The organism is Streptomyces sp. NPDC049687, from assembly GCF_044465285.1.
Taxonomy (GTDB): Bacteria; Actinomycetota; Actinomycetes; order Streptomycetales; family Streptomycetaceae; genus Streptomyces.
The window spans coordinates 139826-195632 of record NZ_JBITLN010000004.1 but is presented as its reverse complement, the minus strand read 5'-3'; the positions used below and the strand labels follow the sequence as shown (position 1 = coordinate 195632).

At 72.2% G+C, this 55807-nt stretch carries 50 protein-coding genes and 2 pseudogenes (1 of these 52 only partly in view); 23 read left to right on the top strand and 29 right to left on the bottom strand.

Features of this window, described 5'->3' with window-relative positions; all coding sequences use genetic code 11:
• Nucleotides 1–62: 62 nt before the first annotated feature.
• From ACIBVL_RS15230 to ACIBVL_RS15215, 4 genes and pseudogenes are all read left to right on the top strand, one after another.
• Nucleotides 63–851 carry an IclR family transcriptional regulator gene (locus tag ACIBVL_RS15230; protein WP_399097604.1) on the top strand — a complete coding sequence of 263 codons (789 nt, stop codon included), beginning with the start codon at nt 63–65 and terminating at the stop codon, nt 849–851.
• Nucleotides 852–1246: 395 nt separating this feature from the next.
• Nucleotides 1247–1530, top strand: a pseudogene (locus ACIBVL_RS15225) (MFS transporter); the annotation flags it as partial.
• Between the two features lie 39 nt (nt 1531–1569).
• Entirely contained in the window at nt 1570–2970 is a 1401-nt protein-coding gene (locus ACIBVL_RS15220; RefSeq protein ID WP_399097924.1) for an alpha/beta hydrolase family protein, read from the top strand.
• Nucleotides 2971–3022: 52 nt separating this feature from the next.
• The gene (locus tag ACIBVL_RS15215; RefSeq protein ID WP_399097603.1) at nt 3023–3880 is read left to right on the top strand and encodes a PaaX family transcriptional regulator C-terminal domain-containing protein; all 858 of its coding nucleotides are present in this window, start codon (nt 3023–3025) and stop codon (nt 3878–3880) included.
• Between the two features lie 172 nt (nt 3881–4052).
• Here the strand turns inward: ACIBVL_RS15215 and ACIBVL_RS15210 are convergent, their stop codons facing one another.
• A complete protein-coding gene (locus tag ACIBVL_RS15210; protein ID WP_399097602.1) occupies nt 4053–4622 on the bottom strand; it encodes a TetR/AcrR family transcriptional regulator in 570 nt (189 codons plus the stop codon).
• A 259-nt stretch (nt 4623–4881) separates the two neighbouring features.
• Here ACIBVL_RS15210 and ACIBVL_RS15205 point away from each other — a divergent pair, with 259 nt between their 5' ends.
• The 4 genes from ACIBVL_RS15205 to ACIBVL_RS15190 all read left to right on the top strand — a co-directional run bounded on the left by ACIBVL_RS15205 (nt 4882) and on the right by ACIBVL_RS15190 (nt 6904).
• The gene (locus tag ACIBVL_RS15205) at nt 4882–5583 is read left to right on the top strand and encodes an SDR family oxidoreductase (protein WP_399097601.1); all 702 of its coding nucleotides are present in this window, start codon (nt 4882–4884) and stop codon (nt 5581–5583) included.
• 117 nt (nt 5584–5700) lie between these two features.
• Complete coding sequence (locus tag ACIBVL_RS15200; RefSeq protein ID WP_399097600.1) at nt 5701–6036, top strand: glycoside hydrolase family 97 C-terminal domain-containing protein; 336 nt, start codon at nt 5701–5703, stop codon at nt 6034–6036.
• Complete coding sequence (locus ACIBVL_RS15195; RefSeq protein WP_399097599.1) at nt 6033–6239, top strand: hypothetical protein; 207 nt, start codon at nt 6033–6035, stop codon at nt 6237–6239. Before ACIBVL_RS15200 ends, ACIBVL_RS15195 begins: the two co-directional genes overlap by 4 nt.
• Complete coding sequence (locus tag ACIBVL_RS15190) at nt 6236–6904, top strand: TetR/AcrR family transcriptional regulator (RefSeq protein WP_399097598.1); 669 nt, start codon at nt 6236–6238, stop codon at nt 6902–6904. The genes ACIBVL_RS15195 and ACIBVL_RS15190 overlap by 4 nt, the downstream gene beginning before the upstream one ends.
• A gap of 216 nt (nt 6905–7120) precedes the next feature.
• Here ACIBVL_RS15190 and ACIBVL_RS15185 read toward each other — a convergent pair whose 3' ends face one another.
• From ACIBVL_RS15185 to ACIBVL_RS15165, 5 genes are all read right to left on the bottom strand, one after another.
• Nucleotides 7121–8218 (bottom strand): NmrA family NAD(P)-binding protein, encoded by a 1098-nt coding sequence (locus tag ACIBVL_RS15185; protein WP_399097597.1) that lies wholly within the window; start codon nt 8216–8218, stop codon nt 7121–7123.
• Nucleotides 8219–8428: 210 nt separating this feature from the next.
• On the bottom strand, nt 8429–9289 hold the full coding sequence (locus tag ACIBVL_RS15180) for a LuxR C-terminal-related transcriptional regulator (protein WP_399097596.1): 861 nt from the start codon (nt 9287–9289) through the stop codon (nt 8429–8431).
• Between the two features lie 193 nt (nt 9290–9482).
• On the bottom strand, nt 9483–10580 hold the full coding sequence (locus ACIBVL_RS15175) for a magnesium and cobalt transport protein CorA (RefSeq protein WP_399097595.1): 1098 nt from the start codon (nt 10578–10580) through the stop codon (nt 9483–9485).
• 100 nt (nt 10581–10680) lie between these two features.
• Nucleotides 10681–11370, bottom strand: a complete 690-nt coding sequence (locus ACIBVL_RS15170; RefSeq protein WP_399097594.1) for a M24 family metallopeptidase — start codon at nt 11368–11370, stop codon at nt 10681–10683.
• A 224-nt stretch (nt 11371–11594) separates the two neighbouring features.
• A complete protein-coding gene (locus tag ACIBVL_RS15165; protein ID WP_399097593.1) occupies nt 11595–12902 on the bottom strand; it encodes a pyridoxal phosphate-dependent decarboxylase family protein in 1308 nt (435 codons plus the stop codon).
• A gap of 185 nt (nt 12903–13087) precedes the next feature.
• Between ACIBVL_RS15165 and ACIBVL_RS15160 the strand changes: the two genes are divergently transcribed.
• Nucleotides 13088–13558 carry an Lrp/AsnC family transcriptional regulator gene (locus ACIBVL_RS15160; RefSeq protein ID WP_399097592.1) on the top strand — a complete coding sequence of 157 codons (471 nt, stop codon included), beginning with the start codon at nt 13088–13090 and terminating at the stop codon, nt 13556–13558.
• Between the two features lie 34 nt (nt 13559–13592).
• On the opposite strand, the gene ACIBVL_RS15155 is transcribed toward ACIBVL_RS15160, so the two are convergent.
• Nucleotides 13593–14162, bottom strand: coding sequence for a histidine phosphatase family protein (locus ACIBVL_RS15155; protein ID WP_399097591.1), 570 nt, complete (start codon nt 14160–14162; stop codon nt 13593–13595).
• A gap of 254 nt (nt 14163–14416) precedes the next feature.
• Between ACIBVL_RS15155 and ACIBVL_RS15150 the strand changes: the two genes are divergently transcribed.
• Nucleotides 14417–14635 carry a CbtB-domain containing protein gene (locus tag ACIBVL_RS15150; RefSeq protein WP_399097590.1) on the top strand — a complete coding sequence of 73 codons (219 nt, stop codon included), beginning with the start codon at nt 14417–14419 and terminating at the stop codon, nt 14633–14635.
• 14 nt (nt 14636–14649) lie between these two features.
• Nucleotides 14650–15396, top strand: a complete 747-nt coding sequence (locus ACIBVL_RS15145) for a CbtA family protein (protein ID WP_399097589.1) — start codon at nt 14650–14652, stop codon at nt 15394–15396.
• 242 nt (nt 15397–15638) lie between these two features.
• Here ACIBVL_RS15145 and ACIBVL_RS15140 read toward each other — a convergent pair whose 3' ends face one another.
• The gene (locus ACIBVL_RS15140; RefSeq protein ID WP_399097588.1) at nt 15639–17738 is read right to left on the bottom strand and encodes an alpha-galactosidase; all 2100 of its coding nucleotides are present in this window, start codon (nt 17736–17738) and stop codon (nt 15639–15641) included.
• Between the two features lie 95 nt (nt 17739–17833).
• Between ACIBVL_RS15140 and araD the strand changes: the two are divergent.
• Nucleotides 17834–18075, top strand: a pseudogene (gene araD / locus ACIBVL_RS15135) (L-ribulose-5-phosphate 4-epimerase); the annotation flags it as partial.
• Here araD and ACIBVL_RS15130 read toward each other — a convergent pair.
• From ACIBVL_RS15130 to ACIBVL_RS15120, 3 genes are read right to left on the bottom strand one after another with little or no spacing between them, the layout of a single operon-like run.
• A complete protein-coding gene (locus tag ACIBVL_RS15130) occupies nt 18042–19484 on the bottom strand; it encodes a sensor histidine kinase (RefSeq protein WP_399097587.1) in 1443 nt (480 codons plus the stop codon). The pseudogene araD and the gene ACIBVL_RS15130 sit on opposite strands and share 34 nt — an antisense overlap.
• A complete protein-coding gene (locus ACIBVL_RS15125; RefSeq protein WP_399097586.1) occupies nt 19481–20203 on the bottom strand; it encodes a response regulator transcription factor in 723 nt (240 codons plus the stop codon). Before ACIBVL_RS15125 ends, ACIBVL_RS15130 begins: the two co-directional genes overlap by 4 nt.
• A 57-nt stretch (nt 20204–20260) precedes the next feature.
• Nucleotides 20261–20662: a PepSY domain-containing protein gene (locus ACIBVL_RS15120; RefSeq protein WP_399097585.1), complete on the bottom strand. Its 402-nt coding sequence runs from the start codon at nt 20660–20662 to the stop codon at nt 20261–20263.
• 271 nt (nt 20663–20933) lie between these two features.
• On the opposite strand from ACIBVL_RS15120, the gene ACIBVL_RS15115 reads away from it, so the two are divergent.
• Nucleotides 20934–23585: a glycosyl hydrolase gene (locus ACIBVL_RS15115; protein WP_399097584.1), complete on the top strand. Its 2652-nt coding sequence runs from the start codon at nt 20934–20936 to the stop codon at nt 23583–23585.
• A 224-nt stretch (nt 23586–23809) separates the two neighbouring features.
• On the opposite strand, the gene ACIBVL_RS15110 is transcribed toward ACIBVL_RS15115, so the two are convergent.
• Both ACIBVL_RS15110 and ACIBVL_RS15105 read right to left on the bottom strand, forming a co-directional pair.
• Nucleotides 23810–24610 carry a VOC family protein gene (locus ACIBVL_RS15110; protein ID WP_399097583.1) on the bottom strand — a complete coding sequence of 267 codons (801 nt, stop codon included), beginning with the start codon at nt 24608–24610 and terminating at the stop codon, nt 23810–23812.
• Between the two features lie 201 nt (nt 24611–24811).
• Entirely contained in the window at nt 24812–26071 is a 1260-nt protein-coding gene (locus tag ACIBVL_RS15105) for an MFS transporter (RefSeq protein WP_399097582.1), read from the bottom strand.
• A 182-nt stretch (nt 26072–26253) separates the two neighbouring features.
• Here ACIBVL_RS15105 and ACIBVL_RS15100 point away from each other — a divergent pair, with 182 nt between their 5' ends.
• On the top strand, nt 26254–26610 hold the full coding sequence (locus ACIBVL_RS15100) for a DoxX family protein (RefSeq protein ID WP_399097581.1): 357 nt from the start codon (nt 26254–26256) through the stop codon (nt 26608–26610).
• Nucleotides 26611–26660: 50 nt separating this feature from the next.
• On the opposite strand, the gene ACIBVL_RS15095 is transcribed toward ACIBVL_RS15100, so the two are convergent.
• From ACIBVL_RS15095 to ACIBVL_RS15070, 6 genes are all read right to left on the bottom strand, one after another.
• Nucleotides 26661–27281: a sigma-70 family RNA polymerase sigma factor gene (locus tag ACIBVL_RS15095; RefSeq protein WP_399097580.1), complete on the bottom strand. Its 621-nt coding sequence runs from the start codon at nt 27279–27281 to the stop codon at nt 26661–26663.
• Nucleotides 27282–27471: 190 nt separating this feature from the next.
• Nucleotides 27472–28173 (bottom strand): hypothetical protein, encoded by a 702-nt coding sequence (locus ACIBVL_RS15090; protein ID WP_399097579.1) that lies wholly within the window; start codon nt 28171–28173, stop codon nt 27472–27474.
• A gap of 223 nt (nt 28174–28396) precedes the next feature.
• Entirely contained in the window at nt 28397–29149 is a 753-nt protein-coding gene (locus tag ACIBVL_RS15085) for a YcnI family protein (protein WP_399097578.1), read from the bottom strand.
• Nucleotides 29150–29898: 749 nt separating this feature from the next.
• On the bottom strand, nt 29899–31020 hold the full coding sequence (locus ACIBVL_RS15080) for a HoxN/HupN/NixA family nickel/cobalt transporter (protein WP_399097577.1): 1122 nt from the start codon (nt 31018–31020) through the stop codon (nt 29899–29901).
• A 141-nt stretch (nt 31021–31161) separates the two neighbouring features.
• The gene (locus ACIBVL_RS15075; RefSeq protein ID WP_399097576.1) at nt 31162–31617 is read right to left on the bottom strand and encodes a (2Fe-2S)-binding protein; all 456 of its coding nucleotides are present in this window, start codon (nt 31615–31617) and stop codon (nt 31162–31164) included.
• A 22-nt stretch (nt 31618–31639) separates the two neighbouring features.
• Nucleotides 31640–33712, bottom strand: coding sequence for a molybdopterin cofactor-binding domain-containing protein (locus tag ACIBVL_RS15070; protein ID WP_399097923.1), 2073 nt, complete (start codon nt 33710–33712; stop codon nt 31640–31642).
• Between the two features lie 249 nt (nt 33713–33961).
• On the opposite strand from ACIBVL_RS15070, the gene ACIBVL_RS15065 reads away from it, so the two are divergent.
• From ACIBVL_RS15065 to ACIBVL_RS15055, 3 genes are all read left to right on the top strand, one after another.
• Nucleotides 33962–35473: a family 43 glycosylhydrolase gene (locus tag ACIBVL_RS15065; RefSeq protein ID WP_399097922.1), complete on the top strand. Its 1512-nt coding sequence runs from the start codon at nt 33962–33964 to the stop codon at nt 35471–35473.
• A 41-nt stretch (nt 35474–35514) separates the two neighbouring features.
• Nucleotides 35515–36963 (top strand): family 43 glycosylhydrolase, encoded by a 1449-nt coding sequence (locus ACIBVL_RS15060; protein ID WP_399097574.1) that lies wholly within the window; start codon nt 35515–35517, stop codon nt 36961–36963.
• Nucleotides 36964–37060: 97 nt separating this feature from the next.
• On the top strand, nt 37061–37831 hold the full coding sequence (locus ACIBVL_RS15055; RefSeq protein ID WP_399097921.1) for a polysaccharide deacetylase family protein: 771 nt from the start codon (nt 37061–37063) through the stop codon (nt 37829–37831).
• A gap of 1 nt (nt 37832) precedes the next feature.
• Here the strand turns inward: ACIBVL_RS15055 and ACIBVL_RS15050 are convergent, their stop codons facing one another.
• A complete protein-coding gene (locus ACIBVL_RS15050; protein WP_399097572.1) occupies nt 37833–39050 on the bottom strand; it encodes a cytochrome P450 in 1218 nt (405 codons plus the stop codon).
• A 150-nt stretch (nt 39051–39200) separates the two neighbouring features.
• On the opposite strand from ACIBVL_RS15050, the gene ACIBVL_RS15045 reads away from it, so the two are divergent.
• Entirely contained in the window at nt 39201–39641 is a 441-nt protein-coding gene (locus ACIBVL_RS15045; RefSeq protein ID WP_399097570.1) for an SRPBCC family protein, read from the top strand.
• 17 nt (nt 39642–39658) lie between these two features.
• On the opposite strand, the gene ACIBVL_RS15040 is transcribed toward ACIBVL_RS15045, so the two are convergent.
• From ACIBVL_RS15040 to ACIBVL_RS15025, 4 genes are all read right to left on the bottom strand, one after another.
• Nucleotides 39659–40858, bottom strand: a complete 1200-nt coding sequence (locus tag ACIBVL_RS15040; RefSeq protein ID WP_399097568.1) for an XdhC family protein — start codon at nt 40856–40858, stop codon at nt 39659–39661.
• A gap of 186 nt (nt 40859–41044) precedes the next feature.
• On the bottom strand, nt 41045–43429 hold the full coding sequence (locus tag ACIBVL_RS15035) for a xanthine dehydrogenase family protein molybdopterin-binding subunit (RefSeq protein ID WP_399097566.1): 2385 nt from the start codon (nt 43427–43429) through the stop codon (nt 41045–41047).
• 3 nt (nt 43430–43432) lie between these two features.
• Nucleotides 43433–44002 carry a (2Fe-2S)-binding protein gene (locus tag ACIBVL_RS15030; protein WP_399097564.1) on the bottom strand — a complete coding sequence of 190 codons (570 nt, stop codon included), beginning with the start codon at nt 44000–44002 and terminating at the stop codon, nt 43433–43435.
• Complete coding sequence (locus ACIBVL_RS15025; RefSeq protein ID WP_399097562.1) at nt 44002–44892, bottom strand: FAD binding domain-containing protein; 891 nt, start codon at nt 44890–44892, stop codon at nt 44002–44004. Before ACIBVL_RS15025 ends, ACIBVL_RS15030 begins: the two co-directional genes overlap by 1 nt.
• A gap of 294 nt (nt 44893–45186) precedes the next feature.
• Between ACIBVL_RS15025 and ACIBVL_RS15020 the strand changes: the two genes are divergently transcribed.
• Nucleotides 45187–46860, top strand: a complete 1674-nt coding sequence (locus ACIBVL_RS15020) for a PucR family transcriptional regulator (protein WP_399097560.1) — start codon at nt 45187–45189, stop codon at nt 46858–46860.
• A 223-nt stretch (nt 46861–47083) separates the two neighbouring features.
• Entirely contained in the window at nt 47084–47857 is a 774-nt protein-coding gene (locus ACIBVL_RS15015) for a hypothetical protein (RefSeq protein ID WP_399097558.1), read from the top strand.
• A gap of 1 nt (nt 47858) precedes the next feature.
• On the opposite strand, the gene ACIBVL_RS15010 is transcribed toward ACIBVL_RS15015, so the two are convergent.
• Both ACIBVL_RS15010 and ACIBVL_RS15005 read right to left on the bottom strand, forming a co-directional pair.
• A complete protein-coding gene (locus tag ACIBVL_RS15010; RefSeq protein ID WP_399097556.1) occupies nt 47859–48692 on the bottom strand; it encodes a hypothetical protein in 834 nt (277 codons plus the stop codon).
• 43 nt (nt 48693–48735) lie between these two features.
• A complete protein-coding gene (locus tag ACIBVL_RS15005; protein ID WP_399097554.1) occupies nt 48736–49545 on the bottom strand; it encodes a GntR family transcriptional regulator in 810 nt (269 codons plus the stop codon).
• Nucleotides 49546–49716: 171 nt separating this feature from the next.
• Between ACIBVL_RS15005 and ACIBVL_RS15000 the strand changes: the two genes are divergently transcribed.
• Nucleotides 49717–50565, top strand: coding sequence for a (2Fe-2S)-binding protein (locus tag ACIBVL_RS15000; protein ID WP_399097552.1), 849 nt, complete (start codon nt 49717–49719; stop codon nt 50563–50565).
• A 316-nt stretch (nt 50566–50881) separates the two neighbouring features.
• Nucleotides 50882–51943, top strand: coding sequence for a DUF2637 domain-containing protein (locus ACIBVL_RS14995; RefSeq protein ID WP_399097550.1), 1062 nt, complete (start codon nt 50882–50884; stop codon nt 51941–51943).
• Between the two features lie 75 nt (nt 51944–52018).
• Here the strand turns inward: ACIBVL_RS14995 and ACIBVL_RS14990 are convergent, their stop codons facing one another.
• From ACIBVL_RS14990 to ACIBVL_RS14980, 3 genes are all read right to left on the bottom strand, one after another.
• The gene (locus tag ACIBVL_RS14990; RefSeq protein ID WP_399097920.1) at nt 52019–52498 is read right to left on the bottom strand and encodes an ATP-binding protein; all 480 of its coding nucleotides are present in this window, start codon (nt 52496–52498) and stop codon (nt 52019–52021) included.
• Between the two features lie 280 nt (nt 52499–52778).
• Complete coding sequence (locus ACIBVL_RS14985; protein ID WP_399097548.1) at nt 52779–52931, bottom strand: hypothetical protein; 153 nt, start codon at nt 52929–52931, stop codon at nt 52779–52781.
• A gap of 179 nt (nt 52932–53110) precedes the next feature.
• Nucleotides 53111–54700 (bottom strand): protein phosphatase 2C domain-containing protein, encoded by a 1590-nt coding sequence (locus tag ACIBVL_RS14980; RefSeq protein ID WP_399097546.1) that lies wholly within the window; start codon nt 54698–54700, stop codon nt 53111–53113.
• A gap of 374 nt (nt 54701–55074) precedes the next feature.
• Here ACIBVL_RS14980 and ACIBVL_RS14975 point away from each other — a divergent pair, with 374 nt between their 5' ends.
• On the top strand, nt 55075–55807 hold the 5' portion of the coding sequence (locus ACIBVL_RS14975) for a helix-turn-helix domain-containing protein (protein ID WP_399097544.1). The gene runs 245 nt beyond the window's last position; 733 of the gene's 978 nt are visible here — the first part of the coding sequence; the start codon lies at nt 55075–55077; its stop codon lies beyond the right edge, outside the window.

The following is a 55807-nucleotide window of genomic DNA, read 5'->3' as shown; positions in this document are numbered from 1 at the left end:
GGGTGAACGGGATGGGTCAACGGATGGTGCAGACCGGATTGCCGCGGATTTACGATGGGCCCATGTCGGAGGGGAGAGGTGTCCGCGGTGTGAAGTCGGCGGCCCGGACCGTCGCGCTGCTGGAACTGCTCGCCGCGCGGGGCGAGCAGCCCTCACGCCTGGACCAGCTCGCCGAGAACCTGGGCGTGCCGCGCAGCAGCATGTACCAGCTGCTCCAAACCCTGGTCGACTGCGGTTGGGTCCGCACCGACGTCACCGGCTCGCTCTACGGCATCGGGATCCGCGCCCTGCTCACCGGCACCAGCTATCTCGACGGCGACCGGCGCATCCGTGCGGTCCGGCCGTACCTCGACGAGGCGTCGGACGCGCTCGGCGAGACGATCCACATGGCACGGCTCGACGGCCCGGACGTCGTCTACCTCGCCACCCGCGAGTCCCACGAGTACCTGCGCACCATCAGCCGGGTCGGCCGCCGCGTCCCGGCCCATGCCGGCGCCCTCGGCAAGGCGCTGCTCGCCGAGCGTCCCGACGAAGAACTGCCGATCACGGACGGGTCGTTGACGGCCCTCACGGAGAACACGCACACCGACCGTGCCGCGCTGCTCGCCGACCTGGCCCAGGTGCGCGAGCGCGGCTACTCCATCGACCGCGAGGAGACGGTGACCGGTATCGCCGGCTTCGGCTTCGCCCTGCGGTACGACACACCGGCCACCGACGCCATGAGCTGCTCGGTCCCGGTGGCCCGGCTGACCCGGGAACACGAGGCCCGCATCGTCTCCGTGATGCGGGAGGTACGAGCGAAGATCGAAGCCCACCTGCCGCCCGTCTCGCGCATACCCGACTGGCGCTGAGACTGCGGGTTCACCCGGGGCCTCGTCGGCGAGAGCCGACAGCGGTCACGCTCCGCCGGCCCCGATGTCGCCGCCGAACGGCACGAGGCAGCCGAGACCGCGCCCCGTCCGCGCCCGCGAGAGCAGTGGGATCACCCTCCGCTCCTCTTCTCCCCCGCCGGCCAGGAAGCAACGCTCGCGCACCAGCACCGAGTCACGCAGCCCGACAGCTGCGGCAATACTCCCCAAGCCTCGGTGGCAGCAATCGCCGGGACGCACTCCAACTGCCGGTTGGCCGTGCGCCGGTTCACCTAGTGCCGGGAGCCAGGAGCCCGCACATGTTGTGCACTTTCTTGACGATGGCAAAAGAAGCGCCTAAGTTCGCGGTGTCCTTCCCCCGGTCAAGGGAGACCGCGATGCCCCCATCCCCCTCGCTCACCCCTGCCGAAGAGGCGGAGCGTGCACGGCAGTTACGCAGGGTCGCCCTCTCCGGGCTGCTCGGCACCGCCGTCGGGTTCCACGACTTCCTCGTCTACGGAACCGTCGCCGCCCTCGTCCTCGGCGAACTGCTCCACCCCGGCGCCGCCCCGGCCGTCGCCACCATCGCCGCGTTCGGCACGTTCGCCGCCGGCCAAGTCGCCGGCCGCTCGGCGGCATCCTCTTCGGCCACTTCGGCGACCGGCTCGGCCGCAAGTCCATGTGTACGCCCCACCGCACCCCACACCGAGGAGATCTCCGTATGACGACCGGCGCCCGCACCCGCGTCCGTACCGCCCGTCGCACCGCCTGCGCGGCAGCGCTCCTGCTCGCCGTCACCGCGCTGCCCACCTCGACCGTGGCGGCCGCCGCGGACACGAGCCACATCGAGGGCCAACTCGCCTCAGGCGCGACGTACATGATGGACGTGCCCGCATCCTGGAACGGCACTGTCCTGCTCTTCAGCCACGGCTACAACGGCGGCCCGGCCAACCCCGCCCAGGACGCCCCGGACAGCGCCACGAAGGCCCTCCTGCTGGAGCAGGGCTACGCGCTCATCGGTTCGTCGTACGCCACGACGGGCTGGGCGGTTACCGACGCCGTGCCCGACCAGGTCGCCACCCTGTCCGCCTTCACCGACCGCTTCGGCGCGGCCGATCGCACCATCGCGTGGGGCAGGTCGTACGGCGGGCTGGTCACCACCGCCATCGCCGAGCGGCACCCGGACCGCATCGACGGTTCCCTGTCCATGTGCGGCCTGGTCCACGGCGGCGTCGCCAACTGGAACAACACCCTCGACCCCGTCTTCGCCCTCAAGACGCTCCTCGCACCCGACTCCGACATCCCGCTGACCGACCTGACGGACCAGGCGGCCGCCACCAGTGCGGCGGGCGCCCTGGCGTCCGCGGTCGACTCGGCGCAGTCGACACCCCAAGGGCGGGCCCGGGTCGCGCTGGCCGCGGCGCTGCACAACATCCCGGGTTGGAACCAGCCGACCCAGGCCCGGCCCGCCGCGACCGACTGGGACGCCCAGCAGGCCAACCAGTACGTCGCCGTCAAGGGCCTGCTGCAGGCCGGCTTCAACCGGCGGCAGGAGGCCGAGGTCCGGGCGGGCGGCAACATGTCCTGGAACACCGGCGTCGACTACGCGAAGCTGCTCGGCCGGTCCTCGGTCCGCAAGGAGGTCACCGAGCTGTACAAGAAGGCCGGGCTCTCCCTGAAGGCCGACATCACCACCCTCAACCGCGCCCCGCGCGTCAGCGCCGACCCGGACGCCGTCGAGTGGATGAGCCGCACCAGCTCCTTCACCGGCGAGCTGACCAAGCCGCAGCTCTCCATCCACACCATCGGCGACGCCCTCGTCCCGGTCCAGACCGAGAACGCCCTGCGCCGGGCCGTCACCGCCGCCGGGTCGGCGTCCCTGCTGCGCCAGGCGTACGTCGACAACGCCGGGCACTGCACCTTCAGCCCCGCTGAGCAGCTCGCCGCCCTGCACGCCCTGGAGGACCGCCTCACCACCGGCACATGGCAGGGAACCGACCCCGGTTCCCTCAACTCCCGTGCCGCGGCGGTCGATTCCACGGCGCCCGCCCGCTACGTCGCGTACCGCCCCACCCCGTACCTGCGGCCCTACGACCTCGCCCACCCCGCCGACGGCCAGTGATGCGGTACGGCCGCCTGCCGCATCGTCGGTCGGCGGCCGTACGCTGGCCACCGTGGAGGACGACGACATCCTGGACAGGTCGGACAGCGACAGCTCGGACGGCCCGCAGCCGCGGCCGCAGTCGCTCATGCTCGCCTTCCTCGGCAACCACGTGCTGGAGGAGGGGGACCTGTGCATCTACTCGGGCAGCGTCATCGACGTCCTCGGCCGCGTCGGCGTCGGTGAGCACGCCGTGCGCTCCACACTGACCCGTATGGTCAACCGGGGCCTGCTGCGGCGCCAGCGGGAGGGCCGCAGGATGTACTTCGGCCTCACCCCGCAGGTGACCCGCGTCCTGCACGACGGCCGCACGCGTATCTGGAAACAGGGCGCGGTCAACGACGACTGGGACGGCTCCTGGACGCAGCTGGCCTTCTCCCTCCCCGACTCCTGGAAGCGCCAGCGCCACGACCTGCGCTCCCGGCTCGTCTGGTCCGGGTTCGGCGCGCTGTACAGCGGGCTGTGGATCGCCCCGGGGAACGTCGACGTTTCCACCGTCGTCTCGGAACTCGGGCTCACCGACCACGTCAAGATCTTCCACGCCCGAGCCGACGGGGCCACCGACATCGGATCGATGATCCGCGACACCTGGGACCTGGAGAGCATCGCCGCCCGCTACGTCACCTTCGACAATCGCTGGACCGCCCACCTGAACGCCGGGGCCGGAGAGGACCCGATCGGGACCCGGCTGCGGCTGGTCAGCGAATGGCTCTGGACCGTCCGTACGGACCCCAGGCTTCCCGCTCGGCACCTTCCCCCCGACTGGCCGGCTCGCTCCGCCCAAGAAACCTTCCGACGTGTCGCGCAAGAGACCGAGGCACCCGCGCTGCGCATGGCCCGCGAACTCCTGGAGACCGTCCCGCTGCGGTAGGCGTGGCTCGCACCTGATCCCCCGATGGCGGCGTGCCGAGCAATACACCATCGACGTCGAGGCGCTGAAGATCTGATCCGCGTCGCCGAACCGGAGCGCACCAACGGCCGTCGGGGCGCGGGGCGACGACCTGATCGGCGAACTCGTGGCGGCGTTCCGGAGGGAGGATCCGTCAGCGCACGCCCGCCGCGTCGAGCAGGGTGATCACCGTGGGCGCGATGAGCCCCGTCAGTTCGTCCGCGCCGATGCCGGCGCGGGCGCTGCCACCGTCGAAGACCAGGCTGAGCTGCCGGGCCAGCAGAGCGGGATCGCTCGCCCCGCCCCGCTCGGCCTCGGCGCGGAAGAAGGCGGTCAGGTTCTCCTTGACCCCATGGGCGACCCGGCTGGCGGGGTGGCTCTGGTCCTTGAGCTCGATCTGCGCGGACAGGAAGGGGCAGCCGTAGAACTCGGGCACGCCCGACTGCGATTCCACCTGCTCGAAGACATGCAGGATCCGCTCCCGGGGAGAGCGGTCGTCGTCCGCCGCGGGCAGGAGTGCCGCCACGTAGGAGGAAGTGCGCCGCTCCAGACTCGCCGCGAGCAGTTCGTCCTTGCTCTGGAACAGCTGGTACATGGAGCGCTTCGACACTCCCGCCGCCTTGCACAGCGCCTCGACGCCGATGTTGACGCCGTCTCGGTAGGTGAGCGTGGCCGCCGCCTCCAGCAGCCGCTCCCTGGGGCTTTGTTTCACTTCGGTGGTCATACCGCGAGGTTAACCCAAAGGGAGGCAAAAGAAAACCGATCGGTTTTCGCGGTCGCGTCACACCCCGCCGCCGAGCGCGACGACATCGACCGGGCCGGACGGGCGGGCGGTGAGCTCGACATCCCAGGGATTCACGGATACGGAACGACACCCTGAAGCCGGCCTGCCGCGACGGATTCCCTCGACGAGCTTGCGCGCGGAAACCGTTCGGTTTACTGTGGTGGAAACCGAACGGTTTCCAATTTTAGTGGAGGCAGCCATGACCGCTTTGAAGGGCGCGAACGTCTTCGTCACCGGCGGCAGCCGGGGCATCGGCAAGGCGCTGGTGGAGGAGCTGTACGTACGTGGTGCGGGCAAGGTCTACGCCACGGCCCGCGACCCGCGCACCGTGACGCACCCCGACGCGGTCCCGGTGGCGCTGGAGGTCACCGACCCGGCCTCCGTGGCGGCGGCCGCCGCACAGGCGCAGGACGTCACCGTGCTGATCAACAACGCGGGTGCCGCGGTCGGCGCCTCCTTCCTCGACTCCCCGGTCGACGACGTACGCCGGGAGTTCGAGACCAACTTCTACGGCCCGCTGCTGCTCACCCGGGCCTTCGCGCCGGTCATCGAGCGCAACGGCGGCGGCCACATCCTCAACGTGCACTCCGTGCTCTCCTGGCTGGCCCTCGGCGGCTCCTACAGCGCCTCCAAGGCCGCCCTGTGGTCGCAGACCAACTCCCTGCGCCTGGAGTTGCAGCCGCGCGGCATCGCCGTCACCGGACTGCACGTCGGATACGTCGACACGGACCTGGCAGCCGGCGTCGACGCTCCCAAGTCCGACCCGCGCGACGTGGCCGCACTCGCCCTCGACGGCGTCGAGACGGGCGCGTACGAGGTGCTCGCCGACGACCTCACGCGCCAGGTCAAGGCGGGCCTGGCCGGCGACCTGGCCGGGCTGTACGCCCAGCTGGCCAAGTAGGGGCGGGATGTAGCCGTCGCGGAACGTGAAGGGTGTGGTGTCGGCGAGGTGGTCGAGCAGGCCGCTGCTGTCGCCGTAGCCGATGCCCACGCCTGTTCCTGGATGAGGAAGTCGGGGATGGCGAAGTCGAGTCACGAGAGTACGACCCTCACCGGTTCGATCGGTGAGTGCATCGCGGTCGCCCGCCGCAGCGGCGCCATCTGGTTCCTCGGGGCGATGACCAACGAGACCGCCCGCACCCTGTCGGTCCCGCTGGACTTCCTCGACAGCGGCGTGAGCTACACCGCCACCGTCTACGCGGACGGAACGGCGGGTCGGCCACTCGTTCCCGCAAGTCATCAGGAGGCCGAAGTCGTCGAGTGGCCGCGAGCAGCGCGTTCTCGGCGCAGCGCGAGAGCACGCCTCTCAAGCTTCGCGGCCGATACCGGAGGTCAGCGTTCGTGCGGTGATTGACAGAACAGGCCCTCACCGACGCCGCCGAAACCCTCACCGACGCCCACGACACGAAACTCCGCACCGAGGTCGCGGACGTGACGGACTCCGCCCGGGTCAAGACATGGGTCGACGGTGTCACCGCCGATCCCGGCCGTCTCGACCGGCCCGGAGGACCACCCGATGCTTCCGGCGGAGACCCTCATGGGAGACTGCTGCCGTGACGGCCCAAAATGACTCGCGCGACCGACGCCCGCGCCGGACGGCACGCAGGCGGGTCGTCGACACTCGTCGGCGGGAGGAACTGCTGCGCCAGGCCGAGGCGATCATCCTGGCCGAAGGCTTCACCGCGGTGACCATGGATGAGCTCGCCCAGCGACTGGGGTGCTCCAAGGCGACGCTGTACAGCCTGGCCGCCACGAAGGAACAGCTGGTGCTGGCCGTCACCCGCGCCTTCTTCCGGGAGGCGACAGCCGAGATCGAGCAGGCCGTCCAGGCCGAGCCCGACCCCAGGCAGCGCATCCGGGTCTACCTCGCCGGCGTCGGCACGGCCATGCGCCGGCATTCCCACGCCTTCTACGACGACATGGTCGGTTACGAACCGACCGCACAGATCTACCGCAAGAACTCCGCCGCCGCGGCGCACCGGGTCCACGAATTGATCGAGGAGGGCGTGCGGACCGGCGTTTTCCGCGCGCTCAACGGGCATTTCGCCGCCCAGGTCGTGGCGGTGACCATCGACGCACTCCAGTCGGGGGTCCTTCTGGAGAGCAGCGGGCTGACCGCCGGCGACGCCTTCTCCGAGCTCGGTGATCTCCTGCTGGACGGGCTCAGTTCGGGGCAGGCCGCATCAGGATCTCCTTCCATGCACCTCCCGGATCGTCTCTGACCGGGCGCCCCCTTCTCACCCGGACGGCGTCGGCAGGACCACCCGAGAGACCGCGCCCGTGCGTGGTGGCTGTGCTCCCCTGATCTCCAGGGAGCGGACAGCGGGTCCGTGGTGAAGGTGAGCACGCCGGAGCCGCTCTCCACGGCGGCGTCGAAGATCTCGGTCTTCACGCCGACCGCGCGCCGCACTGATCTGCTGGGTGAGCTCGAGCGGTGTTTACAACTTGCCCGTCCTGAAGTCCGCGCTGCTCTTCAGGATCGCGGAGTCCATGCTCCAGTTCTCCGGCTGGACCCGCTCCCAGAGACTTCCCTTGCCGAGTTCCCTACCCAACTGGTCCTCTCGGCGGAACCACTCCTCAGCGCTTCTGATCCTGTTGGGGTGGATTTCGTCGAGCAGGGCGTAGTCCCTGGTGATGATCCCGTGCTTCCACACGTTCCAGAAGCCCGTGAAATTGTCACGGAAGCTCATGGTGCTCTTGTCATTGGGGTCGGCGTTGTATCCGGCGGGGTCATCGGCGATCCCCTTCAGGTCCGGACTGTTCCAATACGCGTCCGGATCCGTGTCGATGTACCGTGCCGGGTGCCCGGTGACCTTCTCGAACGCTGCGGCCATGTCGGCGTAGGTCATGTGCTCGATGGCGACTTCGAGGTCCATGCCATTGGCCCGTTCCGGATGGTCGAAGAGCCAACGAACATAGAATCCGCAATCTTCGAGAGCCACGTGCGGAACAGCTCCCTCACCGAGTGGCACCCGCCACGTGACGACACCGTCCTCGATGGCGGGCGTCATGGGCGTGAGCGGTGAGATCACCATCTCGATGTAGGGACCCGAGGTGAAGACCGCCGCCCCCATCCGGTCCCTGTTCTTTTCGTTCTGGAACAGCACCCATTCGGCCATGCGGCCCTTGCCGTCATAGTGGCCGGTGCGGAACCTGGAGTCGTAGCCCGACTTCTTGAGGGCGTAGTCGAGGTTTCCGTAGACGAAGAACTTGATTCCTTCTTCGATCGCTATCTCATAGGTGCGGATGGCCCAGTAGGTCTCCGCCTTCTCGCCGGTGTTGAACCCGTCGATGTTGATGAACGCCCCGTCGCAGCCGCGAAATCCTTCGCGCAATACGTCCTCATCGGCGAACGTCCCTTCGAGGATGGACACGTTACCGAGCGCGACGAGCGCCTGCGCGCGGGGGGAGTTGGCGTCCCGGGTGAGGACCTTGACGGAGTACTTCTTGTCGGCGACAAGAGCACGGACAACGGGCATCCCCTGAGCTCCTGTGCCGCCGATGACGAAGATGGAGGAGGTGGCGTGCGTAGGCATGGTGGTGACTCCCATCCGAAAACCGATCGGTTTCCAGCAAGGTACACCGATCGGTTTCCGCGTGGCAACCGCTCAGGGCACGCGAAACCGTCCGACTCACCGAAGGTCGGTTGCTCGGGTGGGCGCGTGGCGTCCAGGGGTCGGACCGGCACGAGTCGCCAGGGCCCCACGGAGCCCTTCTGACCTGCGAGATTCCGACCTGAACGGCAGCTAGGGAAGCAGACCCTGTCGACGTGCCGCGACCACCGCTTCGAAGCGGGTGCTCGCTCCCAGCTTGCGCATCGCGCTGCGCAGATACGACTTGACGGTTTCGGGCAGCAGCGACAGCCTGCGCCCGGCCTCGGTGTTGCTGCAGCCCAGCGCCACCTGCGCCAGGACGTCGAGTTCCCGGGGCGACAGGGGCGGGCCCGGTACCGCGTGGGCGGCGGACGGCGGGGCCAGCCGTCCGGCCACGTCGAGCAGCCGGCCGCGCAGATCAGCGTCGGGCACCTGCTGGGCCATGCGCCGCAACTCGGCGTGCGCCTGGCGTACTTCTTCCAGTGGCACGCCCTGTTGCCCGCCGTCGGCCGGGCCCCGCGCGGCCTCCAGCAGGCGCAGACGGTGGTCGACCTCGTCGCGGATGACCAGCTCGGCGGCCAGTCGCCGGGAGGCGTCGGCGACCGCCTCGGCCGCCCGGTCGCCGAGCGGGGCCGGGCCGCGACAGGCCCCGTAGAGCACCGCGCGCACCGCACCGGACACCACGACGGGCACGGCTACGACGGAGCGGATCCCCTCCATCAGCACGGGCCGGTCGTAGTCGTGGGTGATCGAGCGGGCCGATCGGTAGTCGGTGACCTTGGCCGGTCGCCCGGTGGTGAGGACCCGGCCGCCCAGCCCGGCCTCGGCGCGCACCTTGAGGCCGCGCAGACTCCCCGTCCGCACACCGATGAACTGCGACAGGCTCAGCAGGGTGTTCTCCACCTGTCCGCCGAACAGCACGGGGATGCCGGAGCGGTCGTGGGCCTGGCGGAGCACCTGCCGGAGAGCGTCGCCGTCATCGGGCCGCAGAAGGGTGTCGGGACCGGAGCGCATCCTCCGTCACCCCTTTCCGGGGGTAGTCCGCCGTCGTCGTGATGCGGAGCATAAACCGCCGTAACACCCCCGTCATAGAGCGGTGGCGGGATCGGAAAGGGGATGACGTGGCCATGAACGAGGGTTCGGCCCCGGTGGTGGCCACGGGCACCGGCGGGCCGTCGGCCCGCCGGGTGCGGGAGTCGCTCGGCCTCTACAGCCAGCCGTTGCGCTTGAAGTTGCGGTGGAGGAGGAAGCAGGCGGTGACGATGACCGCGAGGACGAGGGGGTAGCCGAAGATCCAGCGGAGTTCGGGCATGTGGTCGAAGTTCATGCCGTAGACACCGCACAGCATGGTGGGTACGGCGATGATCGCGGCCCAGGCGGTGATCTTGCGCATGTCCTCGTTCTGGGCGACGGTCACCTGCGCGAGGTGGGCCTGGAGGATGGAGTCGAGCAGGGCGTCGAAGGCGTTGATCTGCTCGGTGACACGGGTGAGATGGTCGGCGACGTCCCGGAAGTAGGCCTGTATCTCCTTGTCGACACAGCCGCGGGGTTCGGTGGCGAGCCGGTCGAGGGGTCGGGCGAGTGGGACCACGGCGCGCTTGAGTTCGAGGAGCTCGCGTTTGAGCTGGTAGATGCGGCCGGCGTCGGCGTTTCGGGGGCTGTGCGGGGAGAAGACGTCGGTCTCGACCTGGTCGATGTCGTTCTGGACGGCGTCAGCCACCGTGACGTAGTCGTCGACGACGTGGTCGGCGATGGCGTGCAGGACGGCGGAGGGGCCCTTGGCCAGCTGGTGGGGCTGGGCCTCCAGGTCCTCGCGGAGCGGGCCGAGGGAGCCGTGGCGGCCGTGCCGGACGGTGACGACGAAGTCCGGGCCGGTGAAGACCATGATCTCGCCGGTGTCGACGACCTCGCTGGTCGCGGTCAGTTCGGTGTGCTCGACGTAGGTGACGGTCTTGAAGACGGCGAACAGGACGTCACCGTACTGCTCGATCTTGGGGCGTTGGTGGGCGTGGACGGCGTCCTCGACCGCGAGGGGGTGCAGGCCGAACAACTCGGCGACTCCGGAGAACTCCTCCTCACCGGGTTCGTGCAGGCCCAGCCACACGAAGCCACCGCGGTGCCTGCGGGCATGACGGACGGCTTCCTCCACGGAGTCCCGTCCGGGTCGGCGGACGCCGTCGTGGTAGACGACGCAGTTGACCACGGTCGAGCCGAGCGGGGAGCGAGCCGGGTGGCTGAGATCCACGCGGCGTCGGCCGCGCAGCGCCAGGTTGGCGACTTTGCGCAGGTTGCCGACCATTGACATGCGGGGTTCTCCTTGACTGGGACCGTCGGATCCGCGGACGCACGAGTTCATCCTCCGGCTGTTCTGCGACGCGGCGAGCACACCGAGCCGGTCATACGGATCACAGCGTGAGCAGTTCCTCGTAGAAGCCGCCGAACTCCCGCTCCCGGTCGACGAGATGGATCTCGAGGATCCAGTGACAGCGGCGCCCGGCCTTGTCGGTGCGCCGCAGGGGGGTGTCGTTGGCGGGGGTGATGTACGACTCCGTGTCCGCGCCGTCGATCCACTCGTGCGGGAACTCCCCGACCAGGTGTCCGGCGTGCCAGCCGCCCAGTTCCCAGCCGGCCTCGGCGGCCAGTCGCCCGACCTCGGCGTACAACCGCTGCCCCGTGATGTCGGGATGCGTCTCGAAGAACCGTTTTCCGGCGGCGAAGACCTCGGGCAGGTCGTCCCGCAGCCGGTGTTTGACCGGGTCGTCGCCCAGGACGAAGGTGCGGCCGAAGTCGGCCTCGTACTCCTCGAAGATCGGCCCGAAGTCGGCGAACACGATGTCGTCCGCGCCGATCACCCGGTCCGCGGGATTCTCCTTGTACGGCAGGAGGGTGTTCGGCCCCGAGCGCACGATTCTCTTGTGCCAGTGCCGGGTCGTGCCGAACAGCTCGTTCGCCAGATCCCGGACGCGGTCGCTGACCGCACGCTCTCCCTCCCCCGGCGCGACGAGACCGCGCTCCTCGATCTCCGCGAAGAGCCGCTCGGCCTTGGCCTGAGCTTCCGACAGCCGTGCCGCGCGGGTGCGTTCGTCATCCGTCATACGCGGGAAAATACCCTGCCGCCGATCGTGCCCCGGCTGCGCGGGCTGTTGGCGTTGCTCGCGCGAGAAGATCGTGCCGGCGGGCACCTGGGTGTCGAGGGCGGTCCCGTCCCGTAGGACGTGCGCAGCGCGGTGGCCGCGATCGCGGGTTCGTGATCCGCCGTCGTCATGCCGCGGAGCGTGCGGCCGAGACGGTCCGGAACGGCTTCAGTCCGGTTCCAGCGCTAGCGAAGCGTGTTCAGCACGTCGATCACGTCGCCCGCGCGGGTGTCGGGATTGACGAACGCCATGCGCAGAACGGTTGCGCCGTTCCACTGGGTGGGCACGCAGAGCGTGCTGCCCGTCTCCGCTGCTCGCGCGGACCACCTCGCGTAGTCCCCCGCGCTCCAGCCGGGCCGTTCGAAGAGGATCACGGACAACTCCGGTTCCGTCACCAGACGGAGGTGGTCGCTTGCGCGGATGGCGTCGGCGACCTGCCGGCTGGTCGCCAGGGTCCGTTCCACGGCACGCGAGTACCGGTCGGTGCCGTGGACGGCCAGGCTGAACCAGAACGGCAGGCCGCGGGCACGGCGGCTGAGGTGGAGGGCCAGGTCAGCCGGGTTGTGGACGTCGCGGTCTATGGCGTCGAGGTAATGCGCCGACTGGCTGTGCGCGGCGCGTGCCGGTTCGGGATCCCGGTAGAGCAGGGCGCAGCAGTCGTAGGGCGCGAAGAGCCATTTGTGGGGATCCACGATGAAGCTGTCGGCGCGTTCGATGCCTGCGTAGCGGTGCCGCACGCCCGCTGCCGCGAGGCCGGCTCCGCCGTAGGCGCCGTCGACGTGCAGCCACACGTGGTGACGTTCGCAGGCGTCGGCGATGGCGTCGAGGTCGTCGACCAGACCGGCGTTCGTGGTTCCGGCGGTCGCCACCACGGCGAAGACCCCGGCGGTGGAGTCGAGGACCGCGCTCACGGCGGCCCCGGTGAGGTGTCCTCGGGCGTCCACGGGTGCGGTGACGATCTGCACGTCCATGGCATCCGCCGCGGACTTGATCGAGGAGTGGGCGCTGTCGGCGCATACGAGCTTCCAGCCGCCCGCCGGCCGGGGCCGGGAGGCGGCCGCGGCGGAGCGGGCCGTGACGAGGGCCGAGAGGTTGCCCATGGTGCCGCCGCTGACGAAGCATCCCGCCGCGGTGCCGGGCCATCCGAGCAGCCGGGTGAGCCACGCCAGCGCCTCGTTCTCGGCGTGGATGGCACCGGCTCCGGCCTCCCAGGTGCCCGCGAAGATGTTCGCCGCGCCGGTGACCGCTTCGAAGGCGAGGGCGGCGCGGGTGGGAGCCGCGGGGATGTAGGCGAGGTTGGTCGGCCCGCTCTGGGCGCGGGTGGCGGGTGCCAGGACCCGGTCGAACAGCCGTAGGGCGGCGGCGCCGCCGATTCCGCCTCGGGTGATGGCGGTACCGGCCGCGTCGGCGAGTTCGGCGGCGGGACGGGCGCCCGCGGTCGGGTCGGGCTCCCCGTCGAGGAGCCGCGACGCGTAGTACACGGCGGAGGCCACCACCTGGTCCTCATCACCCCACGCAGAGGGATCGACAGGGGTCGCACCGCTCACTTCGAGCTCATCGCATTGCGCTTTCTGCATGGCGGGAACCTAGAACCACCCCTCGCCATGCGCAATATGAAGCGATTTGAGTGAGCAGAATGCTCAATATGGCCCGCCGAAGGCATGTCATACTGCGCATCATGCGAAACGTGGACGCCGTCGACGCCCGTATCCTCCTGGCGCTCGACGCAGAACCGCAGGCCACGACGGTCGCCCTGGCCGACCGGCTCGGTCTCGCCCGCAACACCGTGCAGAGCCGGCTGAAGCGGCTCGAGGAAAGCGGTCAGCTGAGGGAACCCAGCCGGCGTCTGGAACCCGCCGCTCTCGGCTATCCGCTGCTGGCCCTGATCACGATGTCGATCAGCCAGCGCGTGGGGCAGCCCACCCGTGAGGGGATTCTCCGCATCCCCGAGGTGGTCGAACTCCTCGTGACCACCGGCGACGCCGACCTGCTCGCCCGTGTCGTCGCCCGGGACACCGAGGACCTGCACCGCATCACGAACAGCTTGTTGGAGGTGCCCGGCGTGGTCCGGTCCAACACCACCATCGTCCTTCAGGAGCTGCAGCCGTTGAGCGTCCGGCCCCTGCTCGAGCGGCACGCCGGACGCTGAGGCGCCGGTGGGCGACCCCACGGGTCCGCTCCGGTCATCCGCCCCCGCCGACGGCGCCCATCCGCAGATTCCAGCGGCCGTCGCGGCCGGTGAGTTCCACGGTGGAGAGCGGGGGAACGTCGACGCGCCAGAACGAGGACGCCGGCGCCCGCAGTGCCCGCACCACCGCGGCCCGCGCCGCGCCCTGCTCCACCACGGCCAGCACTCGTCCCGCATCGGCCGGCAGCGCGTCCAGCCAGGCGGCGATCCGACCGCACACGTCGGCCACGGACTCACCGCCGTGCGGGGCTGCCTGCGGATCCGACATCCAGACCGCCAGCCCGGCACCGTCCCGGGCGGCGACCTCGGAGAGGGTCCGGCCTTGCCAACTGCCCATGTCCATGTCCCGCAGCCGTGTCTCGACGTCCACCGCGTCCCGGCCCAGGGCCTGGGCGGTCTGCCGGCACCGCTGCGACGGCGCCGTGAACCAGGCGGATGCCGCCGGCAGCGCTCCGGCGGCCGCCCGCGCCTGCCGCAGCGCCCGTTCGTCGAGGGGCGCCTCACCGAAACGCACCTCGCGCTCCGCGGGAGCGGCGGCACACAGCAGTGTGAGCCGGACGGTCATGGCAGTCCCTTCGCCGGACGACTCCAGTGGGCGGTTCATCGTAGGTGGCGTACGCCATGTTGGCCGATTCGCCCGTTGCCCCTACCATCTGGGGCGACAAGGACGACGGCGCCACGGAAGTCCGGTGCAAGCCCGGCACGGTCGCGCCACTGTGTGCCACCCCGCCCACCAGGCGAGGGGGGTGAGTCAGACCCAACGCCGTCGTCGCGTGCTCCACACGATGCGGGACGCGATGTTCCCGAGGAGGTCTCGCCATGGCGCAGTCCACTGCCGCCCCCACTCCCACCACCCAGACCCTCACGCCGCTGCCGCTGCGGGCGATCGCCCCCTGGGCCGTCTTCTTCGGCGTCCTGATGCTGGTCCTGATCTACTTCGTCGGCGCCGAGCAGGGCGCCACCGCGCTCGTCTCCGGTGAGGGCGTGCACGAGTGGGTGCACGACGCCCGCCACCTCCTCGGCTTCCCCTGCCACTGACGGGCCGCTCCCTCATGAACTCCGTCACCGTACGCGCCCTGTTGGCGCGCGGCATGCTCGCCGGCCTGGGCGCCGGCGTGCTCGCCTTCGTCTTCGCCTACTTCGTCGGGGAGGGCTCCGTGGACGCGGCCATCGCGTTCGAGGAGACCAACTCCCACGAACACGGCGGCGAGGAACTCGTCAGCCGTACCCTGCAGTCGACCGCGGGGCTCGCCACCGGCGTGCTCGTCTTCGGCGTCGCCATCGGCGGCATCGCGGCACTGGCGTTCTGCTTCGCGCTGGGCCGCATCGGACGGTTCGGCGCCCGGGCGACCGCCGCGCTGACCGCGCTCGCGGGGTTCCTCCTCGTCTACCTGGTACCGATCCTCAAGTACCCGGCGAATCCGCCCGCCGTCGGGGACCCGGACACCATCGACAAGCGCACCGCTCTGTTCGTGCTGATGATCGTCCTGAGCGTGCTGCTGGGCACGGCCGCCGTCCTGCTGGGCCGCAGGCTCGCCCCGGCCCGGGGCAACTGGAACGCCTCCATCACCGCGAGCGCCGCCTTCCTGGCGGCGGTCGGGGTCGCGATGACGGTCCTGCCGGACGGGGACAACGTTCCCAAGGGATTCCCCGCGGCCGACCTGTGGGAGTTCCGCCTGGCCTCGATCGGTATCCAGGCCGTGCTGTGGGCCGCGTTCGGGCTGTTGTTCGGCTACTTGGCCGAACGCGTCCTCGAACCGCGCCCCGTACGCGGCCGGGTCTCCACGCTGGCCGCCTGAGTCACCGGGCCGACGAGGCGGGGGTTGCCGGGGGCGCGCCCGGCGACCCCCGCCTCGGTCCGGGCGGGGTGGTCGGTCGTCGGGGATTCCGGTGCGGGTACGCCGCCGAGGACGGGGGCGGTCTGCTCCACTTCCAGCGCCTCGGCCTCGTGCTCGCCCCGGGTCCGCATCCATAGGGGGCGGGTCCGTATCCAGCGAGGGGGCGGGTCCGCGAGGCGGGCCCACCCCTTTCCTCGCCCCGGTCAGCCGGCGGCGCCCAGCCGGAGCAGTACGGCCGTGTCGGGACGAGGCAGAAAGACCGTGAGAGTCCCTTCGGCGGCGTCCCACCGGGCGGTGGCGTCGGCGGTGCCGGGGTGGAGCACCTCCGGGACGAGATCGACGCCGCGCAGATGGGGGACGGTGAGCGTACGGCTGCCGCCCCCGGGCCCCCGGCGCCACACCGTGAGAAACGTCGACGTACGGCCGCGCAGCCCCTGGGCGATCCAGGCGTCCTCCCAGGCGGGCAGCCCGAGCGGCCAGAACGGGCGCGCCTCGCCGATCTCCGGCCGGATGTCCTTGTACACGCCGATCGCCGAGCGGACGAGGCCCAGCTGATCGTCGTTCATGCGGTCGAGGAAACCGGAGAGATGGATCCGGCCCAGCAGCGCCCCGGTGAGGGTGAAGGCGATCTCGTCGGGGGTGTGGCCGGGCTGGGGGTAGGCCCACACCGCGGCCTGCTCGGGAGCCACCGCGGTGGCGGCCGCCGCGGCGATGGGCGGGTAGCGCAGCAGGTCCTGCTGGTCGCTGGTGGACTGGAGCTGGGCCACGGCCAGCTGGGCGTAGTCCATGCGCAGCCCGCCCGATCCGCAGTTCTCCAGGACGAGGCGCGGGTGCCGGTCGAGGAGGGAGCCCATCCAGTCGAGGTGGGCGCGGTGATGTCCGAGCAGCCCGGCGCCCGCGCTCTCGGGGCCCGACTCCGTGCCGGGGCCGATGTTGATGTTGTAGTCGAGTTTGAGGTAGCCGACGCCCCATTCGCCGACGAGCCGGTCCACCACCTGGTCGAGGTGGGCGCGGGCGGCGGGGTGGCGCAGGTCCAGATGGTGCCGTCCGTGTTCGGTGACGCGCACTCCGCCGCGCCGGAAGAACGCCTCCGGCGGCAGGGTCCGGGCCAGGGGGCTGCGGACGCCGACGACCTCGGGTTCCAGCCAGAGCCCCGGGGTCATGCCGTGCCGCCGGATGGCGTCCAGGACTTCCCGGATGCCGCCGGGGAAGCGGCGGGGGGCGGCCTCCCAGGCGCCGACGGCGTCCCACCAGCCCTGCGCGTCGTCGTCGTACCAGCCCGCGTCGATGACGAAGACCTCGGCGCCGGCGGCGGCCGCGGCCGCGACCAGGGGCAGCAGCTTCTCGGTGGTGGGGTCCCCCATGAGGGTGTTCATGTAGTCGTTGTAGATCACCGGAAGCGTGGCGTGGTCGGCGTGGTCGCGGCGGATCAGGCGGCGGTAGTCGGTGAGCTCCCCGAAGGCGGCGTCGAGGCCTCCGGTCTCCGCCTGGACCAGGACGGCGGGCACGGTGGTGAACTCCGCGCCGGGGGCGAGCTGGTGATGCCACTGGTGGTGGACCTCGTCGGGGCCGAAGAGGGCGACGTAGGCGGCGCCTTCGCGCTCACCGGTCTCGAAGCGCCAGCCGGCGCTGGACTCGATCTGCCACAGCCAGGCGCGGCCGTCCCCGTCGGTGAGGGCGGCGACCGGCAGGTGCCGGCCGGTCGACCAGCTCCCCTGCGAGTACCGCTCGAAGCAGCCGCGCCCCTCGTGTCCGTGCGCGGCCCGGCTCAGCGGCACGTTCTCGTCGCGGAACGGGGACTGCCGCCACCGGCATTCGGCGAGCCAGTCGTTGTCCGCCCAGTGCACGGTCAGACCGTCGAGGCCGCCGTCGGCGTCGACGATGCCCCCGAGGGTCAGGGTGGAGACGCTCTCCAGCCGGAGCGGGACGGGGCCCTCGTTCACCAGGCGCACCCGGGTGCGGAGGATTCCCGCACCGGGCAGCGTGCTCAGGCCGACCTGGGCGGCCAGTCCCGTGTCGGGGTCCGCCAGCCGGATCGTCGTGTGCTCCCAGTCGCCGTCCTGAACCGTGTCGTGACCGCGGTAGGCCAGCCGTTCACCGATCGCCGTGTCGATGAAGCGCTCCCCCGACCAGCTTCGGCCGTGGCCGGTTGCGGTGACCTCGACCAGGGGGAGCAGTCGTGTCCGGTCCTGGTCGGGCGCGCCCAGCCCGACCGCACCGGCGCCATCCACGACGAGGCGCAGGCCGAGCGTGGGGTGCGACCAGAGAAGGGACTCCTCGACTGTTCCGGTGGTTGTCCTCAACGGTTTTCCCTTCTGAAACGTGGCGTCTCTCTTCGGCCCGGTGCGGCATCGACCTGGTTCTTCGCTCGCCGGGCAGGACCTCGCCCCGCGCTCCTCAGGCGGTCGAGGTCCCCGCCGCCCTGGTCGCCGGCCACGGCCCCATCACCCGGGGCGCCACCGCCCGCACGTCCCTCGAACACGCCATCGGCTGCGAAGCCGTCGCCGACATCGCCCTCCACACCATGGCCCTCTCTCCCCACCACCCGACCACCCCCACACCTCCGCAACCGCCACCCACACCCGCAGACACGGCCCCGACGCCTACTACGGCAACCCCGCTCCGGTCCCCTCCCTGTGACCGGCGGCCGCGTCTCTCCTCGGGCGCCGTCGGCGGGCGTCGGAGGTGGCGGGGCGCAGGGTGACATGGGCGTCCAGGCCGCCGCCCGGTGCGGCGTGCAGGGTGATGTCGCCGCCGGAGGCGTGGGCGAGGTGACGGACGATGGGAAGGCCGAGGCCGGTGCCGTCGTGGGCGGCGTCCGAGGCCCGCCAGAAACGGTCGAACGCCCGCTCCCGGTCGGCCGGTGACAGTCCGGGACCCTGGTCGACGACATGGAGTGCGGCGCCCGGAACCCGGACCAGGGTGATGGTGGTGCCGGGCGGCGACACCCGGAGCGCGTTGGCGAGCAGGTTGTCGATGATCTGCTCCAACGCTCCCGGGATCGCCAGAACGTGGCCGGCTCGCGCCCCCACGACCACCAGGCCGACGTACTCCTCGGCGGCGAGCGGCTCCCACATGGCGACCCGCTCGGCGAGTACGGCGTCCAGGTCGACCGGCTCGGGAGTGGTCGCCGTGTTCTCCAACCGGGCGAGCGCGAGGAGCCCCTGGACCATGCGGGCCAGCCGTTCCACCTCGTCGATGGTCTCGTCCAGGCTGGTGTGGGCGCGCGGGTCCAGGTGGGGCTCGAAGTTCTCCAGGCGCAGCCGCAGGGCGGCCAGGGGAGTCTTGAGCTGGTGGGAGGCTTCGGAGGCGAAGGCCTGTTGAGCCTTCAGCAGGTGCTGCAGACGGGTGGCGGTCCGGGTGAAGGAACTGGCCAGCCTGCGGAGTTCGGGCGGGCCCGTGGTGGCGTCGGGCGGGTGTGCGAGATGGCCGTCGGCGAGCTGGGTGGTGGCCCGTTCCAGGGTGCGCAGCGGCCGGGTGATCCAGCGGGCGAGGGTGAAGGCGACCAGGGCGACGGCGGTCAGCACGCAGGCTCCGGCGAGGGCGAGGGCGAGCCAGACGCGGTGGATCCGGCCGGTGACCGTCGTCATCGGGTACGTCAGCCGCAGCGCGCCCCGGACGGTGGTGCCGGAGGAACCGGGGAGGGTGGCGGACAGCACCTCACCGCCGTCGGCCTCCGCGCGGGTGGTGACGGTGGGCCGGTTGCGCAGGGCGGCTGCGATGTCCGGGGCGCGGGAGAGGTCGGTTCCGGGGCGGTGCGCCGCGGCGCCGGGCGCGGTGTCGGCGAGGACGAGGCCCTCGCGGTCGACCACGATCACCCGGCTGCCCGATTCGGCCGCGTACTCGCCGATCAGGGCGGGCAGTTCGGCGGTCCTGCCCTCCTCGATGTCCTCCTCGGCCACCTCGGCGAGCATCGACGCGTCGCGCTCGGCGCTCTGCGAGAAGCGGGCGGTCTCGCCGCGGGCGTAGATCCAGCCGAGCGGGATCTCCAGGCCGGCCAGCACGAGCAGGGCCAGGCCCAGATAGCTGAGCAGCAGACGGCGGGTCATCCGGCGGCCCCCGGCGGTGACTCCCCCGGCACGGTCAGGCGGAAGCCGACGCCGCGCGCGGTGGTGATCCAGCCCGGGTCGCCGAGTTTGCGGCGCAGCGAGGCGACATGGGCGTCCAGGGTCTTGGTGGGGCCGAAGAAGTTCGGGTCCCACACCGCGTCCATGATCTGCTGCCGGGAGTGGACGGCTCCGGGGTCCTGGGCGAGGTGGGCGAGCAGGTCGAACTCCCGGGGTGTCAGGGCGGTCTCGCGTCCGGCGACCCACACCTGGCGGGTGCGTCGGTCGACCTCCAGCGAACCCAGTCGCTGAGGGGCGGCCGCCGCCACGGGCGCGCCGGTCCCGGGAGCCTGCGGCACGGCGGGCAGGGCGCCGGTGCGCCGGGTGACGGCGCGGATGCGGGCCACCAGCTCCCGTACGCCGAACGGCTTGGCCAGGTAGTCGTCCGCCCCCAGTTCCAGGCCCGCCACCCGGTCGGCCTCCTCGCCCCGGGCGGTGATCATGATGATCGGGACGGGCGAGCGGGCGCGCAGGGCGCGGCACACGTCCAGTCCGTCCATGTCGGGCAGCCCGAGGTCGAGCAGGACCAGGTCGGCGGAGCCGTCGTCGGCGAGCCCGGCGGCGCCGGTGCGGACCCGGTCCACGGTGAAGCCGTAACGGCCCAGCCCTTCCGTGAGGGGTCCCGCGATCCGGTCGTCGTCTTCGATCAGGAGCAGACGCATGGCGACAGGCTCGCACAACTGCGCGCTCACCGTTGAACCGTCCCGAGAACGCGTCGGTCAGCCTTCGTCCTCCTCCGTGCCCTCCTCCTTCGTGTCTGTGACCTGGTACGTCGTGTCGAGGTAGACCTCGACCGTGGACCCGTCCGCCTTCTTGATCTCCACCGCGTACATACCGGGCTTCTCCGCGTCCTCCTCGGACTTGAGGACCGTGCCCGGGTAGGCGGCGAGTGCCGCCTCCTCGGCCTTCTGCTTGATCTCGCCGGTGAGGGGCGGCTCCGGCTTGTCGTCGGTGTCCTCCGCCGCCTCCGCGCCGCCCGCGCTCGGCGCCGACTGCTGGGTGTCCGCGGCCGCGGAACCGCCGGAGTCGGAATCGGCGCCTCCGCCGCAGGCCGCCAGGGCGAACATGAGCGCGGCGGCGGGGGCGACGGCGGCCAGGGCACGGCGGGGCATTGCACGCATCGGGTGTCTCCAGAACTTCGGGGAGCGGGGTCCTGGGCGGATCCCGCGGGGACGTCGACGACCCTACGAAGACGCGGGACAGAGCGAGTCCAGAGAATCGACAGCGGCAGACCAGCAGGCGGCCAATCTTTCGCCACCCCATGAGCCGGCTGTGCCCCGTACACGAAGTGACAGGTTCTGGTCAAAGGCTGTCCAAGTGCGGAACGCCCCTTCTTCCGCCCGTGATCGGGTCCCTGCGACGGCTGAATCGACGCCCGTTCTGGAGGACCTGGTGTCAGCACCGACCCGTGGAAGACGATGGCTCACGATCTGTTCCCTCACCGCCTCGGCCGCGCTCGTCGCGGTACCCGCGGGCGCCGCGCCCGGCGGGAACGGCAGCCCCTTCGGGGCCCGCGCCCTGGCCCGGCTCGCCGCTGAGCGCGAGCAGTCGGTCGGCGAGCTCACCCCCCACCTGAAGGGCGAGGACGGCGACGACGGCGGCGAGGCCGACGAGATCGCCGAGGGCGCCGACCAGTACGCCGAGGCCCGCACCTCGCCCGGCGTCGTCGCACCGGGCGCGTACGGCGCCGCCTGGTCGGCCTTGAACGAACTGCCCCGCACCGGCGGCAGTTGGCGGAACGTCACCGACCTCCCCTACGACTCGGACGACCCGCGTTACCGCGACATCGACTCCAACTCCAGTGGCGGCTCCGGCAGGGTCACCGGCCGGATGGCCGCGATGGCCGCCGACGAGGACGGGGACGTGTACGCCGGCAGCGCGGGCGGCGGCGTCTGGCGGTCCAGGTCGGGCGGAGGTCGCTGGCAGCCCATCAGCGACCGGCTGCCCGCGCAGTCCACCGGCGCGCTCGCGCTCGACGGCGCCGGACGGCTGTGGCTGGGCACCGGCGAGGCGACGACCAACGCGGACGCCTACCTCGGCAGCGGCGTCTACGTCCTGACCGATCCACGCCACGGCACGTTCTCCTCCCGCAGCCGGGTCGGCGGTGACGAACTGGAGTCCACGACCGTCCACCAACTGCGCTTCGGCGGCGGAAAGGTGTGGGCGGCCACGAGCAGGGGCGTGTGGAGTCATTCCACGAGGTCGCTGAAGGGCGCCTGGAAGCTGGAGTTCGCGCCCAACCCGGACTTCCTGCCGGGCGGTTCGCAGGCCGACGATCCCGACGCCCCGTACAAGAACATCGCCAACGACATCGCGATCGACCCGAAGGACCCCTCCAAGGTGGTCCTGGCGGTCGGCTGGCGCAGCGGCGACGACTACAACGGCTTCTACACCAAGGGCACGGGCGGCACCTGGAGCCGGATCGACAGCGGCCTGGGCGATCTGCCCTCCGACCCGGACGACGTCGGCAACGTCACCTTCGCCCGCTCCGCCGACGGCTCGCGCTACTACGCAATCGACCAGTCCCCGGAGCAGCTGAACACCAACCCGGACAGCGCTCTGGAAGGCTTCTACGTCTCCAAGTCCGGCTCTCCGACCGGGCCCTGGACGAAGATCGCCGACTACCAGGGGCTGGCCGCGTCCGGCTCGGCACTGACCTCCAGCGGCTTCATGCCCGGCGTGCAGGCCTGGTACAACCAGTTCCTGACCGTCGATCCGGCCGACCCCGAGCACGTGTACGCGGGGCTGGAGGAGGTCTACGAGACCAAGGACGGCGGCGGCACCTGGTCGGCCGTCGGCCCGTACTGGAACTTCGGCTTCTCCTGCTGGAGCATCGACCCCTCCCGGCAGACCGGCGACTGTGACCAGACGACCCACTCCGACCAGCACGGCGTCGCGATCGGCCGCTACCACGGCAAGAGCTTCGTGTACGTCGGCAACGACGGCGGTGTCTACAAGCGCCCGCTCAACGGCCGGCAGGACGCCTCCGGCCACGCCACGGACTGGACCTCTCTCAACGACGGCACCATCGACACCCTCCAGTACTACTCGGTCGGCATCGGCAAGGACCTCGCTCACGGCGGCGTCTCCGTCACCGGCGGCCTCCAGGACAACGGCCAGTCCCTCCTGCGCGGCGACGACCGGGTGATGGGCTCCAACTTCGGCGGCGACGGCGGCGACACGCTCACCGACCCGGCCAACGGCTGCGACATCGCCGAGGAGTACGTCTACCTCGCCATCCAGGTCACCCAGAACTGCGCCGTGAACGACGGCAGCTGGCTCACGGACCCCGGCAAGGCGACGTCGTACGGCGTCGCCCCGGCCGACAACGCCACCGGCGAGGCCCGCTTCATCGCCCCGCTCGCGGCCGACGCGAAGAACAGCTCGACGTGGATCGCGGGCGGGCGTCACGTATGGGTGCAGAACCATGGCTACGCCATCCGCAGCGGCGACGAGTGGACCGACGTGTACGACCTCGGCGCCGGTCACACCGCGACCGCCGTGGCCGCCTCGGGCGGCAAGGTCTACGCGGCCTGGTGCGGCCCCTGCAACAACCAGGGCTTCGCGCGCGGCATCTCCGTCGGCAACGCGGACGGCACCGGCTGGCACGACATCGCGCTCCCGGTCGACGGGACCGTGCCCAACCGCTACCTCAGCGGCTTCGCCGTCGACCCGAAGAACGCCGACCACGTCTATCTCACGGTCAACGGCTTCTCCCGGCAGTGGACCGAGGGTCCCGGCGCCGGTGTCGGCCACGTCTTCGAGTCCCGGGACGGCGGCACCACCTGGAAGGACATCTCGGCGAACCTCCCCGACGTGCCCACCGACTCGGCGGTCGTCACACCGGACGGCGGCCTCGCCGTGGGCACCGACCTCGGCGTCGTCCACCGGGCACCGGGCGGGACCACGTGGCAGCGCGTCGGCGATCTTCCCGCGGTCGCCGTGCTCCAGCTGAAGCTCGGCCCGGACGGCAGCACGCTGTACGCGGCCACCCACGGCCGCGGGATCTACGCGATCACGGCGCGGAACCTCGGCCGACGGTGACCGCAGGGGTGGCCCCGGCGGTCCCCGGGGTCACCCCGCATCCTCGAAGCGGCGCGGCGGGAACTCGGCCCCCTGTGGCCCGTCGGCCGCTGCCGCCCGCTGCTGAGGCTCGCGCCGCAGGGGCCTGGGGCCGGACCGGTGGCACGCCCATATGCGCAGCCGTACGGTCACCGCCGTCGTTCACGCCGCGTCCACAGTGACGACGGCACGCCTGTTGCCCCCGCTCAGTTCCCGGACGGGGTGAGCAGCACGAAGTCCGCCCGCGAGGGGTCGAGGCAGACGGCCAGCCGGCCGACGCCCTCCGCGTCCGCCGGTCCCATCTGCACACTGCCGCCGTTCCCCGTGACCTCGGCGACGGCCGCGTCGCAGTCGGTGACCGCGAAGACCGGGTGCCAGTACGGCCGCCCGCCCGCCAGCGAGAGGTCCTCCTTGCTGACCTCCATGAGTCCGCCCTGCATGCGTTCCTCGGCCAGCCCGGCGGGGGTGATGAGGGTGTACGTGCCCCCGCCGCCCGGCAGCTCCATGTCGCCGAACCGCCAGTCGAAGACACCGCCGTAGAAGTCCTTGGCGGCCGCGGCGTCGCTCGTGTACAGCTCGGTCCAGGACAGCGAGCCCGGCTCGTCCGCCACTTCGAAGCCGTTGTTGTTCCCCCGCTGCCAGACCGCGAACTGGCCGCCCAAGGGGTCGCTGTACTGCGCCATCCGGCCCCATTCGCCGAGGTCCCGCGGCGCCACCCGCACCGTGCCGCCCGCGCTCCGCACGGCCTCGGTCGTGGCGTCCGCGTCGGTCACGGCGAAGTAGATCATCCAGGCCGGGCGCGCGCCCTCCTCGGTGAGCTTGCCGAGCCCCGCGACGGTCTTGCCGTCCTTGCGGAACATCCCGCCTTCCATCTCCTCGCCCTCCTCCCCCATGGACTGGTACTCCCAGCCGAGCACCGCGCCGTAGAAGGCCGCGGCGGCCCGGACGTCGGGGGCACCGAGGTCGAGCCAGCAGGGGGATCCGGGGGTGCCGTCAGCAGTGATCACAGCGCTTCCCTTTCGCAGGTCCTGTCCACATGAGCATCACCTCAGCGTGACACCCGTCACAGGCCATCGCGCGTCGGGAGGACACGGAGCCGGTCGACACTCGGGTCGACGCTCGCAAGGGAGGGTCCGTGAGCGCCGCTTCGGCGCGGCCGGAGCGGTGTGCCCGTCCTCAGGCCGGCCGCTCCGGCAGCGGCCGGGGATCTACGGCGCCCGCTCCGGCAGCGGCCGGCGATCCAGGGCGCCCGCCCGGCGGCGGGTGGTCAGCAGGCCCAAGGCGACGAGGGCGGTGGCCAGCCCGAGCACGCCCACCGCGCCGGCCAGACCGCCGACCGTCGACTCCAGGGCGAGCAGCACCAGCGGACAGACGAACTCGCCGCCGAAGAAGGCCGCCGTCCACAGCCCCGTGCCCCGGCCCCGGTCCTCGTAGGCCAGGCGGGACATGGCGCCGGTGAGGAGGGCCGGCAGCAGCATGCCCGTCCCCAGGCAGTTGATCACCGCCCCCACGACCAGCAGCGGGGCGTCACCCGCGAGGAACATCACCGCGAAGCCGGCCGCGCACAGCGCGAGGACGGCGGGCAGCATCGGGTCCGGGGAGCGCCCGAGCCGGGCGAAGGCGACCGCTCCGCCCACGGTGGCGGCACTCGCGGCGGCGGTGGCCAGACCGATCACCCCGGGGTTCTCCACCCCGAGGTCGTCCAGCAGGTACGCCATCTCCACCGGCACGGTGTAGAAGACCATCGCCCCGAAGAAGGTGAGGGCGCAGACGCCAGCCAACTGCCGCCAGGGGAACGGGCGACGCGCCGGGGCCGGGGTCCCGTCGGAGGTGGCCCGCGCCGCCGGGGTGGGCAGGGCGGCGGCCATCAGCGGGGCGAGCACCAGGCTCACGGCGTAGACCCAGAAGGGCACGCGCCAGCCCGCCGATCCGGCGGCGCCGCCGAGCACGAAGAAGACGGTGGCCGACGCGGAGGCGCACATCGTCTGCAGCGCGAGGTACCTCACCCGCTGGCGGCCGCTGTAGTAGTCGCCGATCAACGTGGTGCAGCAGGTCATGATGGCGGCCTCGGTGACACCGACCAGAACGCGGCTGGCGATGATCGCGCCCAGGGAGTCCAGCCAGAGCGGCGCCGTGCCGAACACGGCGTACAGGAGGGTCGCCACGACCAGCAGCCGCTTGCGGCCCAGCCGGTCGACGATCACCCCGGCGAACGGGGCCAGCAGCGCCAGCGCCAGGGCCGGCACGGTCAGCGCGAGGGGCACCAGCGCCTTGGCGCCGGGGCTGGACGCGAAGTGGTCCTGCATCTTCGGCAGCACGGGGGCGATCAGCACCGCTCCGAGGATCGGCAGACAACTGCCCGCCATCAGCAGGGTCACCCGCAGCGGGTGGGCCGGGCCCGCCGTGACGGCGGGCGGAGCGGTGTCGTCGACCTCGGCGGAAGGCGGCGGGGGCACGGAACCGGGCATGGCGACTCCAGGGACGGCTGAGGGAGCGGGCATGCCTCGGGCGCCGGCGGCGCACGGCATGCGGGGAAGGCCGCACGCCGACGGCGGATCCGGACAGCGGCGTGCGGTAGCGACGACTATGGGCCGCCGAGGCGCCCGCTGCCATCCCCCCACGTGATCCGAATCCCGTATCCGGCTCATCCATGCCGTGGATCGTCGCCGCACTGCTGGCGGTGTTCTACCTCTACGCAGGAGGCAAGAAGGCCCTCCAGAGCTTGGAGCAGCTCCAGCCCATGATGGGGTGGGTCGACCGCGTGCCCATGCCGGTGGTCCGGCTCACCGGGATCCTGGAGATCCCCGGCGCAGCGGGCCTGCTCCTTCCGCCGCTGACCGGGGTGGCTCCCGGGCTCGCGATCGCCGCGGCGATAGGCCTGCTCCTGATCCAGGTCGGCGGCATCGTGGTCCACGTGTCCCGCGGCGAGGCTCGGCTGATCGGCCTCAACATCGCGCTGCTGGTGGCCGCGGGGGCGGCCGCCTGGCTGGGAACCACCTGGCTCTGACCGCCCGTGCACCGCCGGGGGGTGCCGGTGGGAACCGGCACCCCCTTTCCTCACGCGGCGGCAGCCGGGCGGTGCTCGATTCCCTCGGCCTCGTCAAGGAGTTCGACGAGGGTGGCGCGGGCCCGCGCCACCCGCGAGCGGATCGTCCCGACGGGGCAGCCCGCGGCTTCGGCGGCCTCCTCGTAGCGCAGCCCCCTCAGCTGGGTGAGGACGAAGGCCTCGCGGCGCTCGGCGGGCAGCGCGTCCAGCAGGTCGAGCAGAGCCACCCCGTCGTCGAAACCGGGCAGGCCGCTCGGCTGGGCCCGCTCGGCCCGGACCGTCCAGTCGTCCACGTCGGCCGACCGCGGCCGGGAGGCGGCGTACCGCAGGCTGTCGACGACCGTGCGGCGCGCGATGGAGAGCAGCCAGGTACGCGCCGACGAGCGTCCCTCGAACCGGTGCAGGCTGCCGAGCGCCCGCAGGAACGTGTCCTGCGCGAGGTCATCGGCCGGCTGCCCATCGGCGGAGAGGTGCCTGACGTAGCGGACCACGTCCGGGTGCAGGGCTCGTACGAACCGGTCCAGGGCGTCGGGATCGCCGGTACGGGCCGCGAGGGCCCAGGCGGTGGCCGGGTCCTGAGGCGCCGAGGCGGCGCGCTTCTCGCGCGGCGCCGGGAGGACAGAAGTGATCACCTGTTGTCCTTCTCGGGTGGCCCGGGACCGTCGATCCGGCGAGGCGGCCGGCACACGTGGACACGCACACGGTGAGGTGCGCCGCCGGCGCGGAGAGATCCCGGGACGGGAGTGGGAGGAGGGCCGTACGACGCGTACGACCCGTGCCCGAAGCCCCCTCCTGTGGGACGGCCTCGGGAAACCGGCTGTCTCAGACGACAGCGGTCCCGGCCGGAGGCCCCCGAGAGATGATCGTGTGGGTGAGCGTCAGCCTCGGCATCCGCTCCGCACGTTCGCGCGTCGGCCGCAGACTGGGCCGGCTCGGCGGGACGAGGAGAGGGGTGAGGGGCAGCCGCAGCGGAGCGGCCAGCCACCCGGCCACGGCCCGCAGAAGGCGGAACGCGGCCCGCTCGCCGTACCCCAGCCACAGACCGGTCAGCACAGCGGCCAGCGAGTGGGCGGCGAGCATGCCGAGCGAGGACATACCGCCGTCGTGGGCCATGTGGCCGAACTGTTCGGCATGCGCCGCGGGGCCCGTGTGCAAGGCCCCCAGGGATTCCATGGACCCCATGGCGTTCATGTCCGGGGAAGGCATGGAACGCATGTCCATCGCGTCCATGGACATGGCGCTCCGATGCCGCGCCACGGATCCCGACAGGGCCGACTGGCCCCAGGAGAAGGCCGAATGGAGCGCGCCTTGCGCGACGACGACGACGGACACCACCAGCGGCAGTCCGCGCTCCCGGTCCGCCAGGCGCCAGCCGACACCGCCCGTGGCGGCCAATCCGGCGGCGAGCGTCCACCACGGCACGGTGGAGCCCGACATCAGGACGTGTCCGAGGGCAGCGAGCAGCACACACACGGCCGCGAACACCGCGGCCCGTGCGGTGCGCGCACACCACCCAGCAGTCATGACGGCCTCATCCTCGCATCCGGGCTCCGCTCGTCACGGGTGGGTACGCGCGGGACCCGGTCCTGCCACTCATCGCGAGGAAGGTGATCCAGGACACAGCGCTTTTTCGGGGCGCCCGGGCGCGTCACGACGAGCACCGGCCCCGCGAGCGGTGAGCGCCGCCCGCGGTCCGCTCCGGCGCCGCCCCGCCGCCGGGCGGCCTGCGGCAGGGCGGGCAACCGTCCTACTCCGCGCGGGATCCGGCGGCGGCACGGCCGCGCAGGACGGCGAACACCGCGGCGGCCAGCCCCAGCACACCCACGATCAGCCCGGCGACACCGAGGCCACGGGCGGTCGAGTCACCGCTCGACGCGGTGGCGGCCGTGTCGTCCTTCGTGCTCGCCGAGGCCGTGGCCGAGTCCGAGTGGGTGCCGCCCTCGTCGTCCGCGCCCTTGGCGGTGAGCTCGAGCACGGGGGCCGGGTTCTCGGGCTCCTCGTCGCCCTCCGCGGCGGCCTCGATCCAGCGGGTCGTCCTGCCGTCGGAGTACGTCTGCAGCGCCTTGAAGGTCAACCGGTCGGTGTCCTCGGGGAGCTGCCCGAAGGCCACGTGGAAGTCCTCGTACTGGCCGGCGCCGATCTTCCCGCCCGTCCAGGTGATCTCGGAGACGGCCTCGGTGATGGTGCCGTCGTCGGTCTTGACCGGCGTCCTGAGCCTGGTGGTCGTCACCTTGGCGGTCCAGCCGTCCTGCGGCGAGACGAGCACGCCGAGGACGGGGTGGTCGGTCGGCAGGAAGACCTGGACCTCGGTGGTGGCGGCCGTGTCCTCCTCGTTGGGGACGCGGAAGGTCAGGAGCCCGTCCGTGGCCCCCTCGGCGTAGCTCTCGGGGTGGACGGTGACGTGCGCGGAGGCGACACCGGCCGCGGTGAGGACTCCGGCGGCCGCCAGGGCGGCGACGACGCCGGCGCGGCGCAGGATGGTGGTGCGCGTCGTGGACATGGGTGAGTGGATCTCCGTACTGAGGAAGGGATGTCAACGGTCGGTTCGCGTACGGCATCCCCGCCGGCGGTCCCCTCCGGCGCACCGCGTACCGCAACCGCGCCCGCTGCGCCGGCCACGCGCAGCGGGCGGCCCGCCCGGCCGGCCGCGGCACGACCGGTACGCCCCGCGCGCCCGCCACCACCTGCCACCAGGCGGCGAGTCCCGGCACGAACGCGACCGCCCACCGCAGCAGCGACCACAGCGCGGCCTCGCCGCGCCGCAGCCACCAGGTCAGCAGCAGGGCCGCCACGATGTGGGCGGCGGTGGCGTGCGGGGTCGGCGCATGGGCGCAGGGGTGGGACATCCGCATGCCGTGCACGGCCATCGCGGAGTGCGGCCGGGCAACGGCGAACACGATGTGCAGGCCGCCCTGGGCCGCCAGTGTGCCGCTCCCGATGCCGGTCAGCGACCGTTCCCGTCCGCCCAGCAGACCGCCGGCCATGAAGAGCGGCACCGCCCCGGCGGCCTGCGCCCACACCGGCGGCGCCACGCCCGTGGCCAGGACATGTCCCCCGGTGGCGAGCAGCACGCACAGCACGGCGAACACCGCCGCGCGCAGGCTCCGCATCGCCGGGGACGCCCTCATGCCGCCCGATGCCGCCATGCGGCGCGAGGATCTCTTCCCCTGTCCCCGCATGAACACCACCGCCCGCGTCCGCCACCTGGCCGATCCTGCTTCCTCCTTACGAGTCGGGCAGGAGCGCCGTTCAGTTCCCGAGGGGCAGGCGTTTCCGCGTGCCCTGCTCGGCGGGGGTGGGGGCGGCCGGGTCCGCCGTCCACTTCTCCTCGATGCGGCCGGCCTTCCACACCAGCAGGGCCAGCGCCCAGGTGGCGACGAACAGGCCGACGACGACGTAACCGACGAGGTTCAGGTCGAGGCCGGCGACCCGGTCCCAGAAGGGGCCGTGCAGGTGTGCCTCCTCGGCGACCAGGCCGAGGAGTTCGACGGTGCCGATGACGAGGGCGACGGCGACGGACAGGCCGGTGACGGTGAGGTTGTAGTACACCTTGCGGACCGGTTCGGAGAACGCCCAGCCGTAGGCGAAGTTCATGAACGAGCCGTCGATGGTGTCGAGGAGGGACATGCCGGCGGCGAAGAGGACGGGCAGGCAGAGGATCGCGTACCAGGGCAGCCCGGAGGCGGTGCCCGAGCCGGCCAGGGCCAGGAGCGCGATCTCGGTCGCGGTGTCGAAGCCGAGGCCGAAGAGCAGGCCCAGCGGGTACATCTGCCACGGCTTGCTGATCGACCTCGTCAGGCGGCCGAGGAGCCGGTTCATGAACCCGCGCTTGTCCAGTCGCTCTTCGAGCGCGGCCTCGTCGAAGTGGCCGGAGCGCATCTGCCGGAAGACCTTCCAGATCCCGGCCATGATCACGGCGTTGATGACGGCGATGAGGTAGAGGAAGGTCCCCGAGACCGTCGTACCGATCCAGCCGGTGACTGCGTGGAGGGAGGAGCCGTCGTCCGCGACCGGTCCGGCCAGCGCCTTCACTCCGAGGGAGAGGAGGAGGGCCAGGGCGAACACGACCGACGAGTGCCCGAGGGAGAACCAGAAGCCCACCGACAGCGGGCGCGGGCCCTCGCGCATCAGCTTGCGGGTGGTGTTGTCGATGGCGGCGATGTGGTCGGCGTCGAAGGCGTGGCGCATGCCCAGGGTGTAGGCGGTGACGCCGATACCGACGCCGAAGGTCCCGCTCCCCGGGCTGTGGTGCTGGGGGGCGACGATCGCGACGAGGGTGACCCAGCCGATGACGTGCAGCGCCAGGACGAACGCGGCCATCCCGCCGAGGCTCCCCCATTCCCTGCGGGTCATCGAGGCGCGGATGCTCATGAGGGGCGGGCCTTACGTGTGGGCGGGGCGAGCGGCCGTGATCAGCCGCTCCCTCCAGTTTCTGCATATCACTTGCAGGTACAAGAAGGCAGCGGTAAAGCCCGCGCCAGGTTTTGGTCAGGACCGGGGACGCCGAACCGGTCAGCCGTTCCCCGATGCCTTCTTGATCGCTTCGCGGATGCGGGAGTACGTGCCGCAGCGGCACACGTTCTCGATGCGGTCGATGTCGTCGTCGGTCGGCCGGGCGGTCCGCTCGAGCAGGGCCGCCGCGGCCATGATCTGGCCGGGCTGGCAGAAGCCGCACTGCGCCACGTCGCAGTCCAGCCAGGCCTGCTGGACGGGGTGCAGCCGGTCTCCGTCGGCCAGGCCCTCGATGGTGGTGACCTCGCGGTCCGCGCAGTCCGCGACCGGTACGACACAGGGCTGGATCTCCCCGCCGTCGAGGTGGCTCGTACACGCGCGGCAGACGCCCACCCCGCAGCCGTACTTGGGCCCGGTGACGTTCAGCAGATCCCGCAGCACCCACAGCAGTGGCATGTCGGCGGGCGCCTCGACGGTGACCGGCTTTCCGTTGAGGACGAAGGAGTAGGAGGGCATCGGCACCTTCCGGGACGTCGGGTCAGAAGTCGAGGGGGAAGCGGCGGGGTTTGGTGCCGGTCGCGCGGGCGTAGGCGTTGGCGACGGCGCCGGCCGCGGCCGGGACGCCGAGTTCGCCCGCGCCACCCGGTTCCGCTCGCGAGGGCATGATGTGCGCCTCGAAGCGCAGGGGGGCGTTGCGCTGGCGGGCGTAGCGGAAGTCGGCGTAGCTGCTCTCGCGGACGGCGCCCCGGTCGATGTGCAGACCGGCAGTGAGGATGGTGGAGATGCCGTCGACGGTGGTGCCCATGAGCTGGGCCTCCAGGCCGCGCGGGTTGACGGCGGTGCCGACGTCGGCGGCCATCACCACCCTGGTCACCCGCGGGTTCTTCGGATCCGTGGCGTCGATCTCGGCCAGACAGGCCACGCAGGAGCCGTACTCCTCGTGGACGGCGACGCCCTGGGCGTGTCCGGCCGGCAGGGCGCGACCCCAGTGCCCGGCGGCCGCCGCCTTGTCGAGTACGGCCCTGACGGCCTTGCTCCGCAGCGTCGTACGCCGGAACGCGACCGGGTCCCTGCCCAGGCTCGCGGCCACCTCGTCGACGAGGATCTCCTCGGCCGTCCGCATCGTCCCGGAGTCCACCGACCGCCAGGCACCGAGCGGTATCGCCAGCTCGACCGAGCCGTAGTCGCCGGAGAGACGGCCGAAGTTGTAGAGACCGCTGTCGCTGGGCAGCGGCCCGGCCGCCGAAGCGAAGGACGCCCGGTTCACGGCGCCCTCCCCCTCGTACGCCTCGCTCACCGAGGCCATCGAGTGGGCGAAGGCGACGACCCGGCCGCGGGCGTGGCTGGCCCGGATGCGGTGGTGGCTGGCCGGGCGCATCCTGCCGTGCCGGATGTCGTCGGCGCGGCTCCACATCAGCTTGACCGGCCGGCCCGCCGCCTTGGAGATGAGAGCGGCCTCCAGGGCGGCGTCGGAGTCGAGCCGCCGGCCGAACGAGCCGCCGCCGCGCAGGACATGGACCTTCACCTTCGACGCGGGCAGCCCGACCGCCGAGGCGATGCTGTCGCGCGCGTCCATCGGTGTCTGGGAGGAGAACCAGATCTCGGCGCGGGTGGCCCGGACGTCCGCCACCGCGGTCAGCACCTCCATCGGTGCGTGGCTGACAAACGCGAACTCGAACTCGCCCTCCACCTGCGTCGATCCGCTCGGCGGGGTGCCGAGACGGGGTACGGCGGCCCGCAGGCGCCGGCGGATCGCGGCGTCGGACAGCGCCACGAGCGGGCCCGGCGCCCAGGTGATCTTCAGGGCGTCCCTGGCCTTGAAGGCGTGGTGGAACGATTCCGCCACCACGGCGACCCCGCCCGCGATGCTCACCACGGCATGCACGCCCGGCATCGCCCGCGCCTCCCGGTCGTCGAGGGACACCACCTTCCCGCCGAGCGTCGGCGGCCGGGCAACCACGGTCGGCCGCGCCCCGGCCACCGCCAGGTCCCCGGCGTACTGCGCCTTGCCGGTGACGATGTCCCGGGCGTCGATGCGGGTCGTCGGCCGTCCGATCACCCGGTGCCGGGAGGCCGGCTTGGGCTTGGCGGACACGGCGGTGCGGCGCATCGCGGCGGCGTACGAGGACAGGAAGCCGTAGGTGGCGGAGCGTCCGTCCGGCGCGAACACCTTCGTGTCCTTGGTGTGCAGGGAGCGCGCGGGCAGGTGCCAGAGCCGGGCCGCCGCGGTGATGAGTCTGGCGCGCGCGGTGGCGGCCAGCGTGCGGGCCGGTCCGTACAGCGAGCGGACCGAGCTGGAACCGCCGGTGTACTGGTTGCCCTTGGTGCGGGCGTCGGCGAGGGGGATGTCGACGTCGGCGAGCCGGGCGTCCAGTTCCTCGGCGATCATCATGGCGACGGCGGTGGTGACGCCCTGGCCGACCTCGACCCGCGGCAGCCGTACGACGATCCTGTTGGCCTTGGTGACCTCGAGGACCAGCATCTCCTCGTCGGTGCCGGTGACCAGGACGTCGGAGGACCGGCGGGCGGGTTCGGCGCCCTGCGCGGGCGAGGAGTCGCAGCCGAGGGGGGCCGCGACGGTCAGGGTGGACGCCGCGAGCGTGTAGACCATGAACCTGCGGCGGGACAGCTGACGGGCCATCAGGCACTCCTGTTCAGGTTCCGTGGGGTTCGACTCCTAGGAGGGGCCGAACCCCCGCGAGGTTGCCTGCGGAGAGCGAGACGCTCGGCGAGCGCGCCGACCGCCCATCGCCCGGGCCTGTCCAAAGCATTGACGGGGACATGTAGGCCCCCTATCTTCTGGCCGAAGTTACGAACTACGTTCGAAATTACGGACAAGGGACGGTCCTGTATGCCTCGGATGTTCCGTCGGCGCCCCGGTGTGACCGCGACGCGCCGCCGCAGACCCCTGCTCGTCTGCGTACTGGCCCTCCTCGTGGCCCTGGTCGCGGCGACGCAACCGGTGTCCGCGGCGGACGGCCGCCCGTACACCAACCCGTTGAAGTCGGCCAAGGGCGCGGACCCCTGGCTGGAGTACTACGACGGCAACTACTACCTGATCACCACGACGTTCACCGGTGTGCTCGCCATGCGCAAGTCGCCGACCCTGGCGGGCCTGGCCACCGCGCCCAGCGTGCAGGTGTGGTCGGACACCACCCCGACCCGCAACAACAACATCTGGGCGCCGGAGATCCACCAGTTCAACGGGCACTGGTACCTGTACTACTCGGCCGCCCCGAGCGGTGTCGCCTGCTGCGACTCCCAGCGCACCCATGTCCTGGAGAGCGCCGGCACCGACCCCCTGGGCCCGTACACCTACAAGGGCTCGCTCACCGGATCCAACCTCGACCCGGGCGGCTGGCTGATCGACGCGAGCGTGCTGCAGGCGAACGGCAAGCTGTATCTCGTCGGCAGCGGCTCCGTGAGCGGCAGCAAGCAGAGCCTCGTCATCGCGCCGATGAGCAACCCGTACACGCTGGCGAGCAGCACCTTCACGGTCATCTCCAGTCCCACCCTGAGCTGGGAGACCTCGGGAGCACCGGTCAACGAGGGGCCCGAGCCGCTGTACCACGGCGGCCGCACGTTCCTCACCTTCTCCGCGAGCTACTGCCAGACCGCCGACTACAAACTCGGTCTGCTCGAACTGACCGGCTCCGACCCGCTCAGCCCGTCCTCCTGGACGAAGAAGCAGACGCCCGTCTTCCAGCGCAGTGACGCCAACGGCGTCTACGGCCCCGGCCACAACGGCTTCTTCACCTCACCGGACGGCACGGAGAACTGGATCGTCTACCACGCCAACTCCTCCTCCAGCGGCGGCTGCGGCAACGGCAGGACGACCCGGGCCCAGAAGTTCACCTGGAACGCCGACGGCACCCCGAACTTCGGTACCCCGGTCGCCCTCGGTACGACGCTCCCCGGCCCGTCCGGCGAGACGGCGGCGACTCCGACGTCGTACACGCTGGTCAACCGCAACAGCGGCAAGTGCCTCGACGTGAACGGCGGTTCCACCGCCAACGGCACGAACATCCTCCAGTGGACCTGCAACGGCGGGGCCAACCAGAAGTGGAAGGTGGAGGACCTCGGCGACGACACCAGCCGGCTGGTGAATGTGGCCACCGGCGGAGTCATGGACACCGCCGACTGCTCCACCGCCGACGGCGCCGATCTGCGCCAGTGGTCGTGGCTGAACAACACGTGCCAGCGTTTCCGACTCGTCTTCACCGCCTCCGGCGACTACGTCCGGGTCGTGAACGAGAACAGCGGCAAGGTCGCCGACGTCGCGGACTGCGGAACCGTGAACGGCACCGACGTACGGCAGTGGACCTGGCTGAACAACACCTGCCAGCAGTGGCGGCTCGTCCCCACCACCTGATCCCCGAGTTCCCGCAGCACCCCCTTCTTTGGAGAACCTCCTTGAGACGCAACGCCGTACGGCTGCTGCTGGCCGTCCTCGTCGCCCTCGCGGCCGCCCTCACCGGCCCCGGCGCGCCCGCCCAGGCCGCCGTGCCGGACTCCCCCGCCGTGACGTACACCAACCCGGTCGCCGAGAAGCGTGCCGACCCGCACATCTTCAAACACACCGACGGCTACTACTACTTCACCGCCACCGTTCCCGAGTACGACCGGATCGTGCTGCGCCGGGCGACGACCATTCAGGGCCTGTCGACGGCCCAGGAGGTCACCATCTGGACCAAGCACTCGAGCGGGGTCATGGGCGCGCACATCTGGGCGCCGGAGATCCACTTCATCGACGGCAAGTGGTACGTGTACTTCGCGGCCGGGTCGACGTCCGACGTGTGGGCGATCCGGATGTACGTCCTCGAAGGCACCGGGGCCAACCCGCTGACCGCGACCTGGACCGAGAAGGGCCAGATCAAGACCACCTGGGAGAGCTTCTCGCTGGACTCCACCACCTTCGTCGTGAACGGTGTCCGCTATCTCGCCTGGGCGCAGCGCAACCCGTCCGAGGACAACAACACCAGCCTGTTCATCGCGAAGATGGCCAACCCCTGGACGATCACCGGGACTCCGGCGGAGATCTCGCAGCCGACGCTGTCCTGGGAGACCGTGGGCTACAAGGTGAACGAGGGGCCGGCGGTGATCCAGCACGGCGGCAAGGTGTTCATGACGTACTCGGCGAGCGCGACCGACGCCAACTACTGCCTGGGGATGCTGACCGCGTCGGCGACCGCCGACCTGACCGCCCCGGCCTCCTGGACCAAGGGTGCGCAGCCGGTCTTCAAGTCGAGTGACGCGACCTCGCAGTACGGGCCGGGCCACAACTCGTTCACCGTCTCCGAGGACGGCAAGTCCGACATCCTCGTGTACCACGACCGCAGCTACAAGGACATCACCGGCGACCCCCTGAACGACCCGAACCGCCGGACCCGGGTGCAGAAGGTGTACTGGAAGGCGGACGGCACGCCGGACTTCGGCATCCCGGTGGCCGACGGGGTCACCCCGCAGCGCTTCTCCTCCTACAACTTCGCCGACCGGTTCATCCGCCACTGGGACTACCGCGCCAGGATCGAGGCGAACGTCAGCCCGCTCGCGGACTCGCAGTTCCGGGTGGTGACGGGTCTCGCGGGGACCGGCACCGTCTCCCTGGAGTCGGCCAACTTCCCCGGCTACTACCTGAGGCACAAGAACTTCGAGGTGTGGCTGGAGAAGAACGACGGCACCTCGGCGTTCGCCTCCGACGCCAGCTTCCGCCAGCGGGCCGGGCTCGCCGACTCGGCGGGGATCTCGTACGAGTCGTACAACTACGCGGGCCGTTACATCCGGCACTACAACTACCTGCTGTACGTGCAGACCCCGAGCACGGCGACGGACAGGGGGGACGCGACCTTCTACGCCCAGTGAGGGCGCCGTCGCCCCGGTCCCAGGCATGACGCCGAGACTATGCATCGAGTGTATACGCTCTATGTATAGTCTCGGCATGCGTTCTACGACCAGGAAGATGAAGAACACGGGGGCCTGGTTGCGTCCCGCCGCGACAATCGCGGCGGCCGCCTCACTGGCGGTGGCTCTGACCGGCTGCGGCGGTCCCGGCACCACCGCTCCGAGCGCCGCCCGCGCCCATCCGGCGGCCACCGTCCAGGCCGCCGCGCGCTTCGGCACCGTCGACTGCCGTGAGGTGAAGTGCATCGCGCTCACCTTCGACGCGGGCCCCAGCGAGAACTCCGCACGACTGCTGGACATCCTGAAGGAGAAGCAGGTCCCGGCGACCTTCTTCCTGCTGGGGAAACGGCACATCGAGAAGTACCCGGAGCTCGTCAGACGCATGGCCGACGAGGGGCACGAGGTCGCCAGCCACACCTGGGACCACAAGATCCTCACGCGGATCGAGCCGGACGAGATACGCGAGGAACTCCGGCGCCCCAACGAGGAGATAGAGCGCCTCACCGGCCACCGCCCCACCCTGATGCGACCGCCGCAGGGCCGTACGAACGACACCGTCCACGAGATCTCCCGCGAGCTGGGCCTCGCGGAGGTGCTGTGGACGGTGACCGCCAAGGACTACACGACGACCGACTCCGCGCTCATCCGCAAGCGCGTCCTGGCCCAGGCGAGCCGGGACGGCATCATCCTGCTGCACGACATCTACGACGGGACCGTACCGGCCGTCCCCGGGATCATCGACGCGCTGAAGGAACGCGGGTACGTGTTCGTGACGGTGCCGCAACTGCTGGCGCCGGGTGAGGCGGAGCCGGGGAAGGTGTACCGCTGACTCACCAGGACAGGTGCAGCCGGGCCGGGGAGCGGTGGATCATCGTGGGCCGCATGACGACGGGGTGGCCGGCGTCCAGCCGCAGGCCCGGCAGGCGGCGCGTCAGCTCGGTGAGCGTCAGCCGCAGTTGCTCACGGGCCAGCTGGGCGCCCGGGCAGGCGTGCGGGCCGTGTCCGAAGGCGAGGTGGCGGCCGGGCGCGCGGGTGATGTCGAACTCGTCCGGCCGCTCATGCCGTGCCCCGTCCCGGCCCGCGCCGCCGAAGGCGACGAACAGGGAGGTCCCGGCGGGCAGTTCGGTTCCGGCGAGGGTGAGCGGCCGGGTGGTGACCCGGCGGAAGCCCTGCAGCGCGGTGTCGTGACGGGCGGCCTCCTCCACGGCCGCCGGTATCCTCTCCGGCTCGGCGCACAGCAACTCCCACTGGCGAGGATGCCGCAGCAGGTGCAGGACGGTGGTGCCGATCAGCGCGGTGGTCGTCAAGTGTCCGGCGATCAGCAGGTTCTGCAGGTGGGAGACGGCCTCGTGCCGTTGCTCCAGGGTGAGTTCGCCGGGCACGGTGGCCACCGAGGCGACGATCTCCGAGCACAGGTCCTCGCGCGGCTCGGCGGCCCGCTCCCGGGCACAGCGGTCGAGGATGTGCTGCGCGGCCACGGCGTCCTCGGCGGCGGCGACCTGCTCCTCCTCCGTCAGGGGCCGGAACAGCAGCTCCTCCGCGCGGTGTCCGCCGTGCACGACGGCCGGCACATCGGCCGGGTCGAGCCCCACGATCCGGCCGATGACCTCGCCGGGCAGCCGTCGCGCGTACGCCGCCATCAGCTCCACCCGCCCGTCCCCGGCGAACTCCTCGACGAGGGCCGCGGCGCGCTCGGCGGCGTACGGGAGGACGGCCGCGACTCGGGCCGGTGACAGGCCGCGCACGAGGGGCAGGCGCAGCCGCTGGTGCGTCTCGCCGTCGGTGCCGACGACCACCGGCCGCCCGCCGAAGCCCGAGCCGAGCACCGCGAGTGCGGCGGGTGAGGGCATCACATCGGGTCTGAGCGCCCCCTCCGACGAGAAGTCCTCGGGTCTGCGCAGCACTTCGCGCACGTCGGTGTCGCGGGCGACGAGCCAGGCGTCCAGCTCGGGTACGTGGAGCAGGCCCTCGGCGGCGTGCGCCCGGGCGTAGAGCGGATACGGGTCGCGCTGTAGGTCGTCGAGACTGCCGAGCCCTGCGGTGTCCACGTGAGGTCCTCCCGGCCGGTGATGCTACGGGGTCGGCCTCATGGTGCCGTACGGGCGTACGACCCGACAGAGGGAGGTGAGGGCTGGGCCAACCGTGTGACCCACGGCGGAACCTGTCTACGGGGCGCCAGGACTCCCTACGATCATCGCGTGGTCAACTTCCAGCTCGAACGCACGGCCCCGCTCTCCCTCGACGAGGCGTGGCGCCGGCTCACCGAGTGGCGGCGGCACGGCGAGGTGGTCCCGCTGACCCGCGTCACCGTCGTCACTCCCCCGCCGACCCGCGAGGGCACGGTGTTCGTCGCCCGCTCGGGCCTCGGCCCGTTCTCCTTCGACGACCGGATGGAGGTCACCCTGTGGCATCCGCCCCTCGGCGACGAGCCGGCCCTGTGCCGGCTGGAGAAACGCGGCCGGATCGTCCGGGGCTGGGCCGAGATCGAGGTGTGGCCCGGCCCCGGCGGCCGGGCGCGGGTGGTGTGGCGCGAGGAGTTGCGGGTCCGCTTCCTCCCGTCGCTGTTCGACCCGCTCCTGCGCACCACGGCCCGCTCGGTGTTCGGGCGCGCGGTCAACCGGCTGCTGAGGACGCGGTGACGGAGACGGACGGGGATTCAGGCCACCGACCCGATCCGCCCCGCGGCCGGTGTCACGTCGTGGTGGATCGGGGTGTGCGCGCCGGTCAGGGAGACCCCGCTGCCGCCGCGCCGTCCGGCGACGATCTCGGCGGCGATCGACAGGGCCGTCTCCTCGGGCGTACGGGCGCCGAGGTCGAGACCGATGGGTGAGTGCAGGCGCGCCAGCTCCCACTCGGTCACGCCGACTTCGCGGAGCCGCTCGTTGCGGTCCAGGTGGGTCCGGCGGGAGCCCATCGCGCCGACGTAGGCGACGGGCAGGCGCAGCGCCAGCCGGAGCAGGGGGACGTCGAACTTGGCGTCGTGCGTGAGGACGCACAGGACGGTCCTCGCGTCCACCTCCGTGCGCTCCAGATACCGGTGCGGCCAGTCGACGACGATCTCGTCGGCCTCCGGGAAGCGGGCCTTCGTCGCGAAGACGGGGCGTGCGTCGCACACCGTCACGTGGAATCCGAGGAACTTGCCGACCCGCACCAGCGCCGAGGCGAAGTCGATCGCACCGAACACGATCATCCGGGGTGCGGGGACCGAGGACTCCACGAGGACGGTCAGCGGGGCCCCGCAGCGGGAGCCCTCTTCGCCGATCTCCAGGGTGCCCGTGCGGCCGGCGTCGAGGAAGGCGCCGGCCTCGGCGGCCACCGTGCGGTCCAGTTCGGGATGGGCGCCGAAGCCACCCTCGTACGACCCGCCGTAGGAGCCGTCGTGGCGCCGTCCGTCGGGGCGTTTTTCGGCACGCCCGTCGGGACGGACGAGCAGTGCGCGGCCGACGAGGTCCGCCGGGCCCGTCACGACACGGGCCAGCGCCGAGGCCTCGCCGCTCGCGGCGGCCTTCAGCCCCGCCGCGATCACCGGGCGGACCGGGTCCCCGGCCCGCACCGGTGTGACGAGGACGTCGATGATCCCGCCGCAGGTCAGACCGACGGCGAAGGCCTCGTCGTCGCTGTAGCCGAAGCGTTCGAGGACCGGTTCTCCGTCGGCCAGCGCCTGTTGGCACAGGTCGTACACCGCGCCCTCCACACAGCCGCCGGAGACCGAGCCGATCGCCGTGCCGTCGGCGTCCACCGCGAGGGCGGCGCCCGGCCGGCGGGGCGCGCTGCCGCCGACGGCCACCACGGTGGCGACGGCGAAGTCACGGCCCTGCTCGACCCACCGGTCGAGCTCCACGGCGATGTCCAGCATGTCTCGGTCTCCTCAGCGGTGGCGGTTGGCGGGCACTCGCACGTGCGGCGGGTGGACGCCCAGCAGGCTCTCAAGGGGATGGACGGCGAAAGGGACCGGGAAGATGCCTGCCGGACCGACATCGCGCGGGGAACCGGCCTCCCGGGACCGGATCACGCCCGGGTGGGGTCACTCCCTCGGGGTATGTCAGGCGGTGCCCGTCAGGTGTTCCGGGCGTACCGGCGTCCTGTCGAGTTCCAGTCCGGTCGCGTTCCGGATGGCCGCCAGGACCGCCGGGGTGGACGACAGGGTGGGGGCCTCGCCGACACCACGCAGCCCGTAGGGGGCCTGGTGGTCGGCGAGTTCGAGCACGTCGACGGGGATGGTCGGCGTGTCGAGGATGGTGGGGATGAGGTAGTCCGTGAAGGAGGGGTTCCTCACCTTCGCCGTCTTCGGGTCGACGATGATCTCCTCCATCACCGCCACGCCCAGGCCCTGGGTCGTGCCGCCCTGGATCTGGCCGAGCACGGACAGCGGGTTGAGCGCCTTGCCGACGTCCTGGGCGCAGGCCAGCTCGACGACCTTGACCAGACCCAGCTCGGTGTCGACCTCGACGACGGCGCGATGGGCGGCGAAGGAGTACTGCACGTGGCCGTTGCCCTGGCCGGTGCGCAGGTCGAAGGGCTCGGTCGGCCGGTGCCGCCACTCCGCCTCGACCTCCACGGCCTCCTCGCCGAGGACGTCCACCAGGTCGGCGAGGACCTCGCCGCCGTCGGTGACGACCTTGCCGCCCTCCAGCAGCAGCTCGGCCGTCGCCCAGGCAGGGTGATACGCGCCGAACGCGCGGCGGCCGATCTCCAGGACCTTCTCGCGGACCAGCTCGCAGGCGTTCTTCACGGCGCCACCGGTGACGTACGTCTGCCGCGACGCCGAGGTCGAACCGGCCGAGCCCACCTCCGTGTTGGCCGGGTGGATCGTCACCTGGCCGACGCCCAGCTCGGTGCGGACGATCTGGGCGTGGACGGTGACACCGCCCTGGCCGACCTCCGCCATCGCCGTGTGCACGGTGGCGACCGGCTCACCGGCGAGAACCTCGACACGGACACGGGCGGTCGAGTAGTCGTCGAAGCCCTCGGAGAAGCCGACGTTCTTGATGCCGACCGCGTAGCCGATGCCGCGTACGACGCCTTCGCCGTGGGTGGTGTTGGACAGACCGCCGGGCAGCTGCCGTACGTCGGCGCCCTCGCTGCTCTCCCACTGGCGCTCCGGCGGCAGCGGCATCGCCTTGACGCGGCGCAGGAGTTCGGCGACGGGAGCGGGCGAGTCCACCGGCTGGCCCGTCGGCATGACCGTGCCCTGTTCCATGGCGTTGAGCTGCCGGAACTCCACCGGGTCCAGGCCGAGTTCCTTGGCGACCTTGTCCATCTGCGCCTCGTAGGCGAAGCACGCCTGGACGGCGCCGAAGCCGCGCATCGCGCCGCAGGGCGGGTTGTTGGTGTAGAGGGCGACGGCCTCGATGTCGACGTCGTCGACGGCGTAGGGGCCGACGCCGAGCGAGGAGGCGTTGCCGACGACCGCCGGGGAGGACGAGGCGTACGCGCCGCCGTCCAGGACGATCCGGCACTTCACATGGGTCAGCTTGCCGTCGCGGGTCGCGCCGTGCTCGTAGGACAGCTTGGCGGGATGGCGGTGGACGTGCCCGAAGAAGGACTCAAAGCGGTTGTAAACGATTTTGACGGGCTTTCCGGTGCGCAGCGCGAGCAGGCACGCGTGAATCTGCATCGACAGGTCCTCGCGGCCGCCGAAGGCGCCGCCGACGCCCGCCAGGGTCATCCGGACCCTGTCCTCGGGCAGGCCGAGGACGGGCGCGATCTGGCGCAGGTCGGCGTGCAGCCACTGGGTGGCGATGTAGAGGTGGACGCCGCCGTCCTCCTCGGGCACGGCGAGACCGGACTCGGGACCGAGGAACGCCTGGTCCTGCATGCCGAAGGTGTACTCGCCCCTGACGATCACGTCGGCCCGCGCGGCGGCCGCCGTGACGTCTCCGCGGACGATCGGCTGGCGGTGGACGATGTTCGGGTGCGGGACGTGGCCGACGTGGTGGTCGGTGCGGTCGTCGTGGACGAGGATCGCGTCGGGGGCGGTCGCGGAGGCCTCGTCGGTGATGACGGGCAGCTCGCGGTACTCGACCTTGATCTTCGCGGCGGCGCGGCGGGCGGTCTCGGGGTGGTCGGCGGCGACGATCGCGACCGGCTCGCCGTGGTGGCGTACCTTGCCGTGGGCCAGGACGGGTGTGTCCTGGATCTCCAGGCCATAACTGCGCACATCGGTCGGCAGGTCGTCGTAGGTCATGACGGCGTACACGCCGGGGGTCGCGAGGGCCTCGGACGTGTCGATGGAGACGATCTCGGCGTGGGCGACCGTGGAGCGCAGGATCTGGCCCCAGAGCATGTCCTCGTGCCACAGGTCGGAGGAGTAGGCGAACTCGCCGGTGACCTTGAGGGTGCCGTCCGGACGGAGGGTCGACTCGCCGATGCCGCCCCTGGTCTGCGAGCCCTGGGTGATTTTGGTGGGAACGCCGTTGGTGGGCATGGATCAGACCGCCTCTGACTGCCGGGCGGCCGCGAGGCGGACCGCGTCCATGATCTTCTCGTAGCCGGTGCAGCGGCACAGGTTGCCGGAGAGGGCCTCGCGGATGTCCGCGTCGGTCGGGTTCGGGTGGTGCTCGAGCATCTCGTCGGCGGCGACCAGCAGACCGGGGGTGCAGAAACCGCACTGGACGGCGCCGGCGTCGATGAACGCCTGCTGGACCGGGGAGAGTTCGGTGCCCTCGCCGGTCCGGGAGTCGGCGCCCTTGGCCTGCCATCCCCTGGCCTCGTCGAGCGAGGTGCCGCAGGAGTCACCGCGGGACCGCTGCCTGGCGTACTGCGCGAGCCCCTCCACGGTGACGACCTCCCGGCCCTCCACCTGACCGGCCGCGACCAGGCACGAACACACCGGCACACCGTCCAGGCGGACCGTGCACGAGCCGCACTCGCCCTGCTCGCAGGCGTTCTTCGAACCGGGCAGTCCGAGGCGCTCGCGCAGCACGTACAGCAGGGACTCGCCCTCCCACACGTCGTCGGCTTCCTGCGGACGTCCGTTGACAGTGAAGTGGACGCGCATCACGCAGCTCCCTCGGTGTGGCGGCGGGCGCCTCGGTACGACTCCCAGGTCCAGGTCAGCGTGCGGCGGGCCATCACGCCGACCGCGTGGCGGCGGTAGCTCGCGGTGCCCCGGACGTCGTCGATCGGGTTGCAGGCCGCGGCGCACAGGTCCGCGAACCGCTTGGCGACCGACGGGGTGATGATCTTTCCGTTGTCCCAGAAGCCGCCCTCTTCGAGCGCCGAGTTGAGGAAGTCCTCGGCGGTCTTCGCCCGGACGGGGGTCGGCGCGGCGGATCCGATGCCGGTGCGGACCGTGCGGGTCTCGGGATGCAGGGCGAGACCGAAGGCGCAGACGGCGATGACCATGGCGTTGCGCGTGCCCACCTTGGAGTACTGCTGCGGTCCGTCGGCCTTCTTGACGTGGACCGCGCGGATCAGCTCGTCCGGGGCGAGCGCGTTGCGCTTCACGCCGGTGTAGAAGTCGTCGATCGGGATGAGCCGCGATCCGCGTACGGAGGCCACCTCGACCTCGGCGCCGGCCGCGAGGAGGGCGGGGTGGGCGTCGCCGGCCGGGGAGGCGGTGCCGAGGTTGCCGCCGACGCCGCCGCGGTTGCGGATCTGCGGGGAGGCCACGGTGTGCGAGGCGAGGGCCAGGCCCGGGAGCTCGGACCGCAGACTCTCCATGATCTTCGTGTAGGGCACGGAGGCGCCGAGCCGCACGCTGTCCTCGCCGGCCTCCCACTCGTAGAGGTCACCGACGCGGTTGAGGTCGAGGAGGTACTCGGGCCGCCGGTGGTCGAAGTTGATCTCGACCATCACATCGGTGCCGCCCGCGATCGGCACGGCGGTGGGGTGCTCGGCCTTCGCGGCGAGCGCCTCCTCCCAGCTGGCGGGGCGAAGGAAGTCCATGATCGGCTCTCTTCTTCGTCTCGGGTCCGGAATGAGCCAGATCGGTGCGGCGGGCCCGGCTCGTTCATGTGGTGTTCACGCTGAACACAGCCAGTACACCGCTCTGTGCTCCGACCGTGTCAGTCACGGAAACCATGAAGGAGTTGGCTGGCCAGCGCGGGCATCTTGTAGATTCGTATGAACGGAGGCCATCGGCAACCTCCTCGTTTTCCCACGGAAACATCCTCGGGCCCCCGCCCCACCGGCCCTGTAGACATCATCGTAGTTTTCGAGACACAGAACGGCGGCGACGAGATGCGGCTGCGCGCACTGCTGGACACCGATGCGCTGGGGCTGCGGCTGCTCGGCGGCGAGGACGAACTCGACCGCACGGTGCGCGGTGTGATGACCACCGACCTGCGGGACCCCAGCCGCTACCTGTCCGGCGGTGAGCTGGTGCTGACGGGCCTGGCCTGGCGCCGGGGCGCCGCCGACTCCGAACCGTTCGTACGGATCCTGGTGCAGGCCGGGGTGGCCGCGCTGGCGGCCGGCGAGGCCGAGCTGGGGGACGTCCCGGACGATCTGGTGGTGGCCTGCGCCCGGCACCGGCTGCCGCTGTTCGCGGTGCACGAGTCGGTGGCGTTCGCGACGATCACCGAGCACGTCGTACGGCAGGTCAGCGGCGAGCGCGCCGGGGACCTCGCGGCCGTGGTCGACCGGCACCGGCGGATGATGACCTCGGGTCCGGCGGGCGGCGGCCCGGACGTGGTCCTGGACCTGCTCGGCTCCGACCTGGACCTGCGGGCCTGGGTCCTGTCCCCCGCCGGGCGGCTGATCGCGGGCCCGAAGGCGGCGGGTCCGGCCCTGCCGGCCGACGTGTGCGCGCGGCTGGCGGGGGAGCATCTCGCAGCCGTCCGCACCGGCCGGCGCGGCCCGTACCGGGTGCTCGTCGGCGGTACGGCCTACTCGCTGTTCCCGATCCGCAGCACCGGGCGTGCCCCGCAGGTCGGCCGGGACGTCCGCGAGAGCGTGCTGTCGGACTGGCTGCTGGCCGTGGAGGCGGACGCCGGGGACTGGGCGGAGGAGCGGCTGGACCTGCTCGAGGGCGTCGCCCAGCTGATCGCCGTCGAGCGGGACCGGCGGGACGCGGCGCGCACGGTGCGCAGGCGGCTGGCGCAGGAGGTACTGGAGCTGGTGCAGGCGGGCGCGGCCCCGGCGGAGATCGCGGCGCGGCTGCGGGTGGCGGCGCCGGTGCTGCTGCCGGGGCTGGGGGCCGCCCCGCACTGGCAGGTGGTGGTGGCGCGGGTCGAGTGGGACAGCGGGGTCCCGGAGGCCGGTCCGGTCGCCCAGTCGCTGCTGGAGGAGATCCTGGTCGACCCGCTGGCGACCGGTCCCGAGCCGTCCGACCGGATCGCCGTCGCCCACACCGGCGACGAGGCCGTCGCCCTGGTCCCGCTGCCGGCGGTGGCCGGGGAGCACGACGGCTCCGAGGCGGGCGTCCTCGCCGACGCGCTGCTGGCGGCCGTACGGGAACCGCTGTCGGCCGGTCTCGACGGGGACGGGCGGCTCACGCTCGGGGTGAGCGCGGCGGTGCACTCGGCCGAGGGGCTGCGCGGGGCGCTGGAGGAGGCCCGGCACGCACGGCGGGTGGCGGCGGCCCGGTCCGGGCGGGTCTGCGCGGCGGGCCACCACGAGCTGGCCTCGCACGTCCTGCTGCTTCCGTTCGTGCCGGACGACGTGCGCAGGGCCTTCACGGCCCGCCTGCTGGACCCGCTGCGCGACTACGACCGCCGGCACCGCGCCGAGCTGATCCCCACCCTGGAGGCCTTCCTGGACTGCGACGGCTCCTGGACGCGCTGCGCCTCCCGGCTCCACCTGCACGTCAACACGCTGCGCTACCGGGTGGGCCGGATCGAGCAGTTGACGAGCCGTGATCTGTCGCGCCTGGAGGACAAGCTGGACTTCTTCCTGGCGCTGCGGATGAGCTGAGAGGAGGGGCGGGAGTGCCGCACGCCGTTCCCGCCTGCGTGGTGTCCGACGCCTTCTCCGCCTTCCCGGGCAAGCCGGTTCGTGCCGTCAAGGGGCTTGCGGACCGACTCGCGCGAGCCCGACGCAAGTGAAAACTTTCACACACCCTCTTGGCCCGGCCCTGCGATTCGTGCTGAGATGCGGCCACCACTCAAAGCTCGACGGCGTGCTCGGGGAGGGCAACGTGGCGTACACCGCCATGTCTGGTACCGGAACGACCGCAGGCGACGATCCCCTCCAGACCGCGGTGTGGCGGTTGCGGTCGCGGGCCTGCTGGGCCGACGCCGCGGCGCTGCTGCCGGCCGACACCGCGCAGGGCGCGCTCCAGCGGGCCGCGCTGCTCGTGGAGCGGTGTCTGTACACCGAGCAGGGCTGGCAGGACGCCGAGGACGCGCTGCGCACGGCGGAGGCACTGGCGCACAGCGACGAGGAGCGGGGCGCGGCCGCCTGCGAACGGGGGTATCTCGCGTACGCCGCCACGGTGCACGCGGTGCGCGACCGGGTCGACGAGGCGCGGGCCGCGCTCGGCCGGGCGGCGGCGCTGATCCCGCCGGACACGGCGGGCCGGGGACTGCTGGACTTCCGGCGCGGGCTGCTCGCGGAGAACATCGCCCGCTCCCCGCAGGCCGCGCGGGCCGCGTACCGGCGCGCCCACACGGCCGCCGCGGCCCACTCCGACTCGCTGCTGCTGTCGTTCACCTGGCGCCATCTGGCGGGGCTGGCCCTGCGGGACGGGGAGGTGGCGGAGGCACGGCACGGCTTCGCCGAATCGCTGCGGATCCGGGAGGAGTTGGGGTACCTGGTGGGCACCGCTCCGGCGCTGGCCTCCCTCGCGGACGCCGAGGTCGAGCCGGAGGCCTCCCGGCTGCGGGAGGAGGCGCGGCGGCTGTTCCGGCTGCTGGGCGGCGTCCCGACCTGGCTGGCCCGGCAGTTGGCGCCGCCGGCGGCCACGGCGTAGGTCAACTCCCGTCCGGCATCACGACCTTGTCGTAGGCGCGGTTGGGTTCCACGAGCACGGCGTCGGCCGGCACCGGTGCGGGGATCTCGCCGGGGCAGCCCTCGGGCGGGTGACCCGGCCGGCCCGTGACCTTGTAGAAGCAGCACACCAGCCGGTACTCGCCCGGCCCCCAGGTCCCGCCGCCGTGGGGAACCATCTGCTTACCGCAGACCGGGCACGGCACCTTGGGCCGTACCCGCATCCGGGGTTCGGTGAAGACGTGCGGCAGGCGGCGGTCGACGACGGCCCGGCGAGGCAGCGTGAGCCCGTAGTGGTCGCCCACGATCCGGTAGACGTCCGCCATGGTCGCGCCGGACCCGTCGGCGCGGTGGACGGCGGTGCGGGCCTCGACGAATCCGAGCTCGACGACCAGGCGCCGGGTGAGGGGGTGGTCCAGGGTCTCGGTGCGGTGCTCCACGAACATCCAGTCGCTCCTGCCGTCGACGTTGGCCCGGATCATCGGCGGGTCCATGGTGCTGTCCCAGATGTTGACGACGGTGTGCGTCGACCAGAGGTCCCGGCCCGGCCCGAGCCGGTCGGGGCGGTCGGTGGCCTCGGGCGACTCGACGGCGAACGCCCAGCCGTCGCCGGTGCCGCCCACCATGGCGAGGTCCGGCAGGTCCCACTCTCCGGGGGACAGCCTCAGCATCTCCGCAGCGGTGTCCGCGTCCATGAGGGTCCCCGGCTGCGCGCCGAGGCGTACCGCGAGTTCCTCGGGGGCGATCCCCTCGACCAGGGTGAGGGAGAACCCGAACTCGCGCAGCCCTCGGTCGATCCAAGCGATTCCGTCCGTCATGACCGGCACGTTAGCGGGCGGGAGTGACAACCGGCGGTGCCGCTCAGGCCGCGCCCGCGAAGTGCTCCCGCATCAGCGCCTGTACGGCGTCCAGCTCGCCAGCCGTCAGGGCCTCCAGCAGCGCCATGTGCTCGGCCGCGTCGGCGACGAGGTCGACGCGTGCCGGGGCGGCCGGCCCCCCGACCAGCGGCCACTGGGCCCGCCGGTGCAGATCCTCGGCGACGCCGACCAGTTGCTCGTTGCCGGACAGGGCGAGCAGCGCCCGGTGGAACACGCGGTCCGCCTCGGCGTACGTCGCCCGGCAGCCGGTGTGCGCCGCCCGTACCGTCGCCTCCGCCTGCGGCCGCAGCTCCGCCCACCGCTCGGCCGGCACCGTACGGGCCAGTCTCAGCATCACCGGCACCTCGATCAGCGCCCGCACCTCGGCCAGCTCGGCCAGTTCGCGCGCGCCCCGCACGATCACCCGGAAGCCCCGGTTGGGCACGACCTCGACGGCGCCCTCCAGCGCGAGCTGCTGCATCGCCTCGCGCACGGGAGTGGCCGAGACCCCGAAGCGCTCGCCGAGGACCGGCGCCGAGTACACCTCGCCCGGCCGCAGTTCCCCGGAGACCAGCGCGGTGCGCAGCGCGTCGAGGATCTGGCCCCGTACGGATGCCCGCTGGACGACGGGACGGGGGTGGGGAATCGGCGTCTCGCTGTGCGTGTGCTCCCCGCGCGCGGCGCCCTCGGGCCCGCACCGGTCCCGGTCGAGTTCCTCGGGGGAGAGCGCCCGCTGCTGGGCCGGCACGCGCAGCCGACCGGGGTCCTCCTGCGGAATCCCCGTACCGGCGGAGCCCTGCGTGCCCTGCTTCACGGGTCCTCCTGGCGGATGTATCGGTACTTGGGGAGATTACGGCGGCTTGTTACTCGCCCGTCAAGCACCTTAGGCGTACTGGCCCCCAGTTCAAATTGCGGCGACAATCGGTAAGGTAAGCCTTACCTTCAATCGCAGCCCTTGCGTCCCTCCCGAAACGGTGGTCCCGGCATGCCCTCAGCCCCGTCGGTCACGGCGAAGGCCTATACCCGTCTCACCGAGGCCTTCCCGGGCCTGACCGTCACGGAGCTGGGTCCCGACGCGCCGGCGCCCCGGGGTGGCGGCTGGGTCGCCGCGGCGGACCTCGCCGCGGGCGGGGCGGCCCTGGACGCGTTCCTCGCCTGGGACGACGCCCAGGTCGTACGGGATTACGGGCAGAAGGCCCGCCCGGACGTCATAGCGAGCTTCGGACTGCACCGGTACGCCTGGCCGGCCTGCCTGCTGATCACCGTGCCCTGGTTCCTGCACCGCCGGGTGCCGCGCTTCCCCGTGACGCACGTCTCGTACGACCGCACCGGCGACGGCATGCGGATGGCCGTACGTCCGCCGGAGTCGTTCGCCTGTCTGCCCGGCGACCCGGCGGCGGCGCTGCCCGGCGCCCGGGTGGTCCCGGACGAGGAGGCACTGCGGGCCGAGGTGCGGGCGGCGGTGGCCGAGCACCACGAGCCGGTGCTCGCCGGGTTCGGGCCGCGGGCCCGGCGGCGCGGGCGCGCCCTGTGGGGGATGGTGACGGACGAGATCGTGGAGGGACTCTGGTACGTGGCCCATCTGTTCGGGGACGGCGAGCAGGAACGGGCGCGGCGCGAACTGGAGCTGCTGCTGCCGGGCGCGACCGAGCCGTACGTCGGCTCGGCGGCCTTCCGGGAACTGACCGGACCCGACGGCCAGGCGCTGCCCACCCGGGACCGGGCGAGCTGCTGCATGTTCTACACCGTCCGCCCCGAGGACACCTGTGCGACCTGCCCGCGCACCTGCGACGCGGACCGGGTCGGCAAGCTCACCGCGACCGCCGCGAGTTGAGCCCCCCTCAGGCACCCCCCCCCGGGTGACGGGCGCCCGTAGGGGTGACGTAAGCTCACCCGGACGAGACTGCCCTGCGGTTACAACCGGTTCACAAAATCCTCACTCGTCTCGGGAACTTTCCGTGGAACCACCCGTACGGGTAGTCTTATTCGAACTCAACTCCCGCCCCTCAAGCGGCAGTTCGAGCAGAACGTCGCCCTGGGCATTCCCTTGCACTTCCTTGGCGGCCTCTTGCCCCGAAACCCCCTGAGGGACGGCGGGATTGGGCCACTATGGCGGGCGTTACGCCCTATCCCAATGCAAGGGACCCCAGATGAGACTGACCGACATATCGCTGAACTGGCTGCTTCCGGGCGCCGTACTGCTCCTGGGCATGCTGGCGGCGGTGGCGGTGCTCGCGCGCAGCAAGCGGTCCGGGGAGCACGCCAAGACCGACGACTCCTGGGAGCGCAGCGAGGAGCGCCGCAGGCGCAAGGAGGCCATATACGGCACCGCCTCCTACGTCCTTCTGTTCTGCTGTGCGGCCGTCGCCGCCGCGCTCTCGTTCCACGGTCTGGTCGGCTTCGGCGAACAGAACCTGGGCCTCTCCGGCGGCTGGGAGTACCTGGTGCCGTTCGGCCTGGACGGCGCGGCGATGTTCTGCTCCGTCCTCGCGGTGCGCGAGGCCTCCCACGGTGACGCGGCGCTCGGCTCCCGGATACTCGTGTGGACGTTCGCCGGCGCCGCCGCCTGGTTCAACTGGGTGCACGCGCCCAGGGGCCTGGGCCACGCGGGCGCCCCGCACTTCTTCGCCGGCATGTCGCTCTCGGCGGCCGTGCTGTTCGACCGGGCCCTGAAGCAGACCCGCCGCGCCGCACTGCGCGAGCAGGGTCTGGTGCCCCGTCCGCTGCCGCAGATCCGTGTGGTGCGCTGGGTGCGGGCCCCCCGTGAGACCTACAAGGCGTGGTCGCTGATGCTCCTGGAGGGCGTGCGCAGCCTGGACGAGGCCGTCGAGGAGGTCCGTGAGGACAAGGCCCGCAAGGAGGAGACCAAGCTGCGTCGCCGCGACCAGCAGCGCGTCGAGCGGGCCCAGCTGAAGGCGATCAGCCGAGGTCACGGCCGCTGGCCCGGCCGGGGTGGCGGTGGCGGCGGCGGCCGCCAGGTGGAGGCCCAGGCGGCCCTCGAGCGGGCGACCGCCGAGCGGGTTTCCGCGGAGCCTGCCATAGCGAACTCGGCGGAGCAGCTGCCCGTCCGCCCGCGGCCCTCCCTGCAGCCGGTTCGCCAGTCCGCCGACTCGTACTCCGTCGACCTCACCGCGGAGGACGACACGATGGCGCTGCCGCGCCTCGACTCCCTCGAGCGCAAGCTCAAGGACCTGGAACAGCAGTTCGGCTGACGGTCGGTCAGCGGCGGCACCTCGGGAAGGGGGCGCGACCTCGATGGTCGCGCCCCCTTCCCGTTCCCTCCGGCTTCAGGCCGCTCCGGCGGCCAGCTCGAACCAGACGACCTTCCCGGCCCCCTGCGCCCGCACTCCCCAGGAGTCCGCGAGGGCCTGCACCAGGACCAGGCCCCGGCCGTGTGTGCCCTCGTCGGCGCTCGGTCCGCACGGCCGGGGGCGGCCCGGAACCGAGTCCCGCACCTCCACCCTGAGGCCGGCCGGTGACACCGTGGCCGTCAGGACCGCGTCGTCGTCGGTGTGCACGAGCGCGTTGGTGACGAGCTCGCTGGTGAGCAGTTCCGCCGTCTCCGAGCGGCCGGGCTTCCCCCAGCCCCGCAACAGCTCGCGCAGCGCCCGGCGGGCCTCGGGCACCGCCCGCAGGTCCGCCCGCCCGAGTCTGCGACTGAGCCGAGTGTCTACGGTGTCGTCCCCCTCCGCGGTCTCCGTGTTCCGCTCCGCCGCCGAGGTGCCCGCGATCGCCGTCGGACCGCTGCCCCGTGCCTGCCTCTTCATGACCCCCGCCCGCGTGCCGATGTCGGTTCCCCTCTGCTCGAACACGTTCACGGGGATCCTTGCCCGGTCGGCACGGGGCCAGTCATGTCGAATCGCCCACGCCCAGGTGTTCGGCCATGTTCGAGGGGGCGCACACGACCTAGGCCGGACCGCGCCCGCGCCGCGCGGCCCGGCCGGTTCACCGGTGGTGAACCCGCTTTCCATACGGAGAAGACGGCGGTACGACCGCGCGGGCGGGCCCCTGAAGGGCGTACGCCCGCGCGGCCCGCGAGCCGTCCCCTCACCGCGTCGCGTCCCCGCCCCCGCCGAAGTTGGCCTGATTCCTTCGCCACCCGGCGTCGCGGAAGTCGGGGATGCGGGTGACGTTGTCGAACGGCTCGCCACTGATGCTGCGCGGGTTGCCTGCCGAGGCCTGGGCCGTCGCGCTCCGCACCCCACGCCTCCCCCACGCCCGCCTCCGGCACCAGCACCTCCCCCGCACCCGGCCCGAGCAGCGCGCCCACCGCCACGGCACCGGCCGGCGGCACCGCCTCGGCCCCGTCCTTCCAGGGCCGCACCGGCACGGTCCGCGTCGACGACCACGGCCGCGCTCCGCGTGCCCGCGCCGTTGCCTCACGCCTCCCAGACCGCCGCCGCCGTACGGTCGTCGGCGTAGCCCTTCACCCTCACCTGGGTGTCGGCGAGGAACGTCGCGAGGCCGGGCGGGGCGGGGTCAGACCAGCGCTTCGTGAGGTAGGCGGAGAGTTCGGGCTCGCCGCGCAGGGGGTCGGCGAGGCCACCCGTGCACATCAGCAGCGTGTCACCCGGCCGGGCCACGGAGGCCCGGAAGCGGAAGGGCTCACGGGGCGGCTCGGGGGCCGGGCCGTAGGGGCTCGGCGGGGTCGGAACACCGAGGTCCATGGTGAGCCGGTCTCCCTCCGGGGTCTCGGCGGGCAGCGCCCCGAACCCGACGACGGGCTCCCCGGCGACCTCGCCCACCCGCGGCTCGATGTCCTGCCACTCCCCCTCCCGCAGCCGGAACAGCCCGCCACCGCCGACGCCGAAGAAGACGCGCGTACGGCACTCGGGGTCGGCGGGCAGCAGCAGGCAGCGCAGGGTGGCCGTGTACTCCTCGGGCTCCAGGCCCTGTTCGGCGGCGCCGGCGCGGAGCCGGCCGAGACTGCGGTCGGTGAGGCGGTGCAGGCCGGACTTCAGGTCGCCGCGCCGGCCGGCCCCGATGTCCTGGACGAGGCGGGCGTGGCTGCGGCCCACGGCCCGCCCGATCCACCGGCACGCCTCGGCGGCCGCCCGGTGCGCTCCCGGCGTCGCCCGGGCGCCGGTCGCCATCGCGACCAGCACCAGCGCCTGCGCGCCCGTGCCGAACCGGGCGAGGAGCAGGGAGTCCCGGCGCGGCTCGCCCCGGTATCGCGCCGAGTCCCCCCGCACGGACACCGCGCGCAGCGCACAGGCCCCGTGCCGGGCCCCGTCCAGCACGGTGTCGGCGACCAGGTCGTCCAGCTCGTCCGGATCGGCGGGCGGGAGCGCGGTGGGCTCGGCGTCGTAGGTGGGCGGTCCGGAGCCGACGTATCCCCTGGGCGCGTCGCGGAGAACCGGGAGGTCGGGGGCGGTGGGGGTGGGGACGGCGGACGCGAGGGGGCCCGCGGTGCCGCTGACGGCGGGGGTGGCGGCCGGCGGGGCCTGGGGCGCCCGGTGGGCGAAGCCGGGGGGCAACGGACCGGGCTGGAAGGTCGTGGGCACGGGGGGTGCGTCGGACGGGGGCTCCCCGGGCGCCGGGGGGCGGTCCGGGGAACCGGGGGCCGGAAGGGGGGCGGACGGGGGAGGCGCAGGGGGCGTCGAGACGTCAGCGGGGCCCGCACCGGCATCGGGAGGAGGGGCGACGGCAGGAGTCGGGCCCGCGTGCCCCTGCCCCGCGTCCGGAGTGCCGCGCGGCGGTGGCACCGTGGCCCGCGGAGCCGACGGCCCCGACACCGGGTCGTCCGCCATCCACCAGTCGGCCCGCTCCTCCGGTACGGACCGTTCCGTGCGTGGCTCGGGAACCGTGTCCGCCGAGTCCGCCGACCGCACCGCCCCCGCCGCCGAGGCGAAGCGGTCGTCGAGGGAGTCGGCGGTGGGCGTGGGACCCGTGTCCGCGGTGGAGTCGTCGTACAGCTGCCCCCACCAGTCGTCCTCGGGACCGGTGGGCCTTCCCCCCTGCTGGCTCATGCCCCCAATTGTCCACCGCACGGCCCGGATGAAAATGGGGCATCCGGAAAATGCCTCACCGCCGAACATGCGTACGGGCGCCACGGCGCCGATCGACGGGCGGTCCCACCCCCACGGGAGGAGCGCCCGGCAGCCTTGCGGGCGCCGGGCCCACGTCCCCTCGCGCCCCTGTGCGTCAGGAGCCCGGACCGCGTTTCCCGTGCACCGCGTTCCTGGAGATCGGCGGTGCATGATCACGTCTTCCCGCCGTGGCCACACCTTGGCAGAGTGACATCCGGTACGGCGACGATGTGCGGTGGCGGCGGGTTGACGCCGTGACCGTTTCCCGCCACCGCTTGGATATCGGAGAAGAGCCGAGAAGGGATCCGCACCCGATGCTGGGAGCGACAGGGCTCGACGAGACGCACGCGTCGGCGTACCGGGCGCTGCTGTCGGTGGGCGCCGCCGACGTGCCCGGTCTCGCCCGTCGGCTGGCCCTCGACGAGTACGACACCGAGCGCGCCCTGCGCCGCCTGGAGCGGCACGGCCTCGCGGCTCAGTCCCCGGGCCGGCCCGGCCACTGGGTCGCCGCACCGCCCGCCGTCGCGCTGGGCGCGCCGCTCACCCGGCAGCCGCACGGGCTGGAGAAGGCGGCGGCGCTGCCGGCCGAGGAGTACCGGGAGGCGGCCGCCGAGCCGTCCGTGCACGACCTCGTCGAGGTGGTGACCGGGGCGGCGGCGGTGTCCCGGCGTTTCCTGCAGATCCAGTGGGGCGCGAGTGACGAGGTGTGCGCGCTGGTCACCGGCGCCCCGGTGGCCGTGACCGGCGCCGAGAACGACGCGGAGGAGAAACGGCCGTCCCGGCGCGGCGTGCGCCACCGCGTCGTCCTGGAACGGCAGGTCCTCCACCAGCCGCACGGCGTCACCGAACTGACCGAGGCGTTCGGCCTCGGCGCGCAGGTGAGGGTGGTGGACCGGGTGCCGACGAAGCTGGTCGTCGCCGACCGCTCGCTCGCCCTGGTCACGCTCACCGGCCGCTCGGCGGAGCCCACCGCGCTGGTGGTGCACGCCGGCGGTCTCCTCGAACTCCTCTCGGGCCTCTTCGAGTCGGTGTGGCGGGACGCCCTGC

What these genes read in the sequence shown, in the direction of transcription:
- ACIBVL_RS15230 (WP_399097604.1), top strand. Translation starts at nt 63, where the DNA reads ATGTCGGAGGGGAGAGGTGTCCGCGGTGTGAAGTCGGCGGCCCGGACC.
- ACIBVL_RS15220 (WP_399097924.1), top strand. Translation starts at nt 1,570, where the DNA reads ATGACGACCGGCGCCCGCACCCGCGTCCGTACCGCCCGTCGCACCGCC.
- ACIBVL_RS15210 (WP_399097602.1), bottom strand. Translation starts at nt 4,622, where the DNA reads ATGACCACCGAAGTGAAACAAAGCCCCAGGGAGCGGCTGCTGGAGGCG.
- ACIBVL_RS15205 (WP_399097601.1), top strand. Translation starts at nt 4,882, where the DNA reads ATGACCGCTTTGAAGGGCGCGAACGTCTTCGTCACCGGCGGCAGCCGG.
- ACIBVL_RS15200 (WP_399097600.1), top strand. Translation starts at nt 5,701, where the DNA reads ATGGCGAAGTCGAGTCACGAGAGTACGACCCTCACCGGTTCGATCGGT.
- ACIBVL_RS15185 (WP_399097597.1), bottom strand. Translation starts at nt 8,218, where the DNA reads ATGCCTACGCACGCCACCTCCTCCATCTTCGTCATCGGCGGCACAGGA.
- ACIBVL_RS15180 (WP_399097596.1), bottom strand. Translation starts at nt 9,289, where the DNA reads ATGCGCTCCGGTCCCGACACCCTTCTGCGGCCCGATGACGGCGACGCT.
- ACIBVL_RS15175 (WP_399097595.1), bottom strand. Translation starts at nt 10,580, where the DNA reads ATGTCAATGGTCGGCAACCTGCGCAAAGTCGCCAACCTGGCGCTGCGC.
- ACIBVL_RS15170 (WP_399097594.1), bottom strand. Translation starts at nt 11,370, where the DNA reads ATGACGGATGACGAACGCACCCGCGCGGCACGGCTGTCGGAAGCTCAG.
- ACIBVL_RS15160 (WP_399097592.1), top strand. Translation starts at nt 13,088, where the DNA reads ATGCGAAACGTGGACGCCGTCGACGCCCGTATCCTCCTGGCGCTCGAC.
- ACIBVL_RS15155 (WP_399097591.1), bottom strand. Translation starts at nt 14,162, where the DNA reads ATGACCGTCCGGCTCACACTGCTGTGTGCCGCCGCTCCCGCGGAGCGC.
- ACIBVL_RS15150 (WP_399097590.1), top strand. Translation starts at nt 14,417, where the DNA reads ATGGCGCAGTCCACTGCCGCCCCCACTCCCACCACCCAGACCCTCACG.
- ACIBVL_RS15145 (WP_399097589.1), top strand. Translation starts at nt 14,650, where the DNA reads ATGAACTCCGTCACCGTACGCGCCCTGTTGGCGCGCGGCATGCTCGCC.
- ACIBVL_RS15130 (WP_399097587.1), bottom strand. Translation starts at nt 19,484, where the DNA reads ATGACCCGCCGTCTGCTGCTCAGCTATCTGGGCCTGGCCCTGCTCGTG.
- ACIBVL_RS15125 (WP_399097586.1), bottom strand. Translation starts at nt 20,203, where the DNA reads ATGCGTCTGCTCCTGATCGAAGACGACGACCGGATCGCGGGACCCCTC.
- ACIBVL_RS15120 (WP_399097585.1), bottom strand. Translation starts at nt 20,662, where the DNA reads ATGCGTGCAATGCCCCGCCGTGCCCTGGCCGCCGTCGCCCCCGCCGCC.
- ACIBVL_RS15105 (WP_399097582.1), bottom strand. Translation starts at nt 26,071, where the DNA reads ATGCCCGGTTCCGTGCCCCCGCCGCCTTCCGCCGAGGTCGACGACACC.
- ACIBVL_RS15100 (WP_399097581.1), top strand. Translation starts at nt 26,254, where the DNA reads ATGCCGTGGATCGTCGCCGCACTGCTGGCGGTGTTCTACCTCTACGCA.
- ACIBVL_RS15090 (WP_399097579.1), bottom strand. Translation starts at nt 28,173, where the DNA reads ATGACTGCTGGGTGGTGTGCGCGCACCGCACGGGCCGCGGTGTTCGCG.
- ACIBVL_RS15085 (WP_399097578.1), bottom strand. Translation starts at nt 29,149, where the DNA reads ATGTCCACGACGCGCACCACCATCCTGCGCCGCGCCGGCGTCGTCGCC.
- ACIBVL_RS15080 (WP_399097577.1), bottom strand. Translation starts at nt 31,020, where the DNA reads ATGAGCATCCGCGCCTCGATGACCCGCAGGGAATGGGGGAGCCTCGGC.
- ACIBVL_RS15075 (WP_399097576.1), bottom strand. Translation starts at nt 31,617, where the DNA reads ATGCCCTCCTACTCCTTCGTCCTCAACGGAAAGCCGGTCACCGTCGAG.
- ACIBVL_RS15070 (WP_399097923.1), bottom strand. Translation starts at nt 33,712, where the DNA reads ATGGTCTACACGCTCGCGGCGTCCACCCTGACCGTCGCGGCCCCCCTC.
- ACIBVL_RS15065 (WP_399097922.1), top strand. Translation starts at nt 33,962, where the DNA reads ATGTTCCGTCGGCGCCCCGGTGTGACCGCGACGCGCCGCCGCAGACCC.
- ACIBVL_RS15055 (WP_399097921.1), top strand. Translation starts at nt 37,061, where the DNA reads ATGAAGAACACGGGGGCCTGGTTGCGTCCCGCCGCGACAATCGCGGCG.
- ACIBVL_RS15040 (WP_399097568.1), bottom strand. Translation starts at nt 40,858, where the DNA reads ATGCTGGACATCGCCGTGGAGCTCGACCGGTGGGTCGAGCAGGGCCGT.
- ACIBVL_RS15035 (WP_399097566.1), bottom strand. Translation starts at nt 43,429, where the DNA reads ATGCCCACCAACGGCGTTCCCACCAAAATCACCCAGGGCTCGCAGACC.
- ACIBVL_RS15030 (WP_399097564.1), bottom strand. Translation starts at nt 44,002, where the DNA reads ATGCGCGTCCACTTCACTGTCAACGGACGTCCGCAGGAAGCCGACGAC.
- ACIBVL_RS15025 (WP_399097562.1), bottom strand. Translation starts at nt 44,892, where the DNA reads ATGGACTTCCTTCGCCCCGCCAGCTGGGAGGAGGCGCTCGCCGCGAAG.
- ACIBVL_RS15020 (WP_399097560.1), top strand. Translation starts at nt 45,187, where the DNA reads ATGCGGCTGCGCGCACTGCTGGACACCGATGCGCTGGGGCTGCGGCTG.
- ACIBVL_RS15010 (WP_399097556.1), bottom strand. Translation starts at nt 48,692, where the DNA reads ATGACGGACGGAATCGCTTGGATCGACCGAGGGCTGCGCGAGTTCGGG.
- ACIBVL_RS15000 (WP_399097552.1), top strand. Translation starts at nt 49,717, where the DNA reads ATGCCCTCAGCCCCGTCGGTCACGGCGAAGGCCTATACCCGTCTCACC.
- ACIBVL_RS14995 (WP_399097550.1), top strand. Translation starts at nt 50,882, where the DNA reads ATGAGACTGACCGACATATCGCTGAACTGGCTGCTTCCGGGCGCCGTA.
- ACIBVL_RS14990 (WP_399097920.1), bottom strand. Translation starts at nt 52,498, where the DNA reads ATGAAGAGGCAGGCACGGGGCAGCGGTCCGACGGCGATCGCGGGCACC.
- ACIBVL_RS14980 (WP_399097546.1), bottom strand. Translation starts at nt 54,700, where the DNA reads ATGAGCCAGCAGGGGGGAAGGCCCACCGGTCCCGAGGACGACTGGTGG.